Source organism: Salegentibacter sp. UBA1130, from assembly GCF_002311535.1.
In the GTDB taxonomy this organism is placed as follows: Bacteria; Bacteroidota; Bacteroidia; order Flavobacteriales; family Flavobacteriaceae; genus Salegentibacter; species Salegentibacter agarivorans.
On sequence record NZ_DCAP01000011.1, the window covers coordinates 1 to 57,671 of the forward strand.

General features: G+C 37.8%; 55 protein-coding genes and 1 tRNA gene (1 of these 56 running past the window's edge). 20 read left to right on the forward strand and 36 right to left on the reverse strand.

What is annotated here, in order from left to right:
• Positions 1-2,975, forward strand: a 2,975-nt coding sequence (locus B4F31_RS03640) for an Ig-like domain-containing protein (RefSeq protein ID WP_286760649.1), incomplete at its 5' end; no start/stop codon positions are given.
• A gap of 218 nt (positions 2,976-3,193) precedes the next feature.
• Here the strand turns inward: B4F31_RS03640 and B4F31_RS03645 are convergent.
• From B4F31_RS03645 to B4F31_RS03655, 3 genes are all read right to left on the reverse strand, one after another.
• Positions 3,194-3,412 carry a hypothetical protein gene (locus tag B4F31_RS03645; RefSeq protein ID WP_286760650.1) on the reverse strand — a complete coding sequence of 73 codons (219 nt, stop codon included), beginning with the start codon at positions 3,410-3,412 and terminating at the stop codon, positions 3,194-3,196.
• Between the two features lie 61 nt (positions 3,413-3,473).
• On the reverse strand, positions 3,474-3,926 hold the full coding sequence (gene coaD, locus B4F31_RS03650; protein ID WP_286760651.1) for a pantetheine-phosphate adenylyltransferase: 453 nt from the start codon (positions 3,924-3,926) through the stop codon (positions 3,474-3,476).
• Between the two features lie 1,032 nt (positions 3,927-4,958).
• Complete coding sequence (locus B4F31_RS03655; RefSeq protein ID WP_286760652.1) at positions 4,959-5,939, reverse strand: D-alanine--D-alanine ligase; 981 nt, start codon at positions 5,937-5,939, stop codon at positions 4,959-4,961.
• Between the two features lie 178 nt (positions 5,940-6,117).
• Between B4F31_RS03655 and B4F31_RS03660 the strand changes: the two genes are divergently transcribed.
• From B4F31_RS03660 to B4F31_RS03675, 4 genes are read left to right on the forward strand one after another with little or no spacing between them, the layout of a single operon-like run.
• Positions 6,118-6,735 carry a PASTA domain-containing protein gene (locus tag B4F31_RS03660; protein WP_075327534.1) on the forward strand — a complete coding sequence of 206 codons (618 nt, stop codon included), beginning with the start codon at positions 6,118-6,120 and terminating at the stop codon, positions 6,733-6,735.
• Complete coding sequence (locus tag B4F31_RS03665) at positions 6,735-7,781, forward strand: RluA family pseudouridine synthase (RefSeq protein WP_286760653.1); 1,047 nt, start codon at positions 6,735-6,737, stop codon at positions 7,779-7,781. The genes B4F31_RS03660 and B4F31_RS03665 overlap by 1 nt, the downstream gene beginning before the upstream one ends.
• Before the next feature lie 36 nt (positions 7,782-7,817).
• A complete protein-coding gene (locus B4F31_RS03670) occupies positions 7,818-8,051 on the forward strand; it encodes a hypothetical protein (protein ID WP_093303672.1) in 234 nt (77 codons plus the stop codon).
• The gene (locus B4F31_RS03675; RefSeq protein ID WP_286760654.1) at positions 8,041-8,325 is read left to right on the forward strand and encodes a type II toxin-antitoxin system RelE/ParE family toxin; all 285 of its coding nucleotides are present in this window, start codon (positions 8,041-8,043) and stop codon (positions 8,323-8,325) included. The genes B4F31_RS03670 and B4F31_RS03675 overlap by 11 nt, the downstream gene beginning before the upstream one ends.
• A 113-nt stretch (positions 8,326-8,438) precedes the next feature.
• On the opposite strand, the gene B4F31_RS03680 is transcribed toward B4F31_RS03675, so the two are convergent.
• From B4F31_RS03680 to B4F31_RS03700, 5 genes are all read right to left on the reverse strand, one after another.
• On the reverse strand, positions 8,439-9,167 hold the full coding sequence (locus B4F31_RS03680) for an SDR family oxidoreductase (protein WP_286760655.1): 729 nt from the start codon (positions 9,165-9,167) through the stop codon (positions 8,439-8,441).
• Positions 9,168-9,503: 336 nt separating this feature from the next.
• Complete coding sequence (locus B4F31_RS03685) at positions 9,504-9,752, reverse strand: hypothetical protein (RefSeq protein ID WP_075327529.1); 249 nt, start codon at positions 9,750-9,752, stop codon at positions 9,504-9,506.
• Between the two features lie 93 nt (positions 9,753-9,845).
• Entirely contained in the window at positions 9,846-10,142 is a 297-nt protein-coding gene (locus B4F31_RS03690) for a TIGR03643 family protein (RefSeq protein WP_093303666.1), read from the reverse strand.
• Between the two features lie 400 nt (positions 10,143-10,542).
• Complete coding sequence (locus B4F31_RS03695; protein WP_075327527.1) at positions 10,543-11,523, reverse strand: HNH endonuclease; 981 nt, start codon at positions 11,521-11,523, stop codon at positions 10,543-10,545.
• A 1-nt stretch (position 11,524) separates the two neighbouring features.
• Positions 11,525-14,182 carry a DUF3427 domain-containing protein gene (locus B4F31_RS03700; protein WP_349675916.1) on the reverse strand — a complete coding sequence of 886 codons (2,658 nt, stop codon included), beginning with the start codon at positions 14,180-14,182 and terminating at the stop codon, positions 11,525-11,527.
• Positions 14,183-14,339: 157 nt separating this feature from the next.
• Between B4F31_RS03700 and istA the strand changes: the two genes are divergently transcribed.
• Both istA and istB read left to right on the forward strand, forming a co-directional pair.
• Positions 14,340-15,893, forward strand: a complete 1,554-nt coding sequence (gene istA, locus B4F31_RS03705; RefSeq protein WP_286760656.1) for an IS21 family transposase — start codon at positions 14,340-14,342, stop codon at positions 15,891-15,893.
• A gap of 23 nt (positions 15,894-15,916) precedes the next feature.
• Complete coding sequence (gene istB, locus B4F31_RS03710; RefSeq protein WP_286760657.1) at positions 15,917-16,654, forward strand: IS21-like element helper ATPase IstB; 738 nt, start codon at positions 15,917-15,919, stop codon at positions 16,652-16,654.
• A 30-nt stretch (positions 16,655-16,684) separates the two neighbouring features.
• Here the strand turns inward: istB and B4F31_RS03715 are convergent, their stop codons facing one another.
• Both B4F31_RS03715 and B4F31_RS03720 read right to left on the reverse strand, forming a co-directional pair.
• Entirely contained in the window at positions 16,685-17,260 is a 576-nt protein-coding gene (locus B4F31_RS03715; protein WP_286760658.1) for a hypothetical protein, read from the reverse strand.
• Positions 17,257-17,643, reverse strand: a complete 387-nt coding sequence (locus B4F31_RS03720) for a (deoxy)nucleoside triphosphate pyrophosphohydrolase (protein ID WP_075328011.1) — start codon at positions 17,641-17,643, stop codon at positions 17,257-17,259. Before B4F31_RS03720 ends, B4F31_RS03715 begins: the two co-directional genes overlap by 4 nt.
• A gap of 227 nt (positions 17,644-17,870) precedes the next feature.
• Here B4F31_RS03720 and B4F31_RS03725 point away from each other — a divergent pair, with 227 nt between their 5' ends.
• From B4F31_RS03725 to B4F31_RS03740, 4 genes are all read left to right on the forward strand, one after another.
• Positions 17,871-18,362, forward strand: a complete 492-nt coding sequence (locus tag B4F31_RS03725) for a CIA30 family protein (protein WP_232228857.1) — start codon at positions 17,871-17,873, stop codon at positions 18,360-18,362.
• A 145-nt stretch (positions 18,363-18,507) separates the two neighbouring features.
• Positions 18,508-19,269, forward strand: a complete 762-nt coding sequence (gene yaaA / locus B4F31_RS03730; RefSeq protein ID WP_286760659.1) for a peroxide stress protein YaaA — start codon at positions 18,508-18,510, stop codon at positions 19,267-19,269.
• A gap of 436 nt (positions 19,270-19,705) precedes the next feature.
• Complete coding sequence (locus tag B4F31_RS03735; RefSeq protein ID WP_286760660.1) at positions 19,706-20,614, forward strand: L,D-transpeptidase; 909 nt, start codon at positions 19,706-19,708, stop codon at positions 20,612-20,614.
• A gap of 40 nt (positions 20,615-20,654) precedes the next feature.
• Entirely contained in the window at positions 20,655-21,416 is a 762-nt protein-coding gene (locus B4F31_RS03740) for a hypothetical protein (protein WP_093303658.1), read from the forward strand.
• Positions 21,417-21,903: 487 nt separating this feature from the next.
• Here the strand turns inward: B4F31_RS03740 and B4F31_RS03745 are convergent, their stop codons facing one another.
• The 8 genes from B4F31_RS03745 to B4F31_RS03780 form a co-directional block, all read right to left on the reverse strand.
• Entirely contained in the window at positions 21,904-23,181 is a 1,278-nt protein-coding gene (locus B4F31_RS03745; protein WP_286760661.1) for a hypothetical protein, read from the reverse strand.
• A 52-nt stretch (positions 23,182-23,233) separates the two neighbouring features.
• On the reverse strand, positions 23,234-23,626 hold the full coding sequence (locus tag B4F31_RS03750) for a hypothetical protein (RefSeq protein WP_075327521.1): 393 nt from the start codon (positions 23,624-23,626) through the stop codon (positions 23,234-23,236).
• A gap of 158 nt (positions 23,627-23,784) precedes the next feature.
• Positions 23,785-24,792, reverse strand: a complete 1,008-nt coding sequence (locus B4F31_RS03755) for a TlpA disulfide reductase family protein (RefSeq protein WP_286760662.1) — start codon at positions 24,790-24,792, stop codon at positions 23,785-23,787.
• Positions 24,793-25,518: 726 nt separating this feature from the next.
• Positions 25,519-25,659 carry a hypothetical protein gene (locus B4F31_RS03760; protein WP_156858155.1) on the reverse strand — a complete coding sequence of 47 codons (141 nt, stop codon included), beginning with the start codon at positions 25,657-25,659 and terminating at the stop codon, positions 25,519-25,521.
• A 75-nt stretch (positions 25,660-25,734) separates the two neighbouring features.
• A complete protein-coding gene (locus B4F31_RS03765; RefSeq protein ID WP_286760663.1) occupies positions 25,735-26,271 on the reverse strand; it encodes a 2'-5' RNA ligase family protein in 537 nt (178 codons plus the stop codon).
• Positions 26,272-26,298: 27 nt separating this feature from the next.
• The gene (locus tag B4F31_RS03770) at positions 26,299-26,670 is read right to left on the reverse strand and encodes a hypothetical protein (protein WP_286760664.1); all 372 of its coding nucleotides are present in this window, start codon (positions 26,668-26,670) and stop codon (positions 26,299-26,301) included.
• A 3-nt stretch (positions 26,671-26,673) separates the two neighbouring features.
• The gene (gene lysA / locus B4F31_RS03775) at positions 26,674-27,906 is read right to left on the reverse strand and encodes a diaminopimelate decarboxylase (protein WP_286760665.1); all 1,233 of its coding nucleotides are present in this window, start codon (positions 27,904-27,906) and stop codon (positions 26,674-26,676) included.
• Between the two features lie 112 nt (positions 27,907-28,018).
• Positions 28,019-29,191, reverse strand: coding sequence for an MFS transporter (locus B4F31_RS03780; RefSeq protein WP_286760666.1), 1,173 nt, complete (start codon positions 29,189-29,191; stop codon positions 28,019-28,021).
• 266 nt (positions 29,192-29,457) lie between these two features.
• On the opposite strand from B4F31_RS03780, the gene sucC reads away from it, so the two are divergent.
• The 3 genes from sucC (at position 29,458) to B4F31_RS03795 (ending at position 31,718) form a co-directional block, all read left to right on the forward strand.
• A complete protein-coding gene (gene sucC / locus B4F31_RS03785) occupies positions 29,458-30,651 on the forward strand; it encodes an ADP-forming succinate--CoA ligase subunit beta (RefSeq protein ID WP_075327515.1) in 1,194 nt (397 codons plus the stop codon).
• A gap of 191 nt (positions 30,652-30,842) precedes the next feature.
• Entirely contained in the window at positions 30,843-31,031 is a 189-nt protein-coding gene (locus B4F31_RS03790) for a hypothetical protein (RefSeq protein ID WP_286760667.1), read from the forward strand.
• A 354-nt stretch (positions 31,032-31,385) separates the two neighbouring features.
• On the forward strand, positions 31,386-31,718 hold the full coding sequence (locus tag B4F31_RS03795; RefSeq protein ID WP_075327513.1) for a hypothetical protein: 333 nt from the start codon (positions 31,386-31,388) through the stop codon (positions 31,716-31,718).
• Between the two features lie 78 nt (positions 31,719-31,796).
• On the opposite strand, the gene B4F31_RS03800 is transcribed toward B4F31_RS03795, so the two are convergent.
• The 6 genes from B4F31_RS03800 to B4F31_RS03825 form a co-directional block, all read right to left on the reverse strand.
• Positions 31,797-32,609 carry an MBL fold metallo-hydrolase gene (locus tag B4F31_RS03800; protein ID WP_286760668.1) on the reverse strand — a complete coding sequence of 271 codons (813 nt, stop codon included), beginning with the start codon at positions 32,607-32,609 and terminating at the stop codon, positions 31,797-31,799.
• Between the two features lie 63 nt (positions 32,610-32,672).
• Positions 32,673-33,131, reverse strand: coding sequence for a GNAT family N-acetyltransferase (locus tag B4F31_RS03805; protein WP_075327511.1), 459 nt, complete (start codon positions 33,129-33,131; stop codon positions 32,673-32,675).
• 76 nt (positions 33,132-33,207) lie between these two features.
• Positions 33,208-33,573, reverse strand: a complete 366-nt coding sequence (locus tag B4F31_RS03810) for a DUF1622 domain-containing protein (RefSeq protein ID WP_075327510.1) — start codon at positions 33,571-33,573, stop codon at positions 33,208-33,210.
• Positions 33,570-34,568, reverse strand: coding sequence for a formimidoylglutamase (locus B4F31_RS03815; protein ID WP_286760669.1), 999 nt, complete (start codon positions 34,566-34,568; stop codon positions 33,570-33,572). Before B4F31_RS03815 ends, B4F31_RS03810 begins: the two co-directional genes overlap by 4 nt.
• The gene (gene hutI / locus B4F31_RS03820) at positions 34,568-35,806 is read right to left on the reverse strand and encodes an imidazolonepropionase (RefSeq protein ID WP_286760670.1); all 1,239 of its coding nucleotides are present in this window, start codon (positions 35,804-35,806) and stop codon (positions 34,568-34,570) included. Before hutI ends, B4F31_RS03815 begins: the two co-directional genes overlap by 1 nt.
• 245 nt (positions 35,807-36,051) lie before the next feature.
• Positions 36,052-37,107, reverse strand: coding sequence for an NAD(P)-dependent alcohol dehydrogenase (locus B4F31_RS03825; protein ID WP_075328009.1), 1,056 nt, complete (start codon positions 37,105-37,107; stop codon positions 36,052-36,054).
• Between the two features lie 179 nt (positions 37,108-37,286).
• Here B4F31_RS03825 and B4F31_RS03830 point away from each other — a divergent pair, with 179 nt between their 5' ends.
• The 4 genes from B4F31_RS03830 (at position 37,287) to mazG (ending at position 40,419) form a co-directional block, all read left to right on the forward strand.
• Entirely contained in the window at positions 37,287-38,441 is a 1,155-nt protein-coding gene (locus B4F31_RS03830) for a trans-sulfuration enzyme family protein (protein ID WP_075327507.1), read from the forward strand.
• A gap of 76 nt (positions 38,442-38,517) precedes the next feature.
• Positions 38,518-39,234 carry a bacillithiol biosynthesis deacetylase BshB1 gene (gene bshB1, locus B4F31_RS03835; RefSeq protein ID WP_075327506.1) on the forward strand — a complete coding sequence of 239 codons (717 nt, stop codon included), beginning with the start codon at positions 38,518-38,520 and terminating at the stop codon, positions 39,232-39,234.
• A 144-nt stretch (positions 39,235-39,378) separates the two neighbouring features.
• Positions 39,379-39,454: transfer RNA gene (locus tag B4F31_RS03840), tRNA-His, on the forward strand.
• A gap of 191 nt (positions 39,455-39,645) precedes the next feature.
• Positions 39,646-40,419, forward strand: a complete 774-nt coding sequence (gene mazG / locus B4F31_RS03845) for a nucleoside triphosphate pyrophosphohydrolase (protein ID WP_075327504.1) — start codon at positions 39,646-39,648, stop codon at positions 40,417-40,419.
• 5 nt (positions 40,420-40,424) lie between these two features.
• Here mazG and B4F31_RS03850 read toward each other — a convergent pair whose 3' ends face one another.
• The 8 genes from B4F31_RS03850 to B4F31_RS03885 form a co-directional block, all read right to left on the reverse strand.
• Positions 40,425-41,051 (reverse strand): class I SAM-dependent methyltransferase, encoded by a 627-nt coding sequence (locus B4F31_RS03850; protein WP_075327503.1) that lies wholly within the window; start codon positions 41,049-41,051, stop codon positions 40,425-40,427.
• Between the two features lie 10 nt (positions 41,052-41,061).
• Positions 41,062-43,335 (reverse strand): DUF349 domain-containing protein, encoded by a 2,274-nt coding sequence (locus B4F31_RS03855; RefSeq protein WP_286760671.1) that lies wholly within the window; start codon positions 43,333-43,335, stop codon positions 41,062-41,064.
• A 112-nt stretch (positions 43,336-43,447) separates the two neighbouring features.
• The gene (locus tag B4F31_RS03860) at positions 43,448-44,176 is read right to left on the reverse strand and encodes a shikimate dehydrogenase family protein (protein ID WP_075327501.1); all 729 of its coding nucleotides are present in this window, start codon (positions 44,174-44,176) and stop codon (positions 43,448-43,450) included.
• Positions 44,173-45,198, reverse strand: a complete 1,026-nt coding sequence (locus tag B4F31_RS03865; protein WP_075327500.1) for a DUF368 domain-containing protein — start codon at positions 45,196-45,198, stop codon at positions 44,173-44,175. Before B4F31_RS03865 ends, B4F31_RS03860 begins: the two co-directional genes overlap by 4 nt.
• Positions 45,185-46,123 (reverse strand): DUF368 domain-containing protein, encoded by a 939-nt coding sequence (locus tag B4F31_RS03870; RefSeq protein WP_286760672.1) that lies wholly within the window; start codon positions 46,121-46,123, stop codon positions 45,185-45,187. The genes B4F31_RS03865 and B4F31_RS03870 overlap by 14 nt, the downstream gene beginning before the upstream one ends.
• Positions 46,124-46,163: 40 nt before the next feature.
• A complete protein-coding gene (locus B4F31_RS03875) occupies positions 46,164-47,561 on the reverse strand; it encodes a tetratricopeptide repeat protein (protein ID WP_075327498.1) in 1,398 nt (465 codons plus the stop codon).
• 178 nt (positions 47,562-47,739) lie between these two features.
• Positions 47,740-48,939, reverse strand: a complete 1,200-nt coding sequence (locus B4F31_RS03880) for an aspartate aminotransferase family protein (protein WP_075327497.1) — start codon at positions 48,937-48,939, stop codon at positions 47,740-47,742.
• Positions 48,932-50,875, reverse strand: a complete 1,944-nt coding sequence (locus tag B4F31_RS03885) for an OstA-like protein (protein WP_286760680.1) — start codon at positions 50,873-50,875, stop codon at positions 48,932-48,934. Before B4F31_RS03885 ends, B4F31_RS03880 begins: the two co-directional genes overlap by 8 nt.
• Before the next feature lie 213 nt (positions 50,876-51,088).
• Between B4F31_RS03885 and B4F31_RS03890 the strand changes: the two genes are divergently transcribed.
• Positions 51,089-51,832: a ferritin-like domain-containing protein gene (locus tag B4F31_RS03890; protein ID WP_075327495.1), complete on the forward strand. Its 744-nt coding sequence runs from the start codon at positions 51,089-51,091 to the stop codon at positions 51,830-51,832.
• A 26-nt stretch (positions 51,833-51,858) separates the two neighbouring features.
• Complete coding sequence (locus B4F31_RS03895; protein WP_286760673.1) at positions 51,859-52,692, forward strand: ferritin-like domain-containing protein; 834 nt, start codon at positions 51,859-51,861, stop codon at positions 52,690-52,692.
• Positions 52,693-52,792: 100 nt separating this feature from the next.
• Here B4F31_RS03895 and B4F31_RS03900 read toward each other — a convergent pair whose 3' ends face one another.
• The 4 genes in view from B4F31_RS03900 to B4F31_RS03915 are tightly spaced (at most 35 nt apart) and all read right to left on the reverse strand, a layout consistent with a single transcriptional unit that may run on beyond the window.
• Entirely contained in the window at positions 52,793-54,064 is a 1,272-nt protein-coding gene (locus tag B4F31_RS03900; RefSeq protein ID WP_075327493.1) for an adenylosuccinate synthase, read from the reverse strand.
• A 12-nt stretch (positions 54,065-54,076) separates the two neighbouring features.
• Entirely contained in the window at positions 54,077-54,532 is a 456-nt protein-coding gene (locus B4F31_RS03905; protein WP_037315154.1) for a Fur family transcriptional regulator, read from the reverse strand.
• A 29-nt stretch (positions 54,533-54,561) separates the two neighbouring features.
• A complete protein-coding gene (locus B4F31_RS03910; RefSeq protein WP_093303616.1) occupies positions 54,562-56,772 on the reverse strand; it encodes a RelA/SpoT family protein in 2,211 nt (736 codons plus the stop codon).
• Positions 56,773-56,807: 35 nt separating this feature from the next.
• Positions 56,808-57,671, reverse strand: partial view of a M48 family metallopeptidase gene (locus B4F31_RS03915; protein WP_286760674.1) — the 3' portion only. 375 nt of this gene lie beyond the right edge of the window; the window shows 864 of its 1,239 coding nt (coding positions 376-1,239); the start codon falls outside the window, past its right edge; the stop codon is at positions 56,808-56,810.

Genomic DNA, 57,671 nt, shown 5'->3' on the forward strand with positions numbered 1-57,671 from the left:
ATGGAGTTCTCGAAAATGATTCCGATCCTGAAGATGATGCATTAACCGCAGTTTTAGTTGATGATGTTCAGAACGGAACTTTGAATTTTGAAAATGATGGTTCTTTCACTTATACACCAAACACCGATTTTTCAGATGAAGATACTTTTACCTATTATGCTACAGATGGTGAGGAAAATTCTGATCCTGCTACCGTAACTATAACGGTGAATGAAGTAGTTCCGGTAAACAGAATACCAAATGCTTTAGCTGAATCTTACACAATAAATCAAGGGGAAGTACTCAATATATCTGCACCGGGTGTTTTGGAAAATGACAGTGATCCTGATGGAGATAACCTTACCGCAGATTTAAGAAGACCTGCGGCAAATGGTGATTTCAATTTCGCTTCCAATGGTTCGTTTACCTACGAACCAGACCCAGGTTTTACGGGAGTAGATGATTTTATTTACGTAGCCTATGATGGCGAAGATTTTTCGGGTGAGGTAAGAGTTACAATTACTGTGAATCAGGTAAATTCTGCTCCTATTGCCGAAGATGATACTTACGAAGTAGATCAGGACGAAATTTTAAATATTCCTGCGCCTGGCGTTTTAGGAAATGATGAGGATGAAGACGAAGATAATTTAAATGCAAATCTGGAAGAAGGTGCGCAAAATGGAACGGTGACTTTAAATTCTGATGGTTCGTTTGAATATGAGCCAGAGGATGCATTTTCGGGTCAGGATAGTTTTACTTATCGCGCAAATGATGGGGAATTAGATTCTAATATTGCTACAGTTACTATAACCGTAAACGCCCCAGACCCTAACGCACCCGAAATAGAATGTGTAACTCACGAGCTTTTCCTGGACCAAGATGGGCAGGTCACTTTAAATCCTGAAGATATTTTGGATGGCGAGCGGGGAAACCTGGAACTAAGTGTAGATATAGAAAATTTTGATTGTTCCAATCTTGGCGAAAACACCGTGATTTTAACCGCTACAGATCCTGATACAGGCTTAAGCGATACTTGTGTTACTGAAGTAATGATTTCTGATGATATTTTACCTGTAGCAAATTGTGTAGCACCGGGAAGGGAATTTAGATTGCAAAATGGGAGTGTTACAATTTCGCCATCGGCTATAGATTTAAATTCCGAAGATAACTGTGAAATCACCAGGACGCTTTCCGAAGATACTTTTACAATTCCCGGAACAAAAAATATTATTTTGTATGTAGAAGATGCTGCGGGAAATACCGACCAATGTACCACTACCATAGAAATTCTCCCAGAAGATACAGATCGTGTTTACCGCTGTATCGAAGAAGCAGAAATCCCCAATATTACGCTGGATGAAGATTGTGAGCTTAATATACCCAGTTATACCTTCTTCGTTCAAGCCCAAAATTTTAACCCGGCAATGACGCAAACTTACGAAAAGCTAACCGAGGATACTTATTTAATAACTGTAGAAATCAGGGAGTTTGGTTCAGCTGAATTTGTGGGAGAATGTGAATTTTTGGTAAATGTTGTAGATTTAATTCCGCCAGGCATTTCCTGCCCTAACGATCAGATAGAAAGCTTTGATCCCGATACCGGTTTTGAGGTACCCAATTACGAAAATATGGCCGGGATTTCAGATAATTGTGGTGAAGTAAGTTTCCGCCAGGAACCCGCTGCCGGGGAGATAATTTATAATAACACTACGGTAAATCTTTTTGTAGAAGATGAAGGCGGCCTGGAAGCCAGTTGTAGTTTTGAGCTGGAATTAACCGAAGCCGATGTTTTAAATATTTCCTGCCTAATAGATAAAAATGTAAACCCAGACGATAATTGCAGTTTCTGGCTACCAGATTATACCTCCAATGCCGATGTTAATTTTCCCGGTGCCGATATAACACAAACCCCACCGGTAGGCACCATACTTACTGAAAGTACCCAAATTAAACTCACCGCCAGCCTTAACGGCGAAACAGACGAGTGCTATTTTATGGTAAACCTGGTAGATGATCAGGACCCGGTTGCAAATTGTGTTTCCGGTTATGTGGTTAATTTAAACAATAATGGTACTGCAAGCATAACTCCAGAAGACCTGGGCAATAACTCTACCGATAACTGCGGAATTGTTTCCATGGCTTTAAGTCAGGTAGATTTCACCACCGCCGATATTGGCGACGTGCCGGTAACTTTAACCGTTCGGGACGATGCTGGAAATATAGATTCCTGTGAGACCACGGTAGAAGTACGGGGCGAAGCTTCAGGAGAATTTGAATGCCGTGAAAATATTGAAGTTTTTCTTGATGAAAACGGCGAGGCCAATCTCAATATTCAGGAGCTCTACACCGGCAACGCCAGCGGACTTAATTTAGAAGCAAGTCGGTTAAATTTTACTTGCGAAGATTTAGGTGCGGCATTTATTCAGTTAGATTATTCTGGCGATGAAACAGGTAGTTGTACCATAAACGTAGATGTTCGCGATGAACTTCCACCAGAGATCAATACAAACCTGGTAGAACTCACATTAGACATTGAAGGTTTCGCCTACCTGGAAGAAAGCGATATTTCAGCCGAAGATAGTTGCAGCGAAGAACTAATTTACCGTTTTAGCAAGACGGTTTTCACCTGTAAGGATGTGGGCATGAATTCGGTAAACGTTGAGGTAGAAGATATTAACGGAAACAGGAGTGATAAAAATATACAGGTAAGAATTAGCGGCGAAGGCTGTGATCTTCCCGAACCGGGGGAGAACGAATATTTATTTCTCTACCCAAACCCCAACAACGGTATTTTCACCATTGCCACTCCCGAGGGAATGTTTATTGAGCAGGTGCGGGTTTTTGATTCCCGTGGGCGTTACATTATGCAGCAGGATTATAACGCCAATGCCCGCTTCTACAGAATGACTATCCAGGGCGTGGAAGAATCGGTCTACACCTTGCAGATCTTCACCAACGAAGGCGTAATAGTAAAACGCGCGATAATTAAGAGATAGTTTTTTAGTATACAGTGTTTCAGTGGACAGTATCCCAGTGAGCAGTTGGCAGTGGGTTTGTTGTTTGAGGTTTAGGATTTGTAGTTCCCGTCACTTCGAGTTTCCGACGGAGAAGGAAGTTGATTAGAAAACCTATTAAACGTCATCCTGAACTTGTTTCAGGATCTAAGTTGTGGTTGATTTAGAGTTTGATACGAGTTCAAAAAGATAAACTTTCATCAGGAAATTTTCTTTAAGAAAGATTCGTAAGAAACTCTTTTTCCTTTATCCAACTCTTCAATTCCCTGCCTGATCTCGTTCTGTTCATTTTCGTTTAACTCCTCCCAGAAATCCGGATTTTCTTTTTGAACCAAATCAGTCACCTTCTGGATGAATTCTGAATTTTCATTCTTCAAAATTGTTTTAAGTAATTTGAGCTTAGTGGTTTGAATATCCATTCTAATTTAATTCTAAAAACAGATTCACTAAAAATATAATCTAATATTGATTAACGGCATTTCACTTCCTCACCACATCTGGCACCATAAACTCATAATCGCCATTATTGCGAATCACGTCCCGAACCACAGTAGAGGAAATATGACTTTTTCCGGAAGAGGTGATAAAAAACAAGGTGTCTATCCTGCTCATTTTGTAATTGGTTTGCCCAATGGCTTTTTCAAATTCAAGGTCCTGTGCGTTGCGTAATCCGCGTAGGAGGAAAGCAGCGTTTTGTTCCTTACAGAAATCAACGGTAAGTCCTTTGTAAGTAGTTACGTTTATTTTGGGTTCATCTTTAAACGTTTCTTTTAAAAAATGAAGTCGTTCTTCCAGCGAGAACATATATTTTTTATCGGAATTCGTACCAATAGCCAAAATAATCTCATCGAATAACGGGAGTGCTCTTTCAATGATATCGGTGTGGCCTAAAGTAATAGGATCAAAAGACCCCGGAAATACTGCTTTTTTCATAAATCAAATTTAGTCTTTCCCCTGCAGACGGGAAACTTTTTTGTCTTTCCCGTCCCGATATATATCGGGATAAATTCCAACAGGAAACCATTAAACTCAATTTCGTCTTTCCCGTGAAAACGGAAATCTAATTTAGTCATTTTTAGATGAATTTATTCCAGTTCTTCCGTCACTTCGGGTTTTTTGATGGGAGGAGGAAGTATGACAAGTGGAAATTAACAAGCAATGTCATCGCGAGCGAGGAACGAGCGTGGCGATCTTTTGTTAGAAGTTAAAACCTCTCAGGAAAATAGTACTATCCCAAAACAGTTACCACGTCTTACTATCATTTTTCATTTTTTGCTCGCCCAAAAAACGAAACAAAAAAAGGCGTCCTATGTGGAGGTGTTTTTTGGCAGTGCCTTCCTCTCCCTTCAGTCGTCGGAGGCAGAATAAATCGCAAATCAGCAGCTAAATTTTCTCCAGGGCTTCAAAAATTTTTAACGCTGCTGATTTTCTACACTCACACACGGAGTGTATGTCTCGCTACGCTCGAAAGGTCATATTTTAAGTTAGATAATTTTTTCTGAGAGCTTGTACAAACAGACCTCACCTCGATTTTCCGACGTAGGAGGAAGTATGAGAAGTGGAAATTACCAGGGAACGTCATCGCGAGCGAGGCACGAGCGTGGCGATCTTTTCAAAAAGCTCTCCTCCTTCCTAAGGAGGAGTACCCAAAGGAGGAGGTGGTTTGTTGTTTGGAACTACTCGTTACTTCGAGTTCCCAACGCGAGGAGGAAGTATCGAGAAGTGTATTTTGTTACTGAAGCTTTTCTCCATACAGTTTTTTAAAGCTACCACCTTAAAAGTGTTTTAAGCGTCATCCTCAACTTGTTTCAGGATCTAAGTTGTTGGTGATTAAAACATGTTAGAAGCTGAAACAAGTTCAGCTGGACGAAATAAAAAAATCGCAAAATCACGAACAAAGTAGGCCATATTTTTTCTCCAATGAGATTCCCCCTTCGGTGCTTGTCCCGAATTTACATCGGGAAGCTAGGGGGCTTTCAAAGCCGTTTCAATCGCACTTCCGTAGAGATCGGTTAGAGTGATTCCAGCGGCCTCGGCTTGTTGAGGTAAAATACTCGCCTGACTTAAACCGGGAGTAGTATTCATTTCAATAAAATGAGGCTCGCCATTATGAAAAATAAATTCCGATCGGGTAAAGCCTCGCATTTTGAGTTTTTTATAAATCAGTTTAGCGATTTCCTGCACCTGTTTGGTTTTTTCTTTAGAAATATTCGCCGGGGTGATTTCCTGCGATTTTCCTAAATATTTAGCCTCGTAATCAAAGAATTCATTTTCAGAAATAATCTCGGTCACCGGCAGGGCTTTTACTTTCCCTTTATAAGTGATCACCCCAACAGAAACCTCGGTGCCATCCAGGAAAGATTCAATAATCACTTCATCATCTTCTTTAAAGGCAGTTTTTGTAGCGGGAACTAATTCTTCTTCGGTTTTAACCTTGGTAATTCCAAAACTACTGCCGGCACGATTGGCCTTAACAAAACAAGGCAACCCGACCTTCGCAATAATTTCTTCCGCATTCACTTTGTCCTCCTTATTCAGAAAATAATTAACTGCAGTTTTTATTCCGTAAGGTTTTAAAACGCTTATCAGGTCGCGTTTATTGAAGGTTAAAGCTGCCTGATAATACCCACAGGTAGTTTGTGGGATTCCCACCAATTCCAGATAAGCTTGCAAGAGTCCGTTTTCTCCCGGTGTACCATGAATAGTATTAAAAACGCAATCGAAGGAAATTGTTTTTCCGGCAATTTTTACGGTAAAATCGTTTTTGTTAATCGGGTAGGGAGTATCATCATCGGCCACCACAAACCATTCTTTTTGCAAGATATGCACGCGGTATGGTTCGTACAAATCGCGGTTAAGATGTTTATACACCATATTTCCACTATTGATGGAAATTCTATATTCACTGGAAAAGCCGCCCATGGCGATGGCAATTTTTTTCTTCATTTCTCCGTTATCAGTTGTCAGTTATCTGTTTTCGGTTAACAGTTTTTCAGCTATTTGGCCTGGTTAGAATACTCTCTGAGGACTCAAAACCCAGTACCGATAACTGTGAGAACAAATCTACAAACAATCTGTCACCAAAAGCAGGGGTTTTATATCTTTGCTGCTTAGAAACAAATGTATGGGATTCTTTAAATTTATTTTCAGCAAAACCTTTTTAATTCAATTGGTGATTGCTGCCATTGTAATTGTGGTACTCGCTTTTTTAGCTCTTAGATGGTTGGATTATTCTACCAACCAGGATCAACGAATTGCAGTGCCAGACCTCTCTAAACAGTCTTTAGATGTGGTAGACGATCAACTGGCTGAACTCGATTTAAGGTATGAAATCCTGGATTCGGCAAATTTTAATCCCGATTTTCCGCGATATTCTGTAATAGAACAAGTACCGGAACCGGGACAATTTGTAAAGGAAAACAGAAAGATTTACCTTACATTGAATCCGTCTGGTTACCGAAAAATAATGATCCCCGATTTGATTAGGAGAACCCGTCGCCAGGCCGAACCTACCTTGCGATCTTTAGGTTTTGAAATTGGTGACGTAAGTTATAAACCCGATATTGCCGAAGACGCGGTATTGGAATTAAGACATAAAGGTAAAAAACTGGAACCGGGAGATGAGTTGATGAAAACTTCTAAAATTGATCTTGTATTGGGCGATGGCTCGGGAAGATATAGAATGGAAGGTGAAGAAGAGCAGGATAGTATAACTTCTGAAGAGGAGGAAATAGAATTTTAATGAAGGAAGACGAGCAACACGAAATAGAGGAACAGGACGAAACTTTATACGAACATCATAAATTTGAGGCCGGTCCCGGCCAGAGTCCGTTGCGGGTAGATAAATTCTTAATGAATTTTATTGAAAATGCCACGCGGAATAAAATTCAGAAAGCCGCCAAAACCGGAAACATCTACGTTAACGAAGAAAAGGTTAAGCAAAATTATAAAGTAAAAGCCGGTGATGTGGTGCAGGTAATGTTTGAGCATCCGCCGTACGAGTTTTTGCTTACTCCAGAGAATATTCCGTTAGATATTGTTTATGAAGACGATACCTTGCTTGTGGTAAATAAACCGGCAGGAATGGTAGTACATCCCGGTCACGGAAATTACAGTGGCACGCTTATAAATGCACTGATTTACCATTTTGAAAATCTGCCGAATAACTCCAGCGACCGGCCAGGTTTGGTGCACAGAATTGATAAAGATACCAGCGGACTTTTAGTTATCGCCAAGACTGAGGAAGCAATGGCGCACCTCTCCAAACAGTTTTTTGATAAAACCAGCGAACGCGAATACGTGGCCCTGGTTTGGGGAAATGTTGAAGAAGATGAGGGCAGGGTAGAAGGCAATATTGGTCGTCATCCTAAAAACCGTTTACAAAACACGGTTTATGAAGGTGATGAAGCCGAAAAAGGAAAACCCGCAGTAACCCATTATAAAGTTTTAGAGCGCTTTGGTTATGTAACTTTGGTTTCCTGCAAGCTCGAAACCGGAAGAACGCACCAAATTAGGGTGCATATGAAACACATTGAGCATACACTGTTTAACGACGAGCGCTATGGTGGTGAAAAGATTTTAAAAGGAACTACTTTTAGTAAATACAAGCAATTTGTAGATAACTGTTTTAAGATTTTGCCCCGCCAGGCACTACACGCCAAAACCCTTGGGTTTATCCACCCAAAAACCGGCGAAGCAATGAGTTTCAATACAGAAATCCCTGAAGATATCCAGGCTTGTATTGAAAAATGGCGTAACTACGCCAAAAACCAGAAAGAGGTTTTGTAAGGTTTTTTCGTTAGCTTTATAAGAAAGCTTGTTGAAATGGAAAACATACACCTAAAAGTTAGTACTAGAGAAGCCTATAAAGACTTAATGGAGTTTTTGGAAAAGTTCGATAAAAATGAACTCGAAATTATCCCTGATTCAGATTTTGAAAAGCAAAAAGCAAATCTTCAAAAGGAGCTGGAAGCAATTGAAGAAGGGAATTCCGATTTAATGGATCTCGAAGAATATGACAGCTATTTGGAAAAGGTTATAAGTGAATATGAAGATTAAATTATCTTCAAAATTCAGGACTAAACTTGAACGTCAGGTAAGATATATTGCAAAAGATAAACCCGCAGCGGCTAGAAAATTTAAAACCGACTTATTGTCTGAAATTCGAAAAATTTCAGATTACCCATACTTTTTTCGTCCATCAATTTATTTTGAAAATGAAAATATCCGGGAAATGATTTTCAAAGGATATGTAATCATTTTCAGGATAGATTCTGAAAATAAAATGATTCTGGTTTTCGCTCTTTTAAAACACGAAGATTTCTCTCAATAAATTGTTTTAAAAACAACCCAAAAGTTCCTCCCCTTTATTTTTAAGGGGAGGTGGCCGCAGGCCGGAGGGGTTCCTGTTCAAATATATTTCTCAATTTTAAAAACTACTGCTTTCTAGCTCTTTCCGGTAGGTTTTATAAGCAACTCGTTTACATTCACACTATCGGGTTGGGTAGTGGCGTAAAGAACCGCATCGGCAATATTTTGGGGAGCTAATTTAGGTTCGCCGTTGCCATAATCCTTGTCTTCCAGTAATTCTTCATCGCTAATGTCTTCCCTAAGCCGTGTTTCTACAGTTCCCGGTTCAATAGAAGTTACCCGAATATTAAAGTCGGGAGAAAGTTCCATTCGCATGGCGCGGGAAAGTTCTATCACTGCAGCCTTAGAAGCACCATATACAGCGCCGCCTTCAAAAATCTCTTTTCCATCTACCGAGGCTATATTAATTATATGTCCGCTTTTTTGCTTTTTCATTGTTGGAAGCGCAGCGTGGATACAACGTAGCGTTCCTTTTACATTTACTTCAATAGTTTGTAGCCAGTCTTCTAGCTTGCGGTTTTTAAGGTAGGTAAGGGGCATCACTCCTGCCGAATTTACCAGAATATCTATCTTTCCAAATCTATCGTATATTTTCTCAAAAGCTTCAGTCACACTTTTATCGCTGGTAACGTCCATTTCCACTTCAAAACTATCGCTAAGGCCTTTTACTATATCTTTCAATTTATCCAGGCTACGGCTGGCTAAAGCTACTTTACAGCCTTTCTTAGAAAGTTCTTCGGCAATAGATTTTCCAATTCCGCTACTTGCGCCGGTTACTACGGCTACTTTATTATTCAAATTCATGTTGTTTGTTTATTGGTTGGTTTGCAAGTTGGGAGGAATTAGAAGTTTAAGGCGTTAAAGAAGTTTGAAATAACAGGAATTTAACGAGTAAGATCTTTAATTAGGGATCCAGGATTAAGGGTTCCCCCATCACCCCGAACTTGTTTCGGGGTCTAAGTAATTTTAATTCCATCAGATTATCGGGGGTTCTAATAGGTATAGATTAATCATCATTCTAGCTCCTGAAATATCCCGAAGCTTAGGGACATCATATCGTGAGATCGTCACCCTGAGCTTGTCTCAGGGTCTAGGTTGTTTCTTAAATCTGCAAAAGAATTAAATATATAAACGCTAATCTCAATTCAACGAACAATTTACATTCGTCATCATTTTCCACGCGCAGTTAAATTTTGGTAGTTTTTTAGCCGAATTCAGTTTTTTCTTAAATCTTATTTTTATGAATTTCCCTCCAGAAGTCTTGTATTGGTAATTCGCCGAATTAAGCAAACGCCCGTTATAATCTATAATAATTCCTCCGGTATTTCGCCAAAGAAAACTACCGCTAAAGGCTTTAACAAGCTTGGGATGTTTACGGGAACCTTCCATTTTTTGAGTTTTTTGGAAGTATAAGATAAGGAAAAGTTGTGTTAAAATTAAGTTTAAGTAGAAATTAATTGATTTCCAGAGTGTTTCAAATCCTTAATATTTCTTTTTTGAAATGCGATTCCCGGTAATTTGGCGTTGTGCGGCAGACTTAAACCTGGAGATCTCCATATCCCTTAATTTTGCGTGTTTGGTCTTTCTACCCTGTACCCTGGCGCGCCATTTTCTCCAGTTGCGCGGGTGCATTTGCTCTTGCATAAACTTAATCACCTCTTTTTCGGTAAGTCCAAACTGGTATTCAATAGCTTCAAATGGCGTACGGTCTTCCCAGGCCATAGCAATTACCCGGTCTTGCTGGCGCTCATCTAATTCAAACTTTTCAGCGATGCTCATTTTTACTCGATAAGTGAGGTTTTAAAATTCATTCCGGGTTCTCCTCGAAATCAATTTTTTTAAGCCTTGCCGGCCTACCCCGAAATTGCTTATTTCAAATTTAAGAAAATAGAAGACTTTGAAAGCTTGAACATTGGTGAAGGTTTTGTAAAAAAGAAAGCAATTTTATAGAAATCAATAAATTGAAGCAGAATAAAAATTATTTGGGCGTTTCCCTGGCGGGTCGGGCTTTACGCTACAATCTTTTTGCTCGATAATCGAGATTTAATGATTTATGGTTTGTCTTGAAATTGAAGTTTTTTTAAATATTTCAGGTTCTTGCTCTGGGGTAGTTTGCTCGTTTCTCCCAAAAAGGATTTCCACTGCAATCCCTAACGCAAAAAAAATGTTGATTATGAATTTATAATATGAAAACTTCCCTATTATGCCATTTTAAAGCTTCCGGTGATGGAAACCAATTTTCATTTTCTGGTAATAAAATTTGCTTTCCTTCAAAAGCTGACAGTGGGAAGCTTGAGTTTTCATCCTCTATTGTTGGTGAAATTCTAACTAAGAAATCTGAATTAATTGTTACTAGACCACGATCGAAGGCCCGATGAAGTGTTGGTGATAATGCAATACCATTCGTGACTGTATCATCATTCGAAATACTGAAAGGATAAATATGGCAGGCATCTACCATTTGTACATTTTGAGTAGAATTTATTTTTAAACCCGAAATACAACAGGTGTAATCGTAAATTTTGGGTATAGTTTTTTTAAACATTCCACCTCGCACGAAAATTTCTTCTTCAAAATCGCTCTGCTCCAAAGTTTCCCTTAATTCGGCAATATGATTCTGATAATATTCTTTGGGCTCATTTAGTATCTCGTTTTTAATTTTATTTTCTTCATAATAATTGTCTTGTCTCAAGTAATTATTTCTGAAATCAGGAAAAAAAGCTTCAATTAAAAGCTGCTCGAACCACAATTGGTTTTCTGGAAGCTGAAGTAAGAAAAATAAATCCTTATCTATCTCAGCAAAGGCAATTGATTCATTTAAATTATTAAAGCTTTTGATACTTTTAGAACTTGTGGTTACGATATCTTTTCCCGGTTTAGGAACTAGATGCCAGAATGGCTCTGATCTCATATGAAAAAATGGTAAAGAGAAATTTCGAGAATGACCAGTTTGTACAAGTTCTTCCCAATTTTGCTTAAAAGCTAGAATAATTTCGGAGATAATAAATATTCTGTTTGATTTAATCACTCCTTTAGCAATTAGCTGAATTATGGCGAGAAGAAGAATTGGTTTATGAGGAGCTCTACCTAGATTTTCGCTGAAACCACGGTTTAGTTTTTTAAAATAGTTCGAATATTTATAAATAATTTCTTCAGACATATTATCCTACTGCCAATTTCTGACTTTCTTTTAAAATATAAGAAGGCATTTCTTCATGAAGTTTCCATTTAACGTTCATTGGTTTAGCGCCTTTCGATTTCACGAAATCTGCTTCACCTAAAAAGGTATAAGACATTGTAAACCCATATTCATCCACGTTCTGTTCTCTAACAAATAAGAGTATTTTTTTTCCTTTATCCCGGTGCTTAATATAGGACTCGCCTTTTGGAGAATCTGGAGCAGTACTGTTTTGCGATTGCCAGTGGAATAATCTCTTATTCAATGCATAATCTTCATACATTGTGGTAGGGGAATATTCTTTTTCAGTTTTTTTAAGTGTTACAAAGAGCGCTTCTATATTCAAATCTTTATTTTGAGCTACTCCTTCCCGGTTTGATGATTTCTTCTTAAAGCTACTCAAACCTAATGCTACTAAAATTTCTTCTCTATTATATCTACTATGAAGTTTTAAAGGGAAATCGAATTCCAAATCTATATCTTTTTCTACAAATTCAATTTTTTCAATTTGGTATTCTATGAACTCCTGCATTTCACGAAGCATATTTTTATTTTTCAGAAGAGAACGAATACTTTCTCTAACATTTGAGAAGCCTAAATTGGTACCAGTTTCTTTCCAAACGTCGTAATGAAACATTAGAAGCATAACCTCTTCCTCTTTGTTTAACAAATCAAGATTTATATTTTCCGAAATCAATTTTTTAATGAATTTCAAGTAAGTAAGAGAATTGGCGTGAATAAGCTTTCTTTGCAGGCAAGCAGTTAATTCTTTCTCTTGAGGTTCATTAAAATCTGGAATTACTTTAGCATCTGCACATAATCTTTTCCAACTTCCTTTTTTATAGACCTGTCGGATATCTAAGTGGTGAAACTCTAAAAAATTATGTAACGTAAGCGGGAGTGTCGAGTGATGTTTGAATCTTTGAATTTTCTGAAGAAGTTGAGGTCTTCTAAATTCAGTAGCCTCCCTAATATTTCGCAGAATTACTTCTTTAGCTTTTTTCTCTAGTACAATTGAGCATCCTAATGGAAGATGTGGAAATTCATCCTCGATCTCTGTGATTATAGATGTATGAGTTTTACCAACAAGCGCTCTAAACTTATGCTCAAAATCATACTCTGGCCTAGCATTTCCTACAAAATCAAGTACCGTTAAGCAATCTTTATCTTCAGCTAAGCGTAATCCACGCCCTAGCTGTTGTAAGAAAATTGTCAAACTCTCAGTTGGCCTTAAGAAAAGAACTGTATCAATATTTGGGATATCAACACCTTCGTTGAATATATCGACCACAAATAGATAATTAATTTCTTTTTTAATGAGTTTGTTTCTAACCAAATCTCTTGAGCCGCTATTTCCGCTAACGAGATAATCTGCTTTTAAACCAGAAAGAACAAATTTCTCAGCCATATATTTGGCGTGTTCCTGACTTACACAAAACCCAAGAGCTTGAACATCATTAATGTCGGTTAAATATTCTTCACAATTCTTTATAATGTCAGCTAATCGCCGATCATTTTCAGTATAAAGTTTAGTAAGCTCCTTTACTTCGTATTTACCTCGCCATTGAACGCTGGAAAGATCAACGGAATCGGAAAGTGCAAAATACTGGAAAGGACTAAGAAGCTTCCTGTTTAGGGCTTCAGGTAGTCTTATTTCCGCAGCAATTCTATTATGAAAATCTTCTGCTATGTCACCACCATCCATTCTTTCTGGAGTTGCGGTTAGACCTAAGAGAATTTTTGGATTAAATCTTTTTAAAATTGGACGATAGCTGTCAGCTTTAATGTGATGAACCTCATCTATAATTATGTAGTTGAAAAAATCCTCTGCTAAATCTAGCATTTTCAATCTACTGTGCAGTGTTTGAACAGACGCGAATAGCTCATCATACTTTTCTGGTTCATTCCCATCTACCCAAAGTTCACCGAAATTAGCATCGCGTAGAACGTGCTGAAAGGTGGAACGTGCCTGCATCAAAATTTCTTTACGATGCGCAACGAATAAAAATTTTGAGTTTGGATTTTTGTTCTTAAATTTCTTAAAATCAAAAGCAGAAATAACGGTCTTTCCTGTTCCCGTAGCTGCAACTAATAAATTTTTATTTCGATTGTGAATTTCTCTTTCTGCCTGTAATTTAGATAAAATTTCTTCTTGGTAAGAATATGGTTTTAGTTCGAAGAAAGTGGTAATTTGACTTGTATTATATGAACTCTGTCTTTTAAGAGCAGTGCTTAGCTTTTCTCTATGTGTGCCTTTTTTATAAAATTCGAATTCAGGATCTTCCCAATAAGTTTCAAAAGTTTTTTGAAACTTATCTATAATATGACCTATTTCTTGGGTGGTAACTTTAAGGTTCCATTCCAGGCCATTAGTTAAAGCTGAACGAGAAAGATTAGAAGAACCAATATAGCCAGTATGAAAACCTGAATTTCGTAAAAATAAATAAGCTTTTGCGTGCAGCCTTTCGTGTTCTGAATTATAGGAAACTTTTATTTCAGTATTTGCAAGCGATGAGAGGTATTCCACAGCTTTTACATCTGTGGCACCCATATAAGAAGTGGTAATAATCTTTAATTTTTTACCGCTTTTGGTAAATTCTTCTAGTTCCTTGGATATCTCGGATCGATTTGTGCCAGTGATTTCGGTCGGTTAGTGCCAGGCATTTCGGTTCAAATTGTGCCACTTTTGGTTTTAAGTTAAACCTATATCGGTTCGTTTTGTGCCAGTTGTTTCGGTTCGTTTTGTGCCACTTTGAAAGATCAAGTAAATAATACCTTGTCGCTTAAAAACAAGCGATATGGCCAATACACTTGATCCAATGGACTTAAAACAAATTATATCCTTACATCTCGATGGATTTAGCAACCGTAAAATAGGTGCCACCCTTGGGATCTCCCGCAATACGGTAAATACTTATATGCGGTTGTTCAAGGCCAGCGGCCCTTCTCCTAAAGAATTATTGCACCTTGATAATGCTAGCTTAGAGAAGCTTTTTCCTTCACACACTACTATTGACAACCCTCGTTATGAGGAACTGATGTTATATTTTGAGGGGGTCAACAAGGCCCGGAATCATCCAGGGTTTACTTTTTTATACCATTATCAGGAATATGTAGGGCAGGCCAAAGATCCATACGGCTACACCCAGTTTATGGAACACTACCGGCGCAAATATGCCAAGGTTAAAGGTTCGATGAAACTTGAACACGACCCTGGGAATGAAGTCTTTATTGATTATGCCGGCAAAAAGCTCCAAATTATTGATAAGGAAACCGGGGAACTGACCCCGGTAGATGTATTTGTAGCCATCCTTCCTAATAGCCAGTATACTTACGTGGAAGCCTGTAAAAGCCAGAAACGTGAGGACCTGATTACTTGTTGCTGTAATGCCCTGCACTTTTATGGAGGCGTCCCTAAAGCAATTGTCTCCGACAACCTGAAATCAGCGGTTACCCGTGCCAGCAGATATGAGGCTGACATCAACAGGAGTTTTAAAGACTTCGCACGGCATTACGACTGTGTGATCAATCCTGCCCGGGGCTATGCCCCGCAAGATAAAGCGTTGGTGGAGAATGCCGTAAACCTTGCCTACCAGCGGATCTATTATCCCCTTCGGGAAATGAGCTTCTTCTCTTTAGAAGATCTTAACCGGGAGATAAAACGCTTGTTGGAGCGGTACAATGACCTGTTGTTCTCCCGCAAAGAAGCCAGTCGCAGGGAACTCTTCCAATCTGTGGAACGGGAATACTTAAAGCCCTTGCCAGAGACAGTCTATGAACTGAAAGGCTACCGAAGGGCAAAGGTTCAGAAAATAGGCTATGTATACTTCTCCCCGGATAAAAGCTATTACAGCGCACCCTATCGTTACATAGGAAAAGAAACCACCATCCATTATACCAGTTCCGTGGTTGAAGTATATTACTATCATCAGCGGATCGCCCTGCACCAGCGCAACCCCTCAAAAGGCAGTTATAATACCAACAAAGATCATCTAAGCAGTACACATAAATACTATAGCGATTGGAGCCCTGAATTTTTTAAAAAGAAAGCGGCCATACATGGCAAGCACGTGCTGGGCTGTATCGAGAAAATAATCACCGCGGTAGACTATCCGGAAATAGGATACAAACGAGCTATGGGGGTCATCCAGCTCCATAAATCCTATGGCTCCCAGCGATTGGATGATGCCTGTAAAAGAGCTTTGCAAGCAGACGCGGTTACTTACCTGCGCATTAAGAATATCCTGAAAAACAACCTGGACAAAAGCTCTCTGTTTTACCAGGACCTCGAAGAAGATAAACCACACATCCCGGAACACGATAACTTGCGGGGTGCTTCTGCATATCAATAATAAACCATTTAAATCTAATGAATATGAACAACAATCAGACTATTGAAAAACTAAAACAAATGCGCCTGGGGGCTATGGCCCAGTTGCACCTGCAGCACATAAAGGACAACCGCATAGAGAATATCACTGCTGATGAATACCTCGCTCTGCTGATCGATCACCAATGGGAAGACCGGCAGAACCGGAAGATAGAGCGGCTCTTAAAACAGGCCGGCTTTAAACAAGAAGCGAACCTGTCCGATGTGAATTACACCCAGCAACGCAACCTGGACAAGAACATGTTTACCCGTTTAGGCACCCTGGATTTTATCACCAGAAAGGAAAATATTATCCTTACCGGGGCGTCCGGGGTTGGCAAAAGTTACTTGGCCCAGGCTTTAGGGCATCAGGGTTGTATGATGGAATACAAAACCATTTACACCAATACTGCCCGCCTTTTTAAGAAATTAAAACTAAGTAAAGTAGATGGCACTTATCTTAAGGAACTTGGGAAACTCATCAAAGCAGATTTATTAATCCTGGATGACTTTGGTCTGCAGAGCTTTGATAACCACGCCAGGGAAACCCTGATGGATATCATCGATGACCGGTACAACAAAGCTTCCACAATTATATCTTCACAAATACCTGTATCAGCCTGGTATGATATTATTGGGGAAGGAACTATTGCAGACGCTATTTTGGACAGGATCGTAAACTCCTCACATCGGATCGACCTCAAAGGAGAATCACTAAGAAAAGGAGCTTTAAAGAACGAGTAACATTAATTTTTTATATAATTGCAGTATCTTTTAAAGTGGCACTGTTTGACCGAAACAGGTGGCACCATCACTCCGAAATAGCCATTCCTTTTTAAATATTCGAATTCCAGAAAATTTAATAAAAGAAACTAGCCAGCATATTTCATCGGCAGAAAGAATTTCTTTTTTAATTTCACTCTCCAAGGAAATTCCAACATTGTTTCCGGTAAATAGTTCGCTTTGACTTAACCGAGTGTAAGGAGTAATTTCCTTCAGCCTGGCCTTCAAATTTGAATATGGAAAATCTAGTTTAGAAAAAACAGCCTGTAAAATCTTTCCTTCGTTTTCAATTAAATTTTCAGAGAATTCTGCACTGTTGAGCTCTTCTACTAAAAGATTTATAATTTTATTCGATAATTCAATTTGTTTTAAAGGACGGTCTTTATCTTTGATTTCCTCCAACGCAAATTTGATGTTTTCACTCAAATAAGTACTCAAATATTGAGAAGCTTCTTCCTTATCTAAAGGTGTTTCGCTAACGTGGAATTTCTGTAAATCTACATTTTCGAGTTTATTGGAAACTAATTTAGTTATTAGCTGCTCGTAAAGGCCTGTTTCAAAACTCATTTATACTTATTGATATAATAATTAACAATTGGAATATCTGCTTCAGCCCAATCTAAAGATTTTAATTTTTCAATAGGAAACCATTCTACTTGCGAATGTTCTAAAAGCATAATTTTGAAAGTCTGCAAAGAACATCGGAAAGGTATCAATTGAATTTTCTTTGATTCAGGATAGCTATGTTCGTTGGAGGGTAATTGTTCCAAAACTTTAATTTCTACTCCTAATTCTTCTATAATTTCTCGTGTGAGACACTCTTCAAGAGTTTCTTCTTTTACTTTTCCACCAGGAAACTCCCATTTGTTTGGTAAATGCATTTTACTGCTTCTTTGCGCACACAATACTTTACCCTCATGTTCTATAATAGCACAAGCAACTTTTATCATTAAAGGGATTTTATTAGAAACTAATTCAATAAAGAAAATTATAAAGCTCAATTTAACATTTAATTTAGAAACCAAAAAAGGTTTTCCATAAACCGATAAAATTTTATTAACTCAAAATACTCATAACTATCTCTTCTTAAAATCCCGGATTTACCAAAAGAATTCCCCTAACTTTAAAACAAAAAATGTTTCAGCAGCAATTCTTCTTAATATTAATATTCTTGGTTATGAGTAAATTACTTCTTTTCGATTTTAGCGTTACCTCTAACTGGAGTGCCTGGGAAGTAGAAAACGATGTAGTAATGGGGGGAAACTCCACTGCCAGGCTGGAACGCAGTGAGTCTGGCAATGCTATTTTTACTGGCCATGTTTCGTTGGAAAACAACGGTGGTTTTGCTTCGGTGCAGTATCATTTTCCATCTAAAAATATTAAAGGCTATAAAAAAGCGCTGATCTTGCTGAAAGGAGACGGGAAATCTTATCAATTTAGAATGAAGGCCAATTTACAGGATAGAGCTTCTTATATCTACACCTTCAAAACCACGGGAGAATGGCAAACAATTGAAGTTCCGCTAAAGGAAATGGAACCGGTTTTTCGTGGTAGAAAACTTGATCTTCCTAATTTTTCTGCAGAGAGTATTCAGGAAATTCGCTTTTTAATCGGGAATAAAAAAGCAGAAGATTTTAGGCTGGAAATTGATAAAATAGAGTTGGAGTAAGTATCTCGCTGAAAAAGATTTTCCGAATTAATTTATCGTTTTTCAGCGCCAATAAGTCTTAACTATCTTTCTATAAAAAACTAATAATAGGCAGTTTTCCTAATTGCTATGCTTTCACTTATCTTTGAAGTAAAACTACTTACCTATGAAAATTGTTGTTTCCCCGGCCAAAAGCCTGGATTACGAATCTAAATTACCTACTACCCGCGGCACTCAGCCTGCTTTTTTAGAAACCACGGTGAAGCTTAATCGCAAGATGGCGAGAATGACAAAAAATGAGATTTCAAAATTAATGGGAATCAGCGATAAGTTGGCCGATCTTAATTATACCCGCTACCAGGATTTTGAGGAAGAACACAACAAAAAGAATTCCCGCCCGGCGATGTATGCGTTTAACGGAGATGTTTACACCGGCCTGGATGCCTATACCATCCCCACCGATAAACTGGACCGCCTTCAGGATATTTTACGAATCCTTTCGGGACTTTATGGCGTGCTAAAACCGCTGGATCTTATGCAGCCTTATCGGCTAGAGATGGGAACTTCTGTAGGTATTGAGCGTAAGAATAATCTTTATGAAGTTTGGCAATCAAAAGTTACTAAACTCCTGAATGATGAAATGAAGGAAGGCGAACTTTTTATCAACCTGGCCAGCAACGAGTATTTTAAAGCTGTTGACACTAAAAAACTAAAAGCTGACGTGATCTCACCTGTATTTAAAGATTTCAAGAACGGAAAATTAAAGATCATCAGTTTCTTCGCAAAAAAAGCGCGCGGGGCAATGGTACGTTATATTATCGATAAAGACGTAAATACCATGGAAGAGCTAAAAAGTTTTGATTATATGGATTACCGTTTTAGTGAAGAACATACGGAGAAAGAGAACGAACCGGTTTTTATTCGTTAGTTCTTTTCAGTTTTCAGTAAGCAGTCTCAGTGGGCAGTGGTTAGGGTTCTTGAGTTCTCGGTTTTTAAGCAATTCTTGTATTCGTCATCGCGAGTTCGGAACGAGCGTGGCGATCTGTAGTTACAATTCCTAGTCACTTTGAGTTTCCGACGAGAGTCGGAAGTATCGAAAAGTGCTTTGTGTTTAAAAGTTAAGCGAAAAGTTAAAGGTAAGAGAAGAGAGAAAATAATAAAGTTTCAGAAATCAGGATATTTTTTGAAAACTCAAAACCGATAACTCACAACTGACCACTCACAACCGAAAACTGAACAACTTTTACCAATCTCCCAACAAATTATTAACGCTTCCTTGGCAGCTGAAAAAAGATTAGCGATCTAATTTCGTAATCGTATAGGAATGTTTTATTTCCGTGACGCACAACCTAAATCTGCCAATTTTGAAACAACAATACACTAAATTAATCCTGCTTTTTTCTGGGATTATTCTTTTAATTTTTACTGCCTGTAATAATAATGCACAGGAACCGAAGAAAAAAGTTCCACCAACGCAATTAGATACTATTTCAATGGAACCACCGGTTTTTAAAACTACTTACCGGTTAGATTCTATTCAGAATAAAGAACATTTGGATAGTCTTTTTAATGATTTTTCTGAAGAAGATGTAAAGTTGGTCTATACGCTAAACCGAATTGACGCTTATCGCGTTAAACCCGGTGCCAAACTAATAATTCCCGATTCTTTGGTAAAGGATTTGAATGTCTATGCACCTTTTCCGAAACTAATGAAGCCATTAGATTCAATAGAAAAAACCGTGATAATTTCAAAACGAATCCAGGCTTTTGCACTTTACGAAAATGGGAATTTATTGCATTGGGGTCCGGTGAGTACCGGGAAGCAAAGCACAGGCACACCTTCGGGTTTATACTACGGCAATTATAAAGCCAAGCGAAAAATAAGTACCATAGACCAATCCTGGATTATGCCTTATTATTTTAATTTTATGAATTTTGAAGGAATTGGGACACACGAATATACGCTCCCGGGATATCCTGCCAGCCACGGCTGCGTTAGGATGTACCGGGAAGATGCAAAAATGATTTACGATTGGGCCAATATGTGGGAATTAAAAAGTGATGTGATTGTACAAAATGGAACCCCATTTATGGTGATAGGTGAATATGATTATAATGATATTCAACCCTGGTTTAAACTTGCAGAAAACGGGCGAAGTAATGACTTAAACAAGGCTGAGATAGATACGCTAAAAGTTTATGCCCAGCGTTATAAAAACGATCCCTTAAACTTTAAATTTGAAGACTTAAGCGACCAGGATATTGTGCTTTAGATGCTTTTAGATTTTGTATTTTAGTCAGAAATTCGTTTTTATGAAATTAAGATTTTCGATTCCAGTTTTATTTTGTGCATTTTTATTTTGCTTCGGAAGCCTGGTGGCCCAGGAAACTACGGTTATGGTTAGGGCACTGGCAAAAGATGCGAAATTTATAGGAAGTTCTATTGGCGGCGCTAAAATTATTCTTAGAAATGCTGAAACGCGAGAAATCCTGGACCAGGGTTTAACCTCAGGGAGTACAGGAAACACCAAATTAATTTTGCAAACTCCCAAAAAGCGCTACGATAAACTCACCGATGAAACTACAGCGGGATTTGAAGCTAAATTAAATATAAAAGAACCTACGTTCGTAGATGTAGAGGCCCACGCACCGGTTAATAAAAAACAGGCCAAAGTAATTTCTAGCACTCAACTATGGGTTATTCCTGGGAAAGATATTACCGGTGAGGGGGTAGTACTGGAAATCCCGGGATTTGTGGTAGATATATTATCGCCACAAACTCACGAACGCATTAAAGCTTCTAATGGAATTAATCTAAAAGCCAACATTATTATGATGTGTGGTTGCCCCGTTACCGAAGATGGTGTGTGGGATGCCAATCAATATGAAGTAAAAGCGATCATAACTTCAGAAGGAAGTGAAATTAAAGAAGTCAGCTTAAACCCAACCAATAAACCCAGTACCTTTACTGCAAATACAAATTTAGAAAAAGGCTACTATACCATCACGATCTACGCTTTTGATCCCGTGACAGGCAATACCGGTGTAGATAAAACGAATATTATTATTAATTAAGTTCTCGGTTCTGAGTTGGCAGGTGCTATTACTTCGTCAATGCGGGCAAGAAACGAAGCCGGCGATCTTTTGATTGGGTTTCCTTCCGTCCCTTCGAGACGGTAGGAGGAAGTATCGAGAAGAGCAGAACTTCTATGAGTTCTCGATACAGCGTTATTTTCGTTTTTGCTCAAATATCGCCATTCGAACTGACGACCGGACGGAATAAGAGAAAAGAGTCGGGATAAAAGAAGCAAGACCAAAGACTCTGAAATATCCCAAAACTCGCAACAACTACAAACCATAAACACCAAACTTTCAAACCCGCAACCGGTTCAACCGGGAACTGACAACCGAGCCCAGTGAAGAATTATTAGTGGATTCGTGGCGTAACAATAACTCGGAAACAATAAATCAAGTACAGATTACCGTGTCCTGCAATCGCAGTTCTCACAAAGACGGAAACTCAAAACTCCAAACAATAAACTGAAAGCTGCCAACTGCCCACTTAATTTTTACATTCAAAACATTTAATTAAAGCCGGGCTTATTTTTGCACCTTCAGAACCTTTAAGGGGTTTGTTCAGTAATTCTTTTTCAGCGATTATTCGGTGGAATTCTTTGGCGTATGCTACTAAATTTTCACGGCGGGATTTAATCTTTTCAGCAATCTCTTTTCCGTCTAATTCGTAGATTTCCCTGGGCCAAATTTTAAAAGCATCGGCAATAGCTTTATCAGTCATTAATTCCTGTAATTTTTTTGCTTCCGAGGTAAAGATTTCTTCAGGAGTATCAGTAAGGAAATAAACATCGTTAGGATAAACCAATCCCGGCATATAATCTATTTCCTTTTCAAATGGCCGAACTTCCGGTTCAATATTCTCATTCGAAATTATTCCGGGAATAACGCCCTCTAAATTGAAAAAAGCATTATCCCTGTCACCGGCCACGGGAAAGGCTTTAAAAGAATTATTTTCTTCCTGAATTACCCAGCCCCACTGCTTGGCGTGCCTGTCCCAATCGCCAATAAGCATATCAAATAATCGAGCCCTCACCAATGCATTTCTATCTATCGAAACTTTTTCAGGATGTTCATTTTTTAATTCCTGCAGGTTCTTGGTGTCAAGAATTTCAGCTACATGTTTATAACCGGTCCAGTTCTTTTCTCCTTCGGTTTCATATTCTAAAAGGAACAATCTATTGCCGTATTTCTCGTTATATTTTTCGCCTAGAAAATCCTGTTTTGGAACAAAAACCACTTTGGGATGGGTGTGTAAAACATTAGCTTTTTCTGAAAGTGCAGCGGCGAGAATTGCGCCGTATGGGTGCGAGGCCGAAATTGCATCTATCACAATATTTTCCAACCCAAGGCTTCGGGCAAACTGGGGAACGTGGGTAGATGGATCTTTATTTACACTGCGCAGGGAATAAAGAAAACCCTCATTATCCTTTAAACGAAGGGAATGGGTTTGGGTACCACCACCTTCTTTTACGATTTTCATTCCGCCGTAAAGTGTATCGAGAAAAAGTACAGGAACTTTTACGGGAGTGGCCCAGGCTTCGCGGTAATTTTCTCCCTGCATAATATTTTTAAGCGGATTGATTTTATATAAACTGCTTGCAGCGACTGTAACGGAGTCGTGCGCACGGAAATCTATATCTTCAATATCTTTAAAATCTTCTATTGTTGCGGTTTCAAATTCCTTATCGGTACCTAAAACCGAAAAATAAATAAGTCCTATAAAACCAATAAGAAGTATTAAAACCAGCCAAAGCAGCTTTTTCATTTTCTATAATTTATTGCGATTTAAAAATAGCAATAAAAACGAGGATAAGCATTCAAATTTGCTGAGGCTTTAGCGGAATTTCATTTAAAAGATTGTTAAGCTGATTAAGGGAATGGGAAGCGATCAAACCTTTATGAATTTTAATATTTTGATCTTCCGATTCCAGTATAAAACTATTTTTATATTTTCTAATTGCGCTAAGTTTGGTGAGATCTATACTCTTAGGAAAGAGTGAATTTTTAGTAAGGATATTATTATTTATTTGGAGGTAGTGATATTTGTTTTCGTAGTACCAGGTACCAATTTCTAAAAAGCCCAGGATTAACCAGGGATATATAAAAATAGGTGCTGAATCGATTATAAAAGCGATAGTACCAATAATTACCGATACGATGCCGTAAAGCAGTTTATACTTCAGTCTTTTTTGTGGATAATATATGGTCACAACTTAACGTTTAAAATAATATTTGAATAGTGCTAATATCAAGATCAATGCCTATTAAGAGGCACTTTGAAATTAGATAAAAGGAAATTCAAATAAATTATGGTTAAGTTGCGGAAAAATTAGGGGGTAATTTTAATGAAATTAATAAAAAAACCTCATTATTTCAATAATTTTTTAATGTTTTCTTTTAACTCCTTATCTCTTAAATTGACACCGACCACGCGACCGTTGGTATTTATAAGATAATTGGAAGGGGTGCGCTTTATTCCGTAGTTGGTAAAAACCGGACCTTCCCAGCCTTCCAAAGCGCTAAGGTGTTGCCATTTTAAATTGTCTTTTTCTATAGATTTAATCCAATCGGTTTGTGAAGTATCACGGGAAACCGCTACAATTTCGAGTCCGTCTGACTTATATTTTCGATATAATTTTTTTAGCTCGCGGTTTTGCATTTTACTGGGTTCGCAGGTAGAAGCCCAAAATTGTAAAAGGGTTACTTTACCTGTTAAAGCTGAAAATTTTCGTGTTTCCCCAGTGGGTGTAGGTAATTCAAAATCTACATATTTTTCGCCAGGTTGGGGGATGTTGTCATTATTTAAAATACTAAGGATTCGCTTTCCCAAAGCGCTTTCCTGAATTTCTTCAGGAAAAAGATCAAAATAATGAGCCGTAGTTTCCTGTCCCCATTTTCCTGAGACTTCATAAAGCATCCGGGCACTAATCAAGGCGTTGGGATTGTTTTTTATAAATTCTTCCTGGCGTTTTCTAAGTTCGGCTTCACTAATTTTATCATAATCTTCATAAACTGTTTTTATTTCGTCAACTAATTCCTGAGAAATAGAGCCGGTAACTTCGGCATCCTGGAAATCGGTATTGCTTGCATCAAAACGCATAGGTTTGTCCTGCAACCATAATTCTTTGAATTTAGAACGATCTTTAGTATGCAGCATTACCCACATTCTGGGTTCGGAAAGTTTAGTTTCGAATTTAAAGCTATTATTTTGAACTTTTGCGGAATCCAGCGTACCTCCATTTACCAAATCCCGAAAATAAAGCCAGCTGCCATCTTTTATATCATTTGTTTTACCGGTTAAAGAAAAAGAGGATTCCTGAGCCGTACCAGAAAATAGGCCTAATGCAAGCGCCAAAAGGAGAGAGGTTAACCGCATGATTTATTAGGTTTTGGAAATTAATTTAGTGAAAATATCGATTAAAAATTCAAATAAAAATAGGGCATTGAATCTGCCGCGATAGTTTGCTTTAATCGCAGCGGTACAGAAAGAGGTATATTCTATTAAAGTAATTCCTATTATTTAGACTCGGGAAATTTCCACTTCCAAAACTTGAATTTTCCCGTGAGTAGAAACGGAACTCCTAGACCGGTTAAAGCGCCGGCAAAGAAATTTAAATTATAAAATGCAAAGTAGGAGCTCCAAAAGAGCCCTACGAGTATAAGAAAAAGGCCGACTAATCTAGCTGTATTCACAGGGAAAAATTTTAAGGAGCTTAACCAAGAACAATAACTTCTAAAGCCTGGTCTAAAAATACAACCAGCATAAACGCAGTGAAAATAATTCCTACTAATTTTAAAATATTGATTCGATCTTTCATGATTAAGGTTTTTTAGTATTTCGATAGATATTTTTTAGTGATGCTTTCCTGAAGAAATTTCTTATGAATTGAGGAAGCAATATCTTTCGAAAAATCGGTTTTAAATAACTCGATTTTTGTAAAACTAGCGGTAAATATAAGGAAATTCTAAGCTTTTTGCCAAATTTATATTTTTTCCGGAGGATTTTATATGGTTTTTGGTTAAAAAATTAGTAGTAATGTAAGATTAGATTAATTAGTTTTTTTAATGAAGATAAGGTGAAAAAAAGATTAAGGAATATTTGTTAAACCGGGTTATTCCAGCCTTCTAAAGCCGCTTCTATGGTGAAATCCAGGAAGTAGATTGCAATAATTATGAGAGCTATTATTCCCAGGATTTCTAAGAAAGTATAATTATGTTTTCTGTTAGTTTTATTATTTTCCATACCTGCCTTTAGTGATAAGTAGATGAAAATATTAAAATGTTACAGTAAACCTTGAAAAGCTTTGGATTATAGGGTTTATTCCAATTTAAATTCACAATGGCGATGCCACTGTTTTCCATCGTGTTTTAGCAGTGTAAATGATTTCGCGATAAAGGAAGCCTGAAACTCACGTTTTTTAAAATCTGCCCAGGCATCAGGAAATTGTTTGTAATGAAGATCTCGAGAGGCAAGCGTAATATGCGGATGAATTTTAGAAAATTTCTCGTGTTTCTTTAACTGCAAATTTGCTGCGATTACTTTTTGTAATTTGGTGTGAAGAATTTTTATTGGCTCGTGATCTTCAATATTTATAAAAATCACTTTTTGGTTAAACCTGCCAAAATCTTTTAAATCTACCCGTAAGCTTTTTTGATTCTCAGCAAAAATTTCCAGGAAACCAATAAGTATATTTTCTTCTGATTCAGAAAGCTGAAATGGAATTTGAAGGGTAATATGCGCGGGCAGTTTCAACGCATGTTTAGCTTTATATTTTTCAGCAATTTCCTGCTTTAGAGATTTTACTCGCTTACAAATTTCTTCCGGGGGAATTATAGCGAGAAAATATAAAGGCATTTCAGATTGAATTTTCGAGAGTTAATTTTATTCTCTTCCTCTTACAAAAACCGTTTTCTTATTAAAATAATAGATTAATAAACCAAAAGTGAATAAAAGTAAATTTTGTACAAGACTATCTACCATAAAATTTAAATCATCTCCCGTAGCGATTTTTATGAGCTTTCCTAGAATTGAAAGCCCGGGGCCAACCATCATTATAATTGCCCAAAAGTGGATGGCCATTTTTGCAAGTCGGTGTTTATTAAATAGCAAATATAGCAGCGTTAATTCTATAACTACCGCAATTAAGCCGAGGTAATTACCGGAAATAACCATATAAGTATTCCAAATAAGTATTAGGAAAATATAAATAATGAGCAGCCTATAAAACCATTTGTTTTTAAAAACTGTTTCCATAAATTATTTAGAAGCTTTTGCAGTTTTCGGGGTGAAATCCATAACTTTTTGATGCCTTAGCAAATCCTCAAAAGTTTCGCGCTCCCTTATTAAATGGCCTTTACCTTTATACCATAAAACTTCTGGCGGGCGGTAACGTGAATTAAAATTACTGGCCATTGAAAATGAGTAGGCCCCGGCATTGCTAAAAGCCAGGATATCTCCTTCGGTAATTTCAGCAATTCGGCGGTTATTGGCAAAAGTATCGGTTTCGCAAATATAGCCTACCACCGAGTAAAACCTGAATTTACCTTCGGGGTTAGATACATTTTTAATATCGTGATGAGACCCGTAAAACATTGGGCGAATTAAATGATTAAATCCGGTGTCTACCCCGGCGAAAACCGTAGAAGTGGTTTGCTTTATCACGTTCACTTTAGCTAGGAATTTCCCGGCCTCACTCACTAAAAATTTTCCTGGTTCAAAAACTAAAGTAAGTTCGCGCCCGTATTCTTTGCAGAAATTCTTAAAACGTTCGGTTAGTTTTTCACCTAACTCTTCAATATCGGTTTCAATATCATTTTCACGGTAAGACACTTTAAATCCGCTCCCAAAATCAAGAAATTCAAGGTTTTTAAAGTTTTTAGCCGAATCAAAAAGAATTTCTGAAGCGCGTAAGAAAACTTCAATATCAAGAATATCACTACCGGTGTGCATATGAATCCCGTTAATATTCATCCCGGTATTTTCAACAATACGCAGCAAAAGTGGCATTTGGTGAATAGAAATTCCGAATTTAGAATCTACGTGGCCTACTGAAATTTTAGAATTTCCGCCGGCCAAAATATGCGGATTTATACGAATACAAACCGGTACTTCTGGATGTTTGGCTCCAAACTGTTCAAGGATAGATAGATTGTCTATATTAATTTGCACTCCCAATCGTACCACCTGTTCAATTTCTTCTAAAGAAACTCCGTTTGGCGTATAAATAATATCTTTTGGAGCAACCCCGGCTTTCAAAGCAAGCTTCACTTCCTGTACCGACACTGTGTCCATACCACTTCCTAAGGAATTTAAATATTTCAGGATAGAAATATTAGAAAGCGCTTTTACCGCATAATGAATACGTAAATCTTTAATTTCAGAAAACGCATTTTTAAGTCGGTTAAACTGAAAAGCAATTTTTTCGGCATCATAAACGTAAACAGGGCTTCCAAATTCTTTGGCTACAGCGAGAAGATCTTGATTGGTCATAACAATTGAAAAATTTAAGTGGCAAAAAACAGGAGAAATTTCAACTCCCACAAGTGCAAGTCTCAAAAATAACGAATTCCCCGAAATTGTTAATATTTAAAGAGTAGATACTTTAACTCGCGGTGGCTACAGCGCTTTCTTTTCGTTTTCTAATAAGAATAATCGCCAGGGCGATAAAAACGCCGAGACCCGCCATAACTGCGCCGACCAAAGATGCAGAGGTGAAGCCATAACCAAAAGCAATTGGCAAACCGGCAAAATAGGCACCGGAGGCATTTCCCATATTAAATGCGCTCTGGTTCATAGAAGAGCCCAAGCTCTCCGAGCCTTTTGCTGAATTGATCATCACCATTTGAATAGGTGTGGAGAGGCAAAAAGCGATAGTAGCAATAAGGAAGGTCATAATCAAAATTGCAATTTGATTCTCGGCAACGTAAGCATTGGTAATTAAGGCAAACACCATTAAAACCATACTCATGATCACCGCATAAATAGGAGAAAATTTCTCGGCAAGCTTAGCGCCAATAAGGTTTCCTATTACCATTCCCACACCGGCAAGAATCATAACATAACTAACGAACCCTTCGGGGTGTCCCGCTACTTCAGTTATTAAAGGTGCTATATAACTGTACCAGGCAAAAAAACCGCCAGTACCAATAGTGGTAAGTAAAACCACCATCCAAAGTTCCCCACGTCTTAGCACATTTAAATCTTTTCTAATACCTTCAGAAGAAGATTTTGGAAGTACGGGCATCCAGAATTTTACACTGGCAATTGCCAGTAAACCCACAATTCCCACCAAGATAAAAGAAACATTCCAACTATAATTGTGGCCCAAAAAAGTTCCCAGCGGAACGCCAAATACGTTGGCCAGCGTTAGGCCGGTAAACATAATGGCAATAGCTTGTGCCGATTTCCCGGGTTTGGCCAGCTGGCCGGCAACCACCGCGCCAATTCCAAAAAAAGCTCCGTGTGGTAAACCCGATAAAAAACGGGAAACCAATAACAGCTCGTAAGAATTGGCAAAAGCTGAAAGCGAATTAAATAACGTGAACCAAACCATAAGAAGGAGCAGGGTTTTATGCGCCGGCCATTTCCCGCCAAAGGCAGTAAGCAAGGGCGCTCCAACTACTACACCCAAGGCGTAAGCAGAGATAAAATGCCCGGCCTGTGGAATACTGATCTCTAATGCCGAAGCTACATCGGGAAGAATTCCCATAATTACGAATTCGGTCAATCCAATGCCGAATCCCCCAATAGCCAGTGCCACAAGTGCTTTATTCATTCTAAGGTTAATTTTTAGCAAAGGGCAAAATTAAAAGGGATAAACTTAATAATGCATAATTTCATCAAAAAATTACGATAAGCTTATAGTGGGGAAATCGCAGTAATGACGGGCATTTTAAAAATTTGTAAACCTTAAGGAAATGCTAAATTTTCTTCTGGCTTTAGATTATCGCAGGGCTGGCGATATCCTAAAAAAGATTGGTACAATAGCTATACATTTGTTACTTTTGCTAACCGTAATTAATACTGAAGAAATAGCTGATTATGAACATACACGAATATCAAGGAAAAGAGATTTTAAGCAGTTTTGGCGTACGCATTCAGCGTGGTTTAGTTGCACATAACGCAAAAGAGGCCGTAGAAGCCGCCAAAGAACTAACTGAACAAACCGGTACCGGATGGCACGTTATTAAAGCCCAGGTACACGCCGGTGGACGTGGAAAAGGTGGTGGTGTAAAACTGGCCAAGAACCTTAAAGAAGTTGAAGAAGTTGCTGGTAACATTATTGGAATGAACCTGGTAACACCACAAACTTCTGCTGAAGGTAAAAAAGTACACCAGGTATTAGTAGCCGAGGATGTTTATTATCCTGGAGATAACGAGCCTGAAGAATATTACATGTCTGTATTACTTAACCGTGCAACCGGCCGTAATATGATTATGTATTCTACCGAAGGTGGTGTAGATATTGAAACTGTTGCTGAAGAAACTCCGCATTTAATTTTTACTGAAGAGGTGGATCCTGCAACAGGACTTATGCCTTTCCAGGCAAGAAGAATTGCCTTTAACCTGAAACTTAGTGGAGCTGCTTTTAAAGACATGACAAAATTTGTAATGTCTCTTTATAAAGCCTTTGAAAAATCTGATTCTTCACTTTTTGAGATCAACCCGGTTTTAAAAACCAGTGATGATAAAATTCTTGCAGTAGATGCAAAAGTAACCCTTGATGACAACGCACTTTTCCGTCATAAAGACTATGCTGAAATGCGTGATATTCGTGAAGAAAACCAAACTGAAGTTGAAGCTAAAGAAGTTGGACTTAACTATGTAGACCTGGACGGAAACGTGGGTTGTATGGTTAACGGTGCTGGCCTCGCGATGGCAACAATGGATCTTATTAAGCAAGCTGGTGGAGAACCTGCAAACTTCCTTGACGTTGGTGGTACAGCTGATGCAAAACGAGTTGAAGAAGCTTTCCGTTTGATCTTAAAAGACGATAAAGTAGAGGCGATCCTTGTAAATATTTTTGGTGGTATTGTTCGTTGTGACCGTGTGGCGCAGGGAATTGTAGATGCCTATAAAAATATGGGTGATGCTGTTAATGTGCCAATTATTGTACGTTTACAGGGAACCAATGCAGATATCGCCAAGAAATTAATTGACGATAGCGGATTTAAAATCCACTCTGCTGTTCAATTTCAGGAAGCTGCAGATAAAGTACAGGAAGTACTTAAATAATCCCGGAGTTTCGGGATTTCCTGTTAAAATTAAGACTGTCTAAAGTTTAATCTTATTAACCCGTCATTCTAAACCAAGTTCAGGGTGACGATAGGAAATAAGAAAAATTTTAGGCAGTTTTTTTGTGCCCTACTGTAACAGCTTAAATAAGAAGATGGTCTCTCGGTTATAAACCAATTAAATCATTCATCATGAAAAAGCTAGTAGTTATTTTAGGAATTATCTTCATCGGTCTTAGTAGTTTTACTTCTGTAATTGACAAAACGGATAAAGTTCTTGTTAAACAGATTTATGCAATGCTGGATGATCTTCCGTTGGAAATTGAGGAAGAACTTCTGGTTGAAGTAAGACTGATAATTAATGAGCAAAATCGAATATAAGTGTTGTTTGTTGAAGCTGAAGATCCTTTAGTGAGAAAACTAATTAGAAAGCGCTTGGATAAGAATACATTGGCAATACCTTTTAAAGTTGAAGGTGCTTATCGCTTGCCAATTAGAATTAAAGTATAAAATAATCGGCATTCTGACCCGAAGAGCCAGGGATATTTCAGTATTCAAAATTGACCCGGAAACGATCCCGAAACTTCGGGGCATGGTGACGAAAATTACAGAACCGGTTCATCACCGGTTTTTTTGTTCTCAGATATAAGTTAAAATTTCCTGAAATTAATATAAGTATGTAACATATAGAGTTTTAGACCGGTCTTTATAGTATAACCTTTAAATTTTATTATTATGAAGACTTTAAAATTAGTATTGTTTGCATTGGCGTTTAGTGCCGGAAGTTTAGTTCACGCTACTCCGGGAAATTCACCTGAAACTTCAGATTCCTTTAATAAGGAAATCCAGAATTTATTAAAAAATATTGAACTTGATATTGAAGAAGAAGTGGTGGCAAATCTTGTAGTGAGTTTTAACGAAAAGAATGAAATGCAGGTGCTTTATGTGGGAACCGAGCATATTCCCGCCGGGAAATTGATTAAAAAACACTTGAATCATAAAAAGATTAAGACCGTTTTAGATCCTTCTATTAAAAAATATAAGTTACCCATAAGATTAAAGCCTTAGTTATTTTTTCAATCAAAAAATGTAAAAAACAAAGAACCCGGCTCATCACCGGGTTTCATTTTTTAAAAAGATTCGTATTTATTCTTGCTCGCTATCAGGATACCATTCCAGCATCTCTACTTCAATATCCTTATTGCTTTCGTTTACCAATTCTTTAAATTTATCTACATCAGCAAAACCATCCTGACCTCTAAAATGGTAAGGAATTACCTTCTTAGGTGCAAATGCTAAAACGCCATCGGCAGCCTCTTCAACCGTCATTGTGTATGGCAGGTTCATTGGGATTAAAGCAATCTCAATATTTTCCAGTTCCTTCATTTCAGGAATGTTTTCAGTATCTCCGGCAATATAAAGGCGTTGCCCGTTTCTTTCTACTACATAGCCATTCCCGCGTCCTTTAGGGTGGTATGCTTCAGGATCTTCTGGAAGGTTGTACATTGGGATCGCTTCAATATAAAATTCAAGTACACGAGTTGTAGCACCATTTTCCAAAACCCTAACTATATCTTTCATTTCGTCAGGCATTTTGTCTCTTACAGCTTGAGGCACTATTATATAAGCTCCTTCTAAACTTAAAGCTTCCAGGGTTTCAATACTCATATGATCTCCGTGGATATCGGTAATTAAAACGAAGTCTGGATCTTCTATTCCTTCAAAAGCTTCGGCACCACCAACAGGATCTATGTAGAAAGTGGCATCGCTCCAGTTTACCGCGGCAGTAGCGTGAGATATAGGCTTAATATCAATAGAAGCCGAATCAGCCTCCAGCACGTTCTTTTCTTTTCCGTAAGGATTTTCATTTAGTTTATTTTCAGCATCATTGTTTTTTCCTTCATTCTTGCAGCCGGTAAATAAAATTCCCGCTGCGAGTAAGGTGAATAAATATTTCATAGTTGATTATTTTACATTAAAATTAATTAACCTACACTAGAATAGCCTCGTTTTTTTAAAATTTTATGCCAAATCCAGTCGCATTTTTATATCTCCACGGCTGTAAGGGTTATTTTTTCCAATAGGAATTTCTTTGAAGCCATACTTTTTATAGATATAAATTGCATTTTCAAGTTTTCGATTAGAAAAAATAATTAAATGATTCCAGCCCTGCTTTTTAGCAAAATGGAGGCTATGTTCCATTAATTTCTGTCCAATTTTTTTACCCTGGTATTCGGGACTTACTGCCATTTTTGTTAATTCAAAGATGCCATCTTCAATTTTCATTAAAGCCACGCAACCAATAATTTTTTCCTCATCTTTTACGAAAAAGATATTTCCACCGGTTACAATAATATATTTTTCGGGATTTCCCAGTACTTCTTCATCGTGGGGTTCTACCCAAAAATACTTTTCTAACCAGGCAAGGTTTAAGTTTTTAAAATCTTTGGAGTAAGCTGAATTATAAGAGACAATTTCCATTTTTATGTAGCTATTTTTTTGAACAAAAATAGAATAATTAAGCTGTAATTTCTAAGCCCAAAATCTGAATAAAGGTTTATTTCTGGCCTGTAGTACGATCTTTTGATTGTTTCCAGGGGAATTTTCCTTCTATTTCAATTTCCAAAGTAAAGCTTAAAAAGGTGCGAATTAGGATTATAAGTCCTAGATTGAGAATCTGCTCCATTTCGGCTCCATACACCACGGTGGCAATAATATCGGCAGCAATTAGAATTTCCAGTCCCAGTAAAATTGCACGTCCTAATTCTTCTCTTATTTTTTGAAAGCTCCGTACTTTTTCTCCCTGAAGTTTAAATGCATACCTACCCAGGGCAAGAAAGGTTCCAATTACCATAACGAGAATTCCTACCACTTCTATTACCAGGGCGGTTAGTTTAATAAGTTCTTCTGCTGTATCTGTCATGTCTTCATAAAATCTGTTATAAAAAATGATAGTGCCTTTCCTACTTGCGCGTAATTTTCATCGCTGGGGGCGGCTTCGCAAATATGTAAGTATTTACAATTTTTTTCTTCGGAAGCAATTTGAAGAAAACTTCTAAGCATATTTAAAGCAAAACCAGAAGGCGATTGTGCGCTAGATGGAAAATTTATAATGGCATCACAGTCCAGTTCCAACCCAAAAGGCTGTTTGTTAATAAACTCCAGCTGGGAATTAAAAGCTGCCATTTTTCCCTGGTGAGTTTGCAAAATTAGATCTTCAAAAAGATGGAATTTAATATTTGAAACCGAACTTATTTCGTCAAAAATATATTGTGGAGTATAATTTTTATGTAAACCGAAAGTTGAATATTTCCCGAGGAAACCATCTTGTTGTGCAAAGCTAAAACCATTGCCACTATGCCGGTGTTCCAACTTTCTTAAATCGGTATGGGCATCAATATTTAAAATATTTAGCGGTTTTTTTATGGCTTTAGAAGTGCCTTTAATATTGCCGTAAGCGTTGTTATGCCCGCCGCCAATAATAATTGGAATTTTCCCGGCTAAAACTATTTCCTCAACCAAAAAACTTACTTTTTCGTCTATTTTTTCTACCAGGTCCCCAAGTTTTGCATAATAGTTTGGATCGGCTTCATCAATATTGGCTGCTTTTTGCATTTCGGTTTTGCAGTCAATTTCACCAAGTAGAATAATATTTTCTGGAGCGGTGAATTCATTATTTTGAATATTCAGCAACGAATTTAAGCAAGCTTCCCAGGCCTTTGAAGCTCCGGCTTTTCCATGGTTAGCTCTAACGCCAATATCTTCGGGAATGCCAAAAAGCACAAATTTTGCCTTTGTTTTCTTAAGATCATCCAGACTTTCTACAAAACCTATTTTTTCCCCAAACCGGGTTTCACCGTCACGAATGGAAATAAGCTTTTCTACCGACTTATAATTATAGATTTTTAAACCGTCCATTATTCTATCATCTTTCCGTTAATAAAAACCGACTCTATAGAATTTGTGCCGAAAGCATAGGGTAAAAAGGTATAAGACGGAATTTCTTTCGTCAATATAAAATTGGCCTTTTTTCCTTTGGTGATACTCCCGTGGGTTTCGCTGAGTTCCATGGCGTATGCGCCGTTAATTGTAGCTGCGTTTATCGCTTCTTCCGGGGTCATTTTCATTTTTATACAAGCCAGGGAAACTACCAAATTCATATTTCCGCTTGGTGTACTTCCCGGGTTGAAATCGGTTGCTAATGCTAATGGCAACCCAGAGTCCAGCATTTCTCTCGCGGGTGTATAGGGAATGCTTAAAAATAGCGAGCAGGAGGGAAGTGCTACGGGCATTGTACTTGTTCCTTTTAAACTTTCAATATCTTCCGGGCGCATCACCTCTAAATGGTCTACGCTTAAAGCATCGTGCTCTATTCCTGCCTGGATACCTCCAATAGCCTTAAATTGATTAACATGTATTTTTGGTTTTAAACCGAATTTTTTCGCTGCAGAAAGCAGTTTATGGGTATCAGCTACGCTGAAATATCCTTTTTCACAGAAAATATCTATGTATTCTGCCAGGTTTTCTTCGGCAACTTTTGGTAAGATTTTTTCAATCACCAAATCCATATAAGCATCGGGTTTTTCTTTATATTCCTTCGGAATTGCATGCGCACCTAAAAAAGTAGCTTTAATTGGAAGCTCGTAATTTTTCTGAAGTTTCTTTATAACCCGAAGCATTTTTAACTCGCCTTCTTCGGTTAAACCGTAACCCGATTTAATCTCAACAGCACCGGTACCCAGTTTCATAACTTCTTCCAGCCTTTTAGCCGATTGTTGGTAAACCTCTTCTTCCGAAGTTTCCTGCAGGGTTTTAGCAGAGTTTAAAATTCCGCCGCCTCGATTGGCGATTTCTTCGTATGAAAGTCCGTTAATACGATCGGCAAATTCCAATTCCCTGTTCCCGGCATACACAATATGTGTATGAGAATCGCACCAGCTAGGCAGGATTATTTTTCCTTCAGCATCAATAGTTTTATCGGCATTGATTTCAGGTAAAGAATCCATTTCGCCGTAATCGGCAATCTTATCATCTTCAATAAGTAACCAGGCGTTTTTTATAGTTGGTAACTCCTTCATCTCAGTTCCCGATAGTTTATCTACCTTGTTTTCCCTTACCTGAAGTAGCTCTTTTATATTTATAAATAATTGTTTCATCGTGCTTAGTTTTTTGTCTGTTTTCTGCTGAAAATGTGCGTTAAACAAATATAAAAACTAAGCCGGGAAAACCGGCTTTTTCAGTAGAAACAAAAAAAGCTGACTGAATATTCCTGGTTCCGTCAAGCTGTCCCGAAGCTTCGGGATTGTTGCAGCTTCTAACATGTTGCTTACTATAATCATATTAGATCCTGAAATAAATTCAGGATGACGTTTAGAAAATCATTTTTCAGTAAACCTTTTTATTAGTTCTTATTTTTCAAGGATTTCATATCAATCACAAAACGATATTTCACATCTGATTTTACAACGCGATCAAAAGCTTCGTTGATGTTTTGTATATCTATCATTTCAATATCTGAAACAATATTATTTTCGCCACAAAAATCCAGCATTTCCTGGGTTTCTTTAATACCACCAATCACCGAACCGGCAATTCGTTTACGTCCGCCAATTAATCCGCCACCGTGCACGGGATCCAGAGGTTCAATTGCACCCACCAGGACCATTGTAGCGTCTCTTTTTAATAAAGCGATATACGGATTCATATCGTGACCAACCGGTACGGTATTCAAAAGAAAATCGAAACTTCCGGCTTGTTTTTTCATATCCTCTTCGTTTTTTGAAACCAGAACTTCATCAGCTCCCAGTTTTTTGGCGTCTTCAGATTTGGAAGGGGAAGTAGTGATCATCACCACGTGAGCTCCTAAAGCAGAAGCAAATTTTACGCCCATGTGACCAAGCCCACCAAGACCAATTACGCCAACTTTATCACCTTTTTTTACATTCCAGTGACGAAGTGGTGAATAAGTAGTAATCCCCGCGCAAAGTAGGGGAGCGGTAGCTTTCGCGTCAATATTTTCAGGAATGCTAAGTACAAATTCCTTATCTACCACAATTTGTTCAGAATAACCTCCAAAGGTATGGCCGCCTAAATGTTTGTCTTTACTATTATAGGTTAATGTGGCGCCTTTTTCGCAAAATTGTTCGAGGTCTTCTTTACAAGAATCGCATTCCTGGCAGGAATCTACCATACAGCCCACGCCTACAAGATCACCTTCTTTAAAATTACTTACGTTTTTCCCAACCTGGGTTACACGACCAATAATTTCGTGGCCCGGGACCACAGGATATTTAGAATTCTTCCAGTCGTTTCTAACCTGGTGAATATCACTATGGCAAACCCCGCAATATTCAATTTCAATTTGAACATCGTCTGCGGTAATTTGCCTGCGTTCAATGTTTAGTTCTTTTAAATTGGCATCGCTGGCTTGCGCGCCATAGGCTTTTACTTCACTCATATCAATCATTTTTCTTAAAGATAAAGAATAGAAAAGCTAATATTAAATGCCTATCCTGGTTTAACTTAATTTAACTTCTGTTTGATTATGAAAATCTTTAGGAATAGGAAACAGCCCAAAAACAAAGGACATTTAGAATATTTCTTTTTACATTAGGGCGAATTTTGAAAGCTTTAAAAATGACAAAAAAAAATCCCGGAATAAATACCATTTGCACCCATAGCGGAGAACTGGAAGACAAACAATTTAAAGGCGCGGTTTCACCATTATATATGGCTACATCTTATGCGTTTGAAGATGTTGAGGTAAAGCGCTATCCAAGATATTTTAATACTCCAAACCAGGTCGCGTTGGCTCAAAAAATGGCCGCTTTAGAACACGGGGAAGCAGCGTTGATATTTGGAAGCGGAATGGCAGCGGTAAGCACAGCGCTTATGGCTTTTGCGCAGAAGGGAGACCACGTGGTTTTTCAGAATACACTCTATGGCGGAACAAGTAATTTGATTACCGAAGAATTTGAGAAATTTGGATTGGAATATTCATTTACTAAAGATTCAAAACCCGAATCTTTTGAGGCTGAAATAAAAGAAAATACAAAGGTGATCTATATTGAAACACCTTCAAACCCACTACTTACTGTAACCGATATAAAAGCGATTGCCGAAATTGCCAAAAAACACAATTTGGTGAGTATGATAGATAATACTTTTGCTTCGCCGGTGAACCAGAACCCTATAGATTTTGGAATTGATGTGGTGTTACATTCAGCAACCAAATATATGGGTGGGCATAGCGATATTCTTGCAGGAACGGCGATTGCTTCTGAAGCGCATATTGATAAGATCTTTCAGCTGGCTAAAAATTTTGGTGGAAGTTTAAGTGACTTTACAGTTTGGATGTTGGAACGCAGTTTAAAGACTATGGGATTACGGGTAAAAGCCCAGAATGAAAATGCGTTGGAGTTAGCTCGTTTCCTTGAAAAACACGGAGACATTTCCAGGGTTTATTATCCCGGTTTAGAATCACATCCCGATCACGAACTTGCAAAATCACAAATGAAAGGTTTTGGCGGCATGATGTCGTTTGAATTGCGGGGAGGACTGGATTTTGATCTTTTTCAGAAGAAATTAAAATTGATAAAATCTTCTATGAGCTTAGCCGGCGTTGAATCTACCATCTTATCTCCTTCAAAAACTTCTCACGGCCTACTTTCTCCTGAAGAAAGAGAAGCCCAGGGGATAAAAGATGGCTTGATGCGATTTTCAGTAGGAATTGAAGAGAAAGAAGATTTGATGGAAGACCTGGAACAGGCATTGAAGGAAGTACGAGGATGAAAATACGTGGGACGAAGTTTGAAAGACTAACTTAAAATTAGATTTCCGCCTGCGCGGAAATGACAAAGTAAATATTATGAAACTAGATATATTGGCTATAGGCTCGCATCCAGACGATGTAGAATTAAGTTGTTCGGGCACTATAGCAAAAGAAGTAGACAGAGGAAAAAAGGTAGGGATTTTAGACCTTACTCGTGGTGAAATGGGCACTCGCGGCACTGCCGAAACTCGTGATAAAGAAGCAAAAGAAGCTGCAAAAATACTGGGCGTTTCAATTAGAGAAAACCTTGAATTTAGCGATGCTTTTTTTGAAAATAATACCGCCCACAAACTGGAAATTATAAAAATTTTACGAAAATATCGCCCCGAAATTGTTTTATGCAATGCAGTGGACGATAGGCATATAGACCACGGAAAAGGAGCGAAATTGGTAAGTGACGCCTGTTTCTTAAGCGGATTACGTAAAATAGAGACTATTTGCGACAGGGAAAGTCAGGAGGCCTGGCGACCCAAGCACGTTTATCATTATATCCAGTGGAAAAATTTAAAACCTGATGTGGTGGTGGATATTTCGGGATATATGGATAAAAAGATGGAATCGGTTCTGGCTTATAAAACCCAGTTTTACGATCAGGATTCTAAAGAACCTGAAACCCCAATTTCCAGCAGTAACTTTTTAGATAGTATTAACTACAGAGCGAGAGATCTGGGCAGATTAATCAATACTGAACACGCCGAAGGTTTCACGGTAGAGCGTTACCCGGCGGTAGATTCTATTTTTGATCTAATCTAGAATGAAAATTAGTTTTCGCTAATTAATTAATTTGAAGCTTCTTAGCTTTAAGTACAGGAAATAGCAGTAAAATTCGTTCTAATATTAAAAATTTTTCTTTGGGAAATAGTTAAAATAACCTACATTTGCAACCGCAATTAAAATGGTGGTTGTAGCTCAGCTGGTTAGAGCGCCGGATTGTGGTTCCGGAGGTCGCCGGTTCGAACCCGGTCTTCCACCCCTTTATTCAAGCCTTCAGTTTTCTGAAGGCTTTTTTTATGCGGTGAATTTAAAGAACCAGAAATATTAAAATAGGCGCAATGCTGAATTGGTTTCAGTATCTAGGTGGCACTGAATAATAACTATTTTTTCTAATAAGACTTCCAAAAGCCTAAAATCAATCCTTATTTTTACAACACTAAAATTTCGACTATGAACTCCAGAGAAGAGCAATTAAAAGCATTTGATCGATTATTAACTATCATGGAAGAGCTAAGAGAGCAATGTCCCTGGGATAGAAAACAAACTATGGAATCGTTGCGGCATTTAACCATTGAGGAAACCTACGAGCTTGGCGATGCAATTTTAGATAATGATGTAGAGGAAGTGCGAAAAGAACTGGGAGATCTACTGCTACACCTTGTGTTTTATGCAAAAATAGGAAGCGAAACTAAAGATTTTGATATCGCTGATGTTGCTAACGGAATTTGTGACAAATTAATAGCCCGCCATCCACATATTTATGGTGATGTAGAAGTAGCAGATGAAGAAGAAGTAAAGAAGAACTGGGAAAACCTGAAACTTAAAGAAGGAAAAACCAGTGTTTTAGAAGGAGTGCCACGCTCTTTGCCGGCAGTGGTAAAAGCCAGTAGAATTCAGGAGAAAGTGGCCGGGGTTGGATTTGATTGGGAAAAACCGGAACAGGTATTTGAAAAACTTCAGGAAGAATTAGGAGAATTACAGCACGAAATAAATACCGAAAATAAAGATAAAATAGAAGCTGAATTCGGGGATGTTATGTTCTCTATGATTAATTATGCTCGTTTTCTTGGTATAAATCCTGAAAACGCTTTAGAACGTACTAATAAAAAGTTTATTACCCGGTTTCAGTATTTGGAAGGCAAAGCAAAAGGACAAAATAAAGCTTTAAAGGATATGACTTTAGCTGAAATGGATGTCTTTTGGAATGAAGCTAAGTTGTTGTAAGATTTTTATTTCCCAAAAATAATCACCTTAGGATTAATCTCCAATGCTGAAAATCCCAGGTTATTTCTTATCCAATCCAGGCTTTTTGCAGTATAGAAAAAAACATGGGTACGATCGTTTTTATAATACCAGTTATTGAAATCTATTTCTTCAGAATAAATAGAGGTTTTACAATACAATTTCCCTCCAGCATATAGTCGTTGGGCTAATTCGCTGAATTCACGCTTTGGATCATAGAAATGTTCCATGACTTCACAACAAATAATAAAATCGTAAGTAGCGTTTAATACGGCGGTATTCGGGTAAAAATAAGGATCGTATAAAGCAATGGAATATCCTTGTTTTTCAAGAATGTTTGCGGCAACTGGCCCGGTGCCACAGCCGTAATCCAACCCGGAATGTTTTGGAGTAAAATCCGTGAGAATTTGAGAGGTTATGGGGCTTACAAAATCCTGGTAGCCGAGATCTTCTATGTCATTATTGTGCGTGAGGTATCGTTTTTCTTCGGCGTATTTTGAAATATAGAAGTCGGGTAAAAGTTGAATGCCACCACAAGTGGTGCATTCAACAAATTCCCTGTTCTTACTTTTCCAGAATTCTTTGGTTGCACCTTCGCAAAGAATACATTTCATATCGCTTTTCTTAGTAAAGCGACTTGATTTTACGAAGTTTTTCTTTCCAAACTTCCAGTTGTTCTTTCTGGTCAGCTATATTTTTGTGTACTTCCTGTACCAACGGGTTATCATCATCTACATTAGAGAAAAACTGTAAGTTGTTTTCTAACTGTCTAATTTCAGCCTTTGTTTCCTCAATTTTCTTGGTAAGGAAATAATGCTCATTACGAAGCTTTTTATCATCGTCTGCATCATTTATAGCCTGTACTTTATTTTCGTATTTCAGCATTTCAGCTTTGGTGTGATCTACATCTAATTTATTGAAAAGCTGATCTAAAGCTTTATTGAATTTTCCTTCAATAAAACGCTTATTGTGAGGTACTTTTCCAAGATTTTTCCAGTCTTCAATAAATTGTTTAATCTTAGGTAGATCTTCTTTTTTATCGCCGGTTAGCTCTACAGATTTTACCTGCTCTAACAATTCTTTTTTCTTATCAAAAGCTTCAAATTCCTCTTTATTCTCATCGTCACGATTTTCGTGCATGCGTTCAAAATAATGATTGCAGGCAGCTTTAAATTGTTTCCAAACCTTGTCGCTATCTTTTCTTGGCACGTGACCAATCTTTTTCCAATCGGCCTGGATTTTCTTCATTAAAGGCGTAACCGTCTTAAAATCGTCGCTATCTTTATTTTCTTCAGCGATTTTAATAAGCTCTTTTTTCTTTTCAAGATTATCGTATTGCTGCTTTTTTAGGTTTTTGTAAAAAGCGTTTTTATTTCGGTTAAATCGGCGAACGGTTTGTTTGAAATCTGTCCAGGTTTCTTCGTTTTTACTACGTGGTACCTTCCCGGCGTTAAAAAATGCTTCCCGAAGCGCTTCAATTTCTTTAATTTTTTGTTGCCATTTATTGTGGCTTTTATACTCTTCGTCTGCGATTTCCCTAATTTTCTCAATAATAACCTGCTTGGCCTTCCAATTCTCCTCGTAACGCTCATCCATCGTATTAAAGAATTCCTGGCGCTTATCGTGAATTTGTTTGGTAGCACTGCTAAAACGCTCCCAAATATCTTCCCGAAACTCTTTTGCAACCGGCCCAAGTTCTTCTTTCCACATTTTGTGAAGCATTTGCAATTCCCTAAACGCACGGTTTACATCGTTTTCCTGCACCAGTTCTTCGGCACGGTCTATTACTTTTAATTTTTGATCGAGGTTGTGTTTAAAATCAAGATCGCGGAATTCACGATTTAAATGAAGAAAATCATAGAAATTCTCTACGTGATGGTGATAAGTATTCCATATATCGTTATATTTTTCTCGCGGAATAGGGCCCGCAACACGCCAACGATCCTGGAGCTCTTTAAAGTGCTTGTAAGTGGTATTTATATTTTCTTCAACATCAATTAGACCTTTTAATTCTTCAATAATTTCCAAGCGTTTGGCCAGGTTTTTATTAAGGTCTTGCTTTAGTTGCTTGTAGTAATTATTACGTTTTTCCCTGTAATCAAAGTATAGTGAATTGAAACGTTTTTTTAGCGGAGTAGAGTAGTGGAAGTCTATAATATTCCCGCCTTCGGCAAGAAATTCCTCTTTTTTCTCCTCTTCTTCTTCGTTAAATTTTGCATTAAATTCAGCACGAATTTCAATTACGTGGTCTTTAATTGCCTGAACTTTTTCCTTTTTAAGCAAAGATTCAAATTCATCTGCCAGCTGTTCTTTGCTCATAGCGTGATAATCTTTCTTCGGAATATCATGCCGCTCAGCCTTAGTCTCATCTTCGCTGTCTTCTGCTACAGAATCGTCTATATGCTCCTGGTGATTTTTTGAAGTTCTACCGTCTTCTTCTGAAGTTTCATCATCATCATCATCATCATCATCATTATCAGAGTGGGCTTCACCTGATTTTTCTTCAGCTTTAGCACCTGTTTCAATCTGATCTTTTTCCTCTTCAGGTTGTTTTTTCCTCCTGCTTTCTTCAAGAATAGCATCATCTTCATCGTCTTCCTCCTTGCTCGCTTTATTTTCTTCTGAAGTGTTTTTAGTATCACCCGCTTCAGCAATCATAGCATCTTCCAGGCTATCATCTTCAGATTTAATTTCAGGGGCCGTTTCTGCCGGTTCAATTACAGCATCTTTCTCTTCTGAAGTTTTTTGGGTTTCAGACTTTTGAGAAAATGAATTTTCCTCTGCATTAGCTTCCTTGTTTTCGTCGGTCAACTTTTTCTTATCCTGAGTTTGTTCAGAATTATTTGTTGATTCGTTAGAAAACTCCTCTTTGTTTTTATCATTTTCTTGCTGAGACATATCTTTCAATGTAAAGGTTCGTGTAAATTAATTAGGCTGAAAGATAGTAACTCCACTAAAATTGGGCAAACAATTCCCTTTTTTTGTAGAATTTAAAAGCAAAAAGTAGTGGTCATTTTGTCCATATCTTCCAGGCGCTTTCGGCTTGTAATTCCAACATTTTTAACCCGTTGGTTGCCGTGGCTCCTTTGGCCTGGGTGCGAGCCATTAATTTTGTGGTGCGCGGATTGTAAATTAGGTCGTAAACCAGGTGTTTCTCGTTTATAAACTGAAAAGGAATTTCTGGATGCGCGTCAACATCAGGATAAGTGCCTAAGGGAGTGGTGTTTATTATAAGGCTGTGTTCTTTCATTATCTCTTCAGAAAGATCATCGTAACCCAATTTATTTTCTCCAGCAGATCTTGATACGAATTTATATTCAATTTTGAATTTCGTTAGGGCATAAGCTACCGCCTTAGAAGCCCCGCCGGTTCCTAGGATAAGTGCTTTTTTATGATGCTCTTTCAAGAAAGGTTTTAAAGATTCAGAAAACCCTATATAATCGGTATTATGGCCAATTAATTTATTGCCAATTACATTAATGGTATTCACGGCACCAATTTCTTTAGCTTCTGGCGCTAGCTCGTCTAAATAGGGAATAATCTCCTGCTTATACGGGATCGTAACATTTAAACCCTGCAGATTAGGTGTTTCTTTTATAACATCCCGAAATTCTTTTATATTATCCAGGTCGAAATTTCGATATTCTGCTTCAATATTTTCTTTCTTAAACTTTTCAGTAAAATACGTGCGGGAAAAAGAGTAACTGATATTTTTTCCGAGTAGCCCAAAATTCTTCATCGCTTTGCGGGTTTTTGGTTTTTCTTTTCGTACCAGGCGAGTCCCAATACTATAAGTATTCCTACAAAGATAAAGAAAATTGCGAGCCAGGTCTCGGCAGAGGAGAATGCGGGGAAATACCGGTCGTAATAATCTATTACTGCATTTCCCTGGCTGTCTAAAATCATTTCCCCGTTAGCGTCTACTTTAAAAATTTTTTCCTTCCAGGGCCAAACTACGCCCAGAGAGCCGGTAATAAAGCCAATAATTGCAGCAAAAGTATCGGTTTTATAATTTTTTAAAACGAAACCAAGAAGGTGGGAAAGGCTTACCAATCCTGCTAGGGAACCTGCCCCAAAAACCAGTAATACTTCCAAGAGTCTAATTCGTTCAGGATCGGCAAGGAAGCTTAGATCCCAAAGTAATAGATTGGCAATGGTATCATAAAGCGCATTTACAGAATCGACTAAAAGAAGTACATAATTTCCTAATAAAATTAGGATAAAAGACCCTGAAAGTCCGGGAAGCGTCATTCCTGAAACGCCTATAATTCCGCAGAAAAATACAAACCAGAGATTATCATTTTCTTTAGCAGGTTCCAGAAAACTTATAGCCACACCTACAATTATTCCCAGCAATACAAATACCAGGGAACGTTTGCTCCATTCTTCAAAATCTTTACTGATGTAATAAATGGAACCTACAATCATTCCAAAAAAAGCGGCCCAAACGTAAAGTTCGTAATGAAGAATTAAGTAATCTAGAACTTTAGAAACACTAAAATAACTAATAAGCATCCCGAGAATAAGTAAGCTCAGGAATTTTCCATTGGTATAGTAATATAAACTTCTAAACCTACCGTTGATAAGCAGAATAAAAGCTTTGTAATTTATTTTTTGAAGAGAATAGATGAATTCTTCATAGAAACCGGCAACAAAAGCTACAACGCCACCAGATACACCGGGCACTTTATTAGCTGCTCCCATAGCTAAACCTTTAAGTACCAAAAGCACTTTATCTGTAAAGGTTCTAGTTTGTTGCATTTACTTTGGTTGAACTTTTTGCGGCGAAAATTTCCAGACCCAGAATTAATAAAAATCCTGTAAGCATCAAAATTACGGCAAAGAAAGTTTGAGGCTCACCATTAAAATTCCACGGTAAAACCGAAGCTTCTCTTAGAACAACTTCCTTATCTCCATACATTTCGGTTTGTAGAACATGTTTCCAGGGCCAGATTTTATTAAGGGAGCCGGCTATAAAACCAGTTAGCACCGCCAGGGTGATACTGCTGTAATGTACAAAAAGCCATTTCAGAATTTTAGAAAAACTAAGTAATCCAATAACAGCACCTACGGCAAAGATTCCCAGGGTTTGGAAATCAAAATCGTGCGCGGCTTCAGTAATTCTTTTATAAGCTCCTAAAAGCACTAAAATAAAAGCGCCCGAAATTCCCGGAAGTATCATTGCGCAAATTGCAATAGCACCTGAAAAAAAGATGAATAAATTACTATCATTTGCAGCCATTGGAGGTAGGGAAACAATATAAAAAGCTACTCCGGCTCCAATAAGCAAAGCAAGGACAATTTTGAGATTCCATTTTGGGATTTGTTTGCCAACATACCAAATACTGGCAAGTACAAGACCGAAGAAAAAAGACCAGATTAAAACTGGGTGGTTCTCCAGTAAATAATTCGCAATTCTCATTAATGAAAAAATACTAATAAGAATTCCTATAAAAAGAGCTAAAATAAAAGGCCCGTTAAGTTGGTGCCACATGGCTTTAAAGCCTTTATTTTTCCAGGTAGTTATTAGCGAAAAATTTACCCCGCTAATGGTAGAGATTAATTCTTCATAAATTCCTGAAATAAAAGCAATAGTGCCTCCCGAAACTCCGGGAACCACATCTGCTGCACCCATCGCCATACCTTTTAGGGTTATTGAAAGATGGTCTTTAAAGCTTTTTTGCATGTGTACAAATTAAAATTCCGGCTCAAAGTTAGTAAAATAACTAAGAGAGGTTTATAAAGGAATTTATAATTTGTCTTACACTTTTTCGGTTAAAGATTTGAGGAAATAATTCTTCTATTACAATATAATATTCGGCATCTAGTTTTAGTCCTTTATTAAGGTGAAAATAAGCTTTTTCTCCTTCATTATGGCTAAAGTATAAACCGGCCAACCGAAATTCAATCTCAGCGGTATCAGGATAAAATTCCAGTGCCTGATTAAGGTTTTGAATAGCAGTTTCAAATTCGCCAAGATCTATTAAGATATCGCAGCGTCTAACCCAGGTTTCTAATTCATAATTACCAAGATCAAGACTTTTTTTATAGCCGCGTTCCGCCTCTTCAAAAAACTTAAGGCGGTTATTGATTTTAGCGTAACGTTTCCAGTATAAAACGTTTTCCTCATCTATATTTATCGCCTTATTAATATAATAAAGCGCTTTCTGGTAATTTTTCTTTTTAATATAGAAATCGGTGATCGCAATCCAGCCTTTATCTAGAAGCGGATCTTCGTGCACGCAATCTTTATAATGTTTAAGGGCGAGTTCGTTTAATCCTAATTTCTCAAAACATTTTCCAATTCGCAAATATGCAAAAGAAGTAGGATCGTCTAACTCCAGGGTTAAACGATAGTTTTCTATAGCTTCGTGAAAACGGCCTAATTTTTCCAGAACTTTTCCTTTTTCAAGATAAGCGCCAATAAAATAATCGTCACTAATTATGGCAAAATCGAAAGCCGATAATGCTTTTTCGTAATCTTTTAGGTCAAAATATTGTTTTCCTACCTGGTGCCAGGCAACCTCGCAATATGGATTTTTATCTAAATACATATTCAGGTATTCAATGGCTGCTGTTTTTTGATCAAGAAAATCAAAACAGTACATAATATTGTAAAGCGCTGAATAATCCTCTTCATCGGCTTCCAGACATTTCATAAAGCTGAATTTCGCATTCTCAAAATCTTCAAGGAATAAATATTCCATCCCAATTAGGGAATAAACTTCAGCAGGATCCAGGGTAATGTCAAGCGCCATTTCTAAAACCTGAATGGCGTGAGCGTGGCGATCTCGTTTAGAAAGAATTTGTGCTTTTTGTATATAAATTTCTTCGTTAGAAGATTCTAATTGTTGTAAATCGGTAAGCATTGCTTCAGCAACATCCAGTTTATCTTCAAAAACCAAAATCTCAATTTTAAAAAGTTTTAGGTTTGTAGAAGTAGGATGCTGCGCCAGGCCTAATTTCACGGCTTTTTTAGCCAATGCAAATTTCCCGTTCTCTAAATAATAGTTAATAATATCTTCAAATTCCGCTGAATCAAAGAATAAAACGTCGTTAGTTTTAAGCATAGATTCAAATCGGGAAAGTGAGAAATTGTTTTCGTCGTTATGGCTTAATTGCATACGTAGGTAATTACGGGATTTCTACTTTACTCACTAAGTGAGGTTTATATATTCCAGGTTAAACCGGAATTATTGATCTTTTTGAATAAAATGCCTTGCGGCACTGCTTTAAGGTATTTCCTAAAATTAAAAATGAATAATGTTAAAAAGCTCAAATATCAATATTGTTGTTAACAAATTAATTAACAGCTTCCTGTTTCTTAATTATATCCTCCAATACGTCAATAATGATGCCACAGCCTTCTTTTATTTCTTCTTCAGAAATGGTGAGGGGAGGAGTTATTCTCACCGCTTTTTTCTCAAATAAAAGCCAGAAAAGAATAAGGTTTTTTTCTTTACATTTTAAGATTAACTGATTCGCAGTTTCTTCTGAAGGTGTAATAATAGCAAGCATTAAGCCCATTCCTCTTACTTCTGAAATTAGCGGATGCACCAGCAATTTTCTGAATAATTTTTCTTTTTCCAGGCTTTCTGACATTAAGTCTGATGAAGTGATTTCTTTTAATGTAGCTAAAGCTGAAGCAGCAATTACAGGATTTCCCCCAAAGGTAGTGATATGTCCCATTTTTGGATTGTCTGAAAGGCTATCCATCATTTTAGCTGAAGCCGAAAAGGCGCCAATTGGCATTCCGCCGCCCATTCCTTTGCCTAAAGCAACAATGTCGGGAACCATATCAAAATTCTGAAATCCAAAGAGTTTTCCTGTTCTACCGAAGCCGGGTTGAATTTCATCTAGGATGAATAAAGCGCCAACTTCTTCACAACGTTGTTTGATCTTTTTTAAATAATTATTCTTCGGAAGTATAAACCCGGCTCCACCCTGGATACTTTCCAGGATTACTGCCGCGGTTTTTTTAGTAATCTTTTCTAAATCTTTCTCTTCATTAAACTGAATAAAAGAAATTCCGCCCAAAAGAGGTCTAAAAGGTTTTTGGCGTTCTTCGTAATCCATTAAGCTTAAGGAGCCCATGGTATTGCCATGATAAGCCTGGTGAGCTGCAATAATTTCAGCTCTTCCAGTGTAACGCCGTGCAAGTTTTAAAGCACCTTCAATAGCTTCGGTACCCGAATTGGTGAGATAAGTTTTTTCCAAAGGTTTGGGGAAATGTTCTGCCAGTAATTTTGTTAGTTCAACGGCGGGTTGCTGGGCGTATTCTCCATAAACCATAACATGTAGGTACTTTTCGGCTTGTTCCTTTATTGCCTTTACCACTTTTGGATGACAATGTCCTAAACTGCAGGCCGAAACCCCGGCTACAAAATCAAGATGTTTTTTTCCGTCAGTTGTAAAAATATAAGAACCTTTGGCCAATTCCACTTCAAGTCCTAAAGGATGTGGAGTGGTTTGAGCTTGGTATCTCAGGAAATCTTTATTCATCTTTTTGATCTTCTTCAGCTTCAGGATTAGCTTTATTTTCTTGCTCTGTAGCTTTAATCATTTCCTGTTGCTTCTTTAATTGAGGGATAGAATCTCTTAGCCTATTTTGTAATTCTTCGGCTTCAGTTTTAGCTGCATTTTCTTCATCCTCTTCTTCAGCATTAATCAATTGCTGCGCTTCCTTAAGCTGCGGAATACTATCTTTTGCCCTGTTTTGAAGGTCTTCGGGTTTAAGTCTTGATTTCTCGTTCAGCAGCATATCATCTCCTGCTTCGCGTTCATCAAAAAACTCTTCATCTTCCTCCGGCAAAGGAATTCCTTCTATTTTAACCAATTCGGGAGCCGGTTTGCCTTTAAAAAGATCCTCTTTAGTGAGCAACCTTTCATCACCTCGCCAGTTAAAGCCAATTAATTCCCGAACATTTAGGGGAAAATCTTCTTCCGGGGTTAAATTACCGTCAACATTCTGGTAGTAATAAATATCTTCAATTTCCCGTTCTTCAAAAAGGATTTTAATAGAACTGGAGAGGGTTTTGTTAATGCCAATAAGTTCCTGGTCGCTATTACGGCTGTAATAAAGGGTTTCGGTATTTTTATTAATATCTACCTGATATAGCTCATTGTCTTCAAATAATCCTACCAGGTCCATTCCTTTTACCTGGTTGTATCCATCTATAGTATCTTTTTGAATAAGAAAAGCATTGTTAAAAACCCGCATAGAATCAAGCTGTTCGGTTTTGGTATTGCTTTGCAAATGAATAGTATCTCCCGTCATTTGGCTAAGACCGCTCCACAGCACGGGACTTCGACGTTTCGTGACCGAAGTAACCGGGCCGCTGGTAATATTGATCATTTTGGTTAGACCGGTTTGCTGGTTAATATGCACCGAATCACTCTTCCCGCTCATATCGCTTTTGAAAAGTCTAACATCATAAAATCCGCGAATTATTCGTTTTTCAGGTTTTCCGGTGATCATTATGGTATCACCGTGAATAAACAATGAATCCCTATCCTGAACGCTGGCTGCAACTGCTCTTTTAGTAATAAAAACCGAATCTTTATCCCGAAAAACTTCAGCATAATGCCCTGTGACCACACTCTCGTTAATGGTGTCTATCACTTCAATATTATTCGTAGCAGAAGCAAAATTGGTATTCCGGTTAAAATACATGCTATCGCCTTTAACCGTTCTGTTTTCGTAATCTATTTTTGAATTTTTTACAAAATAACCGGTATCGCCCCTGGTATCATAAAAGCCACGTTCACAATAAACAGTGCTGGTTTCACTTTCTATGGTTGAAGGGCCATACAGATACGCGTGGCCGGTTTCGCCATAAAAATCAAGTTGTTCTGAATTGATGATGTATTCGGGATTGGTAAGCACTACATCTGAAACAAAAGAATATTTATCATCTTCCATAAAATACCGGCCAATATTACTGGTAATAACCCCGCCGGTGTCAATTACTTTACCACCGCTCCTGTAATAGGCCTGTTGTTTTAGCCGGTCAAAGAAAAGACTGTCAGATTCCAGGGTGGTTTGCGGGCGCTTCATCACCACCTCACCACTGGCGAAGGCAAACTGGGAGTTTCCGTTATATTCCGCATAATTACTATTTAATTTTACGGTATCGCCCTGTTGCATTCTCACATTGCCAAAAGCCCTGAAGAAGTTTTCATCTTTATAATGAATGGCGAGATCGCACCAAACCTCTATACCTTCGTGCTTAAAATATACCTGGTTTTCTACTTTACTTAAAACAAATGCACCGGGATATTTTTCATCCTGAATATTCCTATCGGCACTATAGTCAATTTCTTTTGCTTCCTGCGCCTGGATTAAAGCTGGAAAAACGAAAAAGGCAAATACTATAAAAAGAATGAATTTTTTCAAGGTGAAAATTTTTTCAAAAGTAATTAAAATTCTGCCATCCATAATGGTAATTGTCGTAAGTCCGTAATCAGATTTTATAATGGAATAACGCAAAAAAGAATTTTTATTAAATCTTTAATTGCAAAAATTCCAATGCTTAATAAAGTTCATAAGGTTTAAGGTGTTTCCATTTTTTATTTAGAAAACTTTAACTCTAATACAAAAACCGTTGCCGGAATTACTGCGTAAGTATAGGAAACAACTAAAAATTAAATTATGGAAAAACCACGTATTAAGGTTGATGCAGTTTCTGTGAAGCCGGTAAACAACAGTAAATCACGAAGAAGATTTCTAAAAATGGGAGGACTTGCTATGGCAGGGTCAGGATTATTACTTTATGGATGTAGTAACGATGACGACGTTAATAACCCGGAACCTATGCCAGGAGAAGTTTTTGACCTGGGTAGTGGCGATGTGGGTATTTTAAATTATGCTTACGCGCTGGAGCAACTGGAAGCTGCATTTTATACCAACGTATTAGATGGTTCTTACTGGGCCGGAGCGACTGCTGAGGAGAAATTGATTCTGGAAGATCTCTATGACCACGAGGTAATTCATCGAGAATTCTTTAAAGCTGCAATTAATGCAAATGCTGAAGCCAACCAGGTTTTACCAGAACTTGAATTTGATTTTAGCGGTGTAAATTTTGCCGACAGGGATTCTGTACTGGCTACAGCCCGTGTCCTGGAAGATACCGGCGTGGCAGCATACAATGGAGCAGGTAGATTACTGCAAACACCAGATTTTTTAGTAATTGCCGGAAAAATAGTTTCGGTAGAAGCAAGACATGCGGCTACTATAAGGTCTATATATCTTGAAAACGATACCGCTTTCGCAGGGGATGATATTATTGATAGTAATGGTTTAGATCTCGCCAAAGATCCGCAAACCATTCTTAGCGAAGTGGGAGCTACGGGCTTTGTAGTGACCCCGTTTACCGCTAATAACTTACCTCAGTAAGTATTAATCAACTTAAAAACAATATTATGAATATTATAAAATTTTTAGATGAATTTACTTCGGAAGACCTTATCAAAAAGTCTTCTTCAAGAAGAGAAATGCTTGGTAGCTTAGGGAATTTAGGGAAAAAGGCGGCTATGGTAGCTGTACCTTTTGGTCTTGCTTCAACTTCCGGAAAGGCATTTGCGCAAAGTGGTGGCAATGATGCTATAGGAGCATTGCAACTGGCACTTATCTTAGAATATCTTGAAGCTGAATTCTATATAAAAGCATTAGATTCTGGAGTATTACCAAGTGGCGGAAGAGCGGAAGCGGTATATAACCAAATATCAAAACACGAATCTGCTCATGTTGAGTTTCTAAAGGCAGGTTTGGGTGACAACTCAGTAGATTCACCAGAATTCGATTTTACTGCTGGCGGAGCTTTCGATCCATTTAATCCAAATAATGATATGGCTTACGCTCAATTATTAGCCTTAGCCCAGGCGTTTGAAGATACCGGCGTGAGAGCCTATAAGGGACAGGCGACAAATTTAATGGGTACCGAATTTTTAACCCCAGCATTGCAAATACATTCTGTAGAAGCAAAGCATGCATCTGAAATAAGAAGGTTAAGAGCAGATGTTTTAGGTGATAATACTAACGAGAATGCACTTGGTTGGATCACTTTAAACAATCGCGGACCGGGAATGCCGGAAGCAACGCAGGCTGTTTACGATGGAGAAGAGAATGTAGTACAGGGTGGAGTAAATCTGGTTGATGCTACAGGATTTAGCGCCGAAGCGGTATCACAATCTTACGATGAGCCAATAAGCGGAGAAGTAGCCCAGCAAATCGCGGGTTTATTTATTGTTTCATAAGTATAATTGGCTCAATTCTAATTTTTTGTTATTAAGAATTTTGTGCTAAAAAAAGCCGTTTCAACTGAAACGGCTTTTTAAATTTATAATTGCTTTTTTATTAGCGCTCTATAGTTTGAGTTCTGTCTGGCCCTACAGAAACCACTTTAATAGGTATTTCCAGTTCTTTTTCCAGAAATTCCACATACTCATTAAATTCTTTCGGAAGTTCATTAGCCTTCGTCATCCCTGTAAGATCTGCTGCCCAACCTTTAATTTCGGTATAAACGGGTGTTACATTTTCTGCTTCAATATTATAGGGTAAATGCTGAATTTCCTTTCCCTTATAATTATAGGCAGTACATACTTTTAGGGTTTTAAAGCCGCTAAGCACATCACCTTTCATCATAATTAACTGGGTGATTCCATTTACCTGAACCGCATATTTTAAAGCTACTAAATCCAGCCAGCCACATCTACGAGCCCGACCGGTGGTTGCACCAAATTCGTTACCAACCCGTCCCATAGTTTCACCGTCTTCATCAAAAAGCTCGGTAGGGAAGGGGCCGCTTCCAACGCGGGTGGTATATGCTTTAAAAATCCCGTAAGCTTCCCCAATTTTATTTGGAGCCACACCAAGACCTGTACAGGCACCTGCAGCAGTAGTGGTAGAAGAAGTTACAAAAGGATAGGTCCCAAAATCTATATCGAGTAAAGATCCCTGGGCACCTTCAGCCAGAATAGTTTTTCCTTGTTTTTGCGCTTCGTGCAAATAAGCTTCACTATCTATAAAAGTTAGTGACTTAAGCGTTTTAACCGCATTAAAAAATTCCTTTTCCAATTCGGCAAGATCATATTGAACATCTACATCGTAGAATTTGATCATTTTTTCGTGCTTATCGGCCAGGGTTCTGTATTTGTCCTTCCAGTTAGAAAGTTCTAAATCTCCTACACGAATTCCGTTTCTTCCGGTTTTATCCATATAAGTAGGACCAATACCTTTTAGGGTAGAACCAATTTTGGCCTTTCCTTTAGAAGCTTCAGAAGCAGCATCTAAAAGCCTGTGGGTAGGCAAAATTAAATGTGCTTTTCGTGAAATAAGAAGTTTAGATATGTAATCTATATTATGTTTGCTAAGGTTGTCCAGCTCCTTTTTAAAAATTACGGGATCTATCACAACACCGTTACCTACAAGGTTGATGGTTTCATCGTGAAAAATTCCTGAAGGAATAGTATGTAATACGTGTTTCTGGCCGTCAAATTCCAGAGTGTGGCCTGCGTTTGGCCCGCCCTGAAATCTAGCAATAATATCGTATTTAGAAGTGAGTACATCAACAATTTTTCCTTTGCCTTCGTCACCCCATTGGAGACCGAGTAGTAAATCTACCGCCATTGAAATCTTAAGTTAATTGGTTGTTTTTTTGTTGCCGTAAAAATATAAAGAATGTTTGGTTATTTCTATATCAAACACTTCTTCGATAGTTTTTTTAATAGATTGAATACGCGGGTCGCAGAATTCTATTACTTCACCGGTATCGGTAAGAATAACATGGTCGTGCTGCCGGTCAAAATATGATTTCTCATACTGAGACTGGTTTTGTCCGAACTGGTGCTTTCTTACAAGTCCGCATTCCAGTAATAATTCTATGGTATTATAGAGGGTGGCACGACTTACCCGGTATTTTTTATTCTTCATTTTAATGTAGAGTGATTCTATATCAAAATGATCGTCGTTATTGTAGATTTCTTGAAGTATTGCAAAACGTTCGGGGGTTTTTCTATGCCCTTTTTCTTCCAAATACTTGGTAAAAACGTTTTTAACTACTGCCTGATCGTTCTTATTTACAACTTTTTTGCTCATAGTTCTTTGTACCTTACAAAGGTATGGGATTATTCACGGCTAACCTTATCGATCCCGTTAATTTTTTTGAGTCGGTTCATGATTTTTGTAAGTATCGCATTGTTCTTAACCCTTAGGGTAATTTGCCCGCTAAAAACGCCGTCTATACTTTCAAAATTAATCTTCTGCATATTCACATTCAGGTTACTGGAAATTTCCCGGGTTATCTCACTTACCAGACCTAAATTGTCAATTCCGGTTAGTTTCACTACGGCTTTAAAGTCTTGCTGAGAAGAATCTATCCATTTGGCAGGAATAATTCTATAGGCATAATTACTTTGAAGCTGAAGCGCATTAGGGCAGTTTTTCTTATGAACTTTAATACCATCGTTTACCGTTACAAAACCAAAAACCTGGTCTCCCGGAATTGGGTTGCAACAATTCGCCAATTTATATTCTAAAGTTTCATCTTCATCGCGTCCAAAAACAAGCTGGTCGTATTTTGAAGTTATTTCATCTTTATTAAGATCTTCCGCAATAACCGGTTTTTTGATCTTTCGCTTAATATAACTTACCAGGGCGTTGCTTCTGGATGCAGCAAATTCTTTAAGTTTTTGGTTATCAATTTTGCCAATTCCAACGCGATAAAATAAATCCAGGCTGGTTTTTAGGTTAAAATGAACCACCAGCTCGTTAATTATTTTCTCGTTAAACGGAATTTTTTGAGCCCTTAATTTTCGGGTAAGAATTGCTTTTCCTTCTTCTGCTATTTCCCTTTTTTCGTCTTTTAGAGAAGATTTTATCTTAGCTCGAGCCCTTGCTGTTGTAGCATAATCCAGCCAGTTAACATTGGGTTGTGCATTTTCTGAAGTAATTATTTCTACCTGGTCTCCGCTTTTTAACTCGTGGCTTAAAGGCACCAGTTTATTGTTAACCCGGGCACCACGTGTTTTTAAACCTATTTCAGTATGTATACTAAAGGCGAAATCTAAAGGAGTAGAGCCTTTTGGTAAAGATTTTAAATCTCCCTGTGGTGTAAATACAAATATTTCTTTTGAATAAAGATTCAGCTTAAACTGCTCTACAAAATCTACGGCATTTACATCGGGATTTTCCAGGGCTTCCTGAAGCCGGTTTAACCATTCTTCTATTCCGTGATCATCCTGAGTATCGCCCTGCTTGTATTTATAATGAGCTGCGTAACCTTTTTCTGCAATCTCATTCATTCGCTGACTTCTAATTTGAACTTCTACCCAGCGACCTTTTGGCCCCATAACGGTAATATGCAGCGCTTCATAACCGGTAGATTTAGGCGAAGAAATCCAATCTCGAAGCCGGGTTGGGTTTGGTCTAAAATGATCGGTTACTATTGAATAAATTTTCCAGGCGAGAAATTTTTCGTTGGCCTGGTCACTCTTATAAATAATTCTAATGGCAAATTTATCGTAAACCTCGTCAAAGCTTACATTCTGAGCTTTCATTTTACGATGAATGGAGTAAATAGATTTAGGTCTACCTTTAATATCGTAGTCAAAATTTTCCTGTGTGAGGGAATCTTCAATTACTTTAGAAAACTCCCTGATATAAGCATCCTGTTCTTCTTTACTTTCTTTTATTTTGGTGTGAATCTCGTGGTACACCTCAGGTTCTGTATATTTTAAACCAAGGTCTTCCAGTTCGGTTTTAATATTATAAAGTCCTATTCGGTGGGCTAGCGGGGCATAAATATAAAGGGTTTCTGAAGCAATTTTTTCCTGTTTATCCCGCCTCATAGCATCCATAGTTTGCATATTGTGCAATCTATCGGCTATTTTGATAATAATCACCCGAATATCATCATTCAGGGTAAGCAGCATTTTCCGAAAATTTTCGGCTTGCAGCGAAACATCCTTGTCTTTCTTTAAACTCGAAATTTTTGTGAGTCCGTCTACGATAGTCGCTACGGTTTCTCCAAACATTTCCTGAATATCTTTAAGCGTATATTGGGTATCTTCTACTACATCGTGTAAAAGTGCGGCGATAATAGAAGTGGCATCCAATCCAATTTCTGAAGCTACAATTTTTGCCACCGCAATTGGATGAAAAATATAAGCTTCGCCAGATTTTCTACGTTGATCTTTGTGGGCATCTACAGCGGTATCAAAAGCCTTTCTAATTTGCTTTTTATCATCGTCACTTAAACTACGGTAACTTATGCGCAGCAGTTCTTTATATTGCCGCGCAATTTGCTTGTTTTCTTTTTCTATAGCTGCTTCTGTCATAATTTAAAAGTACAATTAAGTAGGTAAAGAAACAACTACAAACCTCGCTTTAAGTTTCTGAATCTTTGTAGAAGTGTAGGATGCGAATAATGCATAAAAACATAAGCTTTATGCGGAGTAAGATTACTCAGGCTGTTTTTAGTAAGTTTTTTTAAGCTTGAAATTAACGGCGCGGCACCATAGGTGTTCTTCGCATAATTATCTGCCTGGTATTCAAACTTTCGGGATAAATAATTCATTAATAATCCTGTGATTTCTGAAATTGGGCTGTATAAAATTCCAAAAGCTATCAAACCAATATGAAAACTGGGTTCTTCTACACCCAACGCTTGTGATAGGGCAGGGCTACCTACAAATAACGAAAGCAACCACAATGTAAAGCCTGTGGTTAAAATTGAAGCCAGTAAATTCACAATAATATGGTTCTTTTTATAATGCCCAACCTCGTGTGCCAATACCGCTACAATTTCCTCTTCTTCCAAATCTTTTACCAAAGTATCAAAAAGTGTAATACGTTTTTCCTTACCAAAGCCCGAAAAATAAGCATTGGCTTTTGTACTTCTTTTAGAACCATCTATGATAAAAATATTATCGAGGGTAAACCCAACACTTTTGGCGTAGGTTTCAATTTTTGTTCGCAAAGAACCTTCTTCCAATGGGCTTTGCTTATTGAACAAAGGCACAATAAGTTTTGCATAAAACATATTGATAAATATGGAAAATACAGCTACGAGAATCCAGGCATACCACCAGAAATCATTACCCGCAAATTGATAAAACCAAACGATAAGCGCAAGAATTCCGCCGCCGAGGATAATCATCATAAACCAGCCTTTAATTTTATCCAGGAAAAAAGTCTTTTTCGTGGTTTTATTAAAACCGTATTTTTCTTCTATCAC

Coding starts and splice junctions, on each gene's coding strand:
- B4F31_RS03645 (WP_286760650.1), bottom strand. CDS start 3,412: ATGGATATTCAAACCACTAAGCTCAAATTACTTAAAACAATTTTGAAG.
- coaD (WP_286760651.1), bottom strand. CDS start 3,926: ATGAAAAAAGCAGTATTTCCGGGGTCTTTTGATCCTATTACTTTAGGC.
- B4F31_RS03655 (WP_286760652.1), bottom strand. CDS start 5,939: ATGAAGAAAAAAATTGCCATCGCCATGGGCGGCTTTTCCAGTGAATAT.
- B4F31_RS03660 (WP_075327534.1), top strand. CDS start 6,118: ATGGGATTCTTTAAATTTATTTTCAGCAAAACCTTTTTAATTCAATTG.
- B4F31_RS03665 (WP_286760653.1), top strand. CDS start 6,735: ATGAAGGAAGACGAGCAACACGAAATAGAGGAACAGGACGAAACTTTA.
- B4F31_RS03670 (WP_093303672.1), top strand. CDS start 7,818: ATGGAAAACATACACCTAAAAGTTAGTACTAGAGAAGCCTATAAAGAC.
- B4F31_RS03675 (WP_286760654.1), top strand. CDS start 8,041: ATGAAGATTAAATTATCTTCAAAATTCAGGACTAAACTTGAACGTCAG.
- B4F31_RS03680 (WP_286760655.1), bottom strand. CDS start 9,167: ATGAATTTGAATAATAAAGTAGCCGTAGTAACCGGCGCAAGTAGCGGA.
- B4F31_RS03685 (WP_075327529.1), bottom strand. CDS start 9,752: ATGGAAGGTTCCCGTAAACATCCCAAGCTTGTTAAAGCCTTTAGCGGT.
- B4F31_RS03690 (WP_093303666.1), bottom strand. CDS start 10,142: ATGAGCATCGCTGAAAAGTTTGAATTAGATGAGCGCCAGCAAGACCGG.
- B4F31_RS03695 (WP_075327527.1), bottom strand. CDS start 11,523: ATGTCTGAAGAAATTATTTATAAATATTCGAACTATTTTAAAAAACTA.
- istA (WP_286760656.1), top strand. CDS start 14,340: ATGGCCAATACACTTGATCCAATGGACTTAAAACAAATTATATCCTTA.
- istB (WP_286760657.1), top strand. CDS start 15,917: ATGAACAACAATCAGACTATTGAAAAACTAAAACAAATGCGCCTGGGG.
- B4F31_RS03715 (WP_286760658.1), bottom strand. CDS start 17,260: ATGAGTTTTGAAACAGGCCTTTACGAGCAGCTAATAACTAAATTAGTT.
- B4F31_RS03720 (WP_075328011.1), bottom strand. CDS start 17,643: ATGATAAAAGTTGCTTGTGCTATTATAGAACATGAGGGTAAAGTATTG.
- B4F31_RS03725 (WP_232228857.1), top strand. CDS start 17,871: ATGAGTAAATTACTTCTTTTCGATTTTAGCGTTACCTCTAACTGGAGT.
- yaaA (WP_286760659.1), top strand. CDS start 18,508: ATGAAAATTGTTGTTTCCCCGGCCAAAAGCCTGGATTACGAATCTAAA.
- B4F31_RS03740 (WP_093303658.1), top strand. CDS start 20,655: ATGAAATTAAGATTTTCGATTCCAGTTTTATTTTGTGCATTTTTATTT.
- B4F31_RS03745 (WP_286760661.1), bottom strand. CDS start 23,181: ATGAAAAAGCTGCTTTGGCTGGTTTTAATACTTCTTATTGGTTTTATA.
- B4F31_RS03755 (WP_286760662.1), bottom strand. CDS start 24,792: ATGCGGTTAACCTCTCTCCTTTTGGCGCTTGCATTAGGCCTATTTTCT.
- B4F31_RS03760 (WP_156858155.1), bottom strand. CDS start 25,659: ATGGAAAATAATAAAACTAACAGAAAACATAATTATACTTTCTTAGAA.
- B4F31_RS03765 (WP_286760663.1), bottom strand. CDS start 26,271: ATGCCTTTATATTTTCTCGCTATAATTCCCCCGGAAGAAATTTGTAAG.
- B4F31_RS03770 (WP_286760664.1), bottom strand. CDS start 26,670: ATGGAAACAGTTTTTAAAAACAAATGGTTTTATAGGCTGCTCATTATT.
- lysA (WP_286760665.1), bottom strand. CDS start 27,906: ATGACCAATCAAGATCTTCTCGCTGTAGCCAAAGAATTTGGAAGCCCT.
- B4F31_RS03780 (WP_286760666.1), bottom strand. CDS start 29,191: ATGAATAAAGCACTTGTGGCACTGGCTATTGGGGGATTCGGCATTGGA.
- sucC (WP_075327515.1), top strand. CDS start 29,458: ATGAACATACACGAATATCAAGGAAAAGAGATTTTAAGCAGTTTTGGC.
- B4F31_RS03790 (WP_286760667.1), top strand. CDS start 30,843: ATGAAAAAGCTAGTAGTTATTTTAGGAATTATCTTCATCGGTCTTAGT.
- B4F31_RS03795 (WP_075327513.1), top strand. CDS start 31,386: ATGAAGACTTTAAAATTAGTATTGTTTGCATTGGCGTTTAGTGCCGGA.
- B4F31_RS03800 (WP_286760668.1), bottom strand. CDS start 32,609: ATGAAATATTTATTCACCTTACTCGCAGCGGGAATTTTATTTACCGGC.
- B4F31_RS03805 (WP_075327511.1), bottom strand. CDS start 33,131: ATGGAAATTGTCTCTTATAATTCAGCTTACTCCAAAGATTTTAAAAAC.
- B4F31_RS03810 (WP_075327510.1), bottom strand. CDS start 33,573: ATGACAGATACAGCAGAAGAACTTATTAAACTAACCGCCCTGGTAATA.
- B4F31_RS03815 (WP_286760669.1), bottom strand. CDS start 34,568: ATGGACGGTTTAAAAATCTATAATTATAAGTCGGTAGAAAAGCTTATT.
- hutI (WP_286760670.1), bottom strand. CDS start 35,806: ATGAAACAATTATTTATAAATATAAAAGAGCTACTTCAGGTAAGGGAA.
- B4F31_RS03825 (WP_075328009.1), bottom strand. CDS start 37,107: ATGAGTGAAGTAAAAGCCTATGGCGCGCAAGCCAGCGATGCCAATTTA.
- B4F31_RS03830 (WP_075327507.1), top strand. CDS start 37,287: ATGACAAAAAAAAATCCCGGAATAAATACCATTTGCACCCATAGCGGA.
- bshB1 (WP_075327506.1), top strand. CDS start 38,518: ATGAAACTAGATATATTGGCTATAGGCTCGCATCCAGACGATGTAGAA.
- mazG (WP_075327504.1), top strand. CDS start 39,646: ATGAACTCCAGAGAAGAGCAATTAAAAGCATTTGATCGATTATTAACT.
- B4F31_RS03850 (WP_075327503.1), bottom strand. CDS start 41,051: ATGAAATGTATTCTTTGCGAAGGTGCAACCAAAGAATTCTGGAAAAGT.
- B4F31_RS03855 (WP_286760671.1), bottom strand. CDS start 43,335: ATGTCTCAGCAAGAAAATGATAAAAACAAAGAGGAGTTTTCTAACGAA.
- B4F31_RS03860 (WP_075327501.1), bottom strand. CDS start 44,176: ATGAAGAATTTTGGGCTACTCGGAAAAAATATCAGTTACTCTTTTTCC.
- B4F31_RS03865 (WP_075327500.1), bottom strand. CDS start 45,198: ATGCAACAAACTAGAACCTTTACAGATAAAGTGCTTTTGGTACTTAAA.
- B4F31_RS03870 (WP_286760672.1), bottom strand. CDS start 46,123: ATGCAAAAAAGCTTTAAAGACCATCTTTCAATAACCCTAAAAGGTATG.
- B4F31_RS03875 (WP_075327498.1), bottom strand. CDS start 47,561: ATGCAATTAAGCCATAACGACGAAAACAATTTCTCACTTTCCCGATTT.
- B4F31_RS03880 (WP_075327497.1), bottom strand. CDS start 48,939: ATGAATAAAGATTTCCTGAGATACCAAGCTCAAACCACTCCACATCCT.
- B4F31_RS03885 (WP_286760680.1), bottom strand. CDS start 50,875: ATGGATGGCAGAATTTTAATTACTTTTGAAAAAATTTTCACCTTGAAA.
- B4F31_RS03890 (WP_075327495.1), top strand. CDS start 51,089: ATGGAAAAACCACGTATTAAGGTTGATGCAGTTTCTGTGAAGCCGGTA.
- B4F31_RS03895 (WP_286760673.1), top strand. CDS start 51,859: ATGAATATTATAAAATTTTTAGATGAATTTACTTCGGAAGACCTTATC.
- B4F31_RS03900 (WP_075327493.1), bottom strand. CDS start 54,064: ATGGCGGTAGATTTACTACTCGGTCTCCAATGGGGTGACGAAGGCAAA.
- B4F31_RS03905 (WP_037315154.1), bottom strand. CDS start 54,532: ATGAGCAAAAAAGTTGTAAATAAGAACGATCAGGCAGTAGTTAAAAAC.
- B4F31_RS03910 (WP_093303616.1), bottom strand. CDS start 56,772: ATGACAGAAGCAGCTATAGAAAAAGAAAACAAGCAAATTGCGCGGCAA.